The following is a 57,671-nucleotide window of genomic DNA, read 5'->3' as shown; positions in this document are numbered from 1 at the left end:
TTTCGCCTGCTGTCTGGAGCTTCTCGGGAGATCGACGCCGTTTTCTTTAAAGACGCGCTGAGTAAACGAAGAACAATCAAACACTTTGGTCGTGTTGGATGAAGCCCCAAATTTATAGGGGGTTCCCATATATTTTTCACCCGTTTGAATCAGTTGATCCCCGAAGCTGCTGTCCGTTTGGTCGGTTGTATCACCGGAGTTCGTGGATTCGGGTTGTTCAGGCGTTTCCGGGGTCTGTGAATCACTTGAATCATTCGACTCTTCAACCTCATCCGGTGATGCCTCGACCCGGTCCAGGGAGATGGGAGATTGTAAGCCGACCCGTTCAAAAATACTTTGTACCTTTCGGTCCGCATCCGCATCGGAAGCCGCATTGGCTTGCCCGGCGATAGGGGCGGCGGTTCCGACCAGAAGCAACGCCGTCGATGCTGCCAAAACCTTTTGGAATAATTTAGAGTTTCTCATTATATCCTCCCTTTTTTGTCTAATCTATTGAAACTCACCGACATGGTAACATAGAACCAAACGGGGATCGGTTGTAAGTTTTATGCAATCGCCCCTCCGACTCAACCAGCATCTTCCCTCTCAGTGTGCAAAGTGTGTATGATAGAGAAAAGGAGGGTCGGACGTGAACCAATTAAACCGGGTTGAATATAGACTTCAGCAGTTTTTCAATCAATACCGCCAGGGATGTTCGGCGAAGGAAATCGGCAAACAGCTCCAACTGGATCGCTCCACCGCCAGCCGCTATCTCAACGAACTGGTAAAAAAAGAACGAGCCCGAAAAGTTCCGGGACGACCAGTTCTTTACTTGCCGGCTAAAACCGGCGATCCCGCGTTGGAACTGGAAGATCGATGGAGGGAGAGATTTCCTTCTCTCGTCGGTGCCCGGGACAGTCTTCGTCCTCATCTGGAAGAGGCGATGGCCGCTTTGCTCTACCCTCCCCGGGGACTGCCCCTTCTGTTATACGGAGAGACGGGTGTGGGAAAAAGCTATCTGGCCCGCTCTCTCTACCAAGCCGCCCGGAAAGAGGGTCGGTTCAAAGACTCCGCCCCCTTTATCGCTTTTAATTGTTCGGAATACGCACAGAACCCCGAGCTGTTGGTCAGTCAACTGTTCGGGGTCAAAAAAGGAGCCTTTACCGGAGCGGATGCCGACCGGACCGGACTGGTGGAACGGGCGGAGGGAGGGGTTCTGTTCCTCGACGAAATCCACCGCCTTCCCCCGGCGGGTCAGGAAATGTTGTTTTACCTGATCGACCGGGGGACCTTTCGACGGCTGGGAGAGACAACCACGGACCGAACCGCCGATGTGCGGCTGATCGGGGCAACGACGGGCTCTCCCGAGGAAGCTCTCCTCCCCACCCTGTACCGGCGTTTTTCTGTCCAGCTTTCTTTGCCTCCTCTGCGACAGCGGACTCGCATCGAACGGGAACGACTGTTGGATACCTTCTTGCAAGCGGAAGCCGAGCAGATGAGAGTCCAACTGTCGATCGCCCCGGAATGTCGCTCCGCTCTTCTAAGTTATGAGTGTCAAGGCAATATCGGCCAACTGAAAAGCGATGTACAAATCGCCTGTGCCCGGGCCTTTCTGCGCCACTTGCGATCCCGGGGCGACCGCGATGATTCGGTGAAGCTGGAGACCGGCGACCTGCCCGATGCGGTTCGGGCGGCCATCCCATCCCCGCCTCCCGCCGTTACACCTGATCCGTCGATTCATCTGCAAGACCGTCTTCCGGGAGAAATGAATCACCTGCCTAATGTCTACGAACAACTGACCCGCCGGGAACGGGAGCTGTCCCTGCAAGGGATGGAACCCGAGAAAGCGGATCAGGAGTTGGAACGGGTAGTGAATCAATACATCCATGCCTTAATGGAAACTTCCCGGATCCAGCCGGGGGATTGTACCGGGGGAAAAAGGCTGTTGGGAGAAGAATGGATGAATACACTGCAAAACGCTCTGGAGAAAGCTCGCCCCTTTTTGCCTGAGCCCATCACTGATCAGCAAACGATTGCCCTGGGACTCCATCTCCAGGCTTTTATGAACCGCCCCCGCGGCCGGCAAAACACACTGCCCGCCCTTCCCCCGGATTCTGATCGTTATTTGGATGCGGCGCACGTGCTGGCGGAAGCTTTGGAAGAGGAGACGAATGTCCGCTTCCCTCGGGAAGAAGTTCAACTGATCGCTCTTCTTCTTTCTTCCCGCTCCCGCCCTTCCGCGGAGGAAAAGCGGGTAGCCGTCTTGGTAGCCGCCCACGGTGATTCTTCCGCCCGTTCCATGGCGGACGTGACAAATACCTTCCTGGGCCGTTCCGCAGTCCATTCCGTGGACATGCCCCTCTACCAGCCACCGGAAGTCGCATACCGAAGGATCGCTCAAAAAGTGAAGGAAATCGACCGAGGAGCGGGGGTGCTGATTCTGGTGGATATGGGCTCCCTTACCACCATGGGCGAAGCAGTCAGGAGGGAAGCGGGTCTGCCGGTGGAAATCATCCCTCAGACTCATCTGCCGATGGTGATCGAAGCGGGACGGAAATCCCTGCTGCCGGAAAACGATCTGTCCACCCTGGCAGAGTCGGTTCGACTGGCTGCCCGGTCGGGATTTCCTCCCGGTTATTCCTTTTCCGGAAAAGGTTTCGACCCGCCGCAAAAACGGATGATCGCCACCGTTTGCCTGACTGGGGAGGGAGCCGCTGTCCTCCTGGAAAACTGGCTGCGGGAACACCTTCGACCGCAGGACTCCGACGTATGGATCCGTTCCCTTCACCTTGAACCGAACACCCGGTCTTCCCTCCTTCTCCAACACCTGGCCTCCGAGCACCGACTAATCGCTGTGGTGGGAACCATTTCCCCCGAATTAGACGGAGTCCCCTTTTTGCCCGCCTGGGAGTTGTTGCAACCGGAAGGGATCGACCGACTGTGGAGCCTCTTGGATGCGACACCCGCCTCTTCGGTGTCTCCAGCTTCCGACAGCGGGAAGGAAACCATTTCACGGGAAGAGATCCCCAGTCTCGTGGAACAGGGATTGTTGGAAACCATCACCCATCTCAATCCCCGATTATTTGTACAAGTCATGGATCGGGAGATGGCCCCTCTGTGCCGGCGCCGCTCTCTGGAACCGGAGCGGGAGCTGGGATTGTGGATGCATGTCGGAGTCATGACGGATCATCTGTTAAAACAACGGTTAAAAGGAGAGAAAGAAGAATCCGACTTTCCTCCGGAGGAAAACCCGAATGAGCTCGGACCGATCCACCCGGCGGCTGTCGATGATTGGTCCCGGGTCCTGCAAGCCCTGACCGAAACCTTCGCCCTTCCTTTTCCCTCAGGCACCGCCGAATTCCTGAGTCGCCTCTCCGGATAACATCCGGGAAAGATCGATCGATTGCACACGAACCGCCTATAACTGTGCAATTGATTACACACTCTTTCCTCATTCCCTTTTTCCGAGGGTTGGCATCCTTTTTGCAATAAACCTTCTTCGCCTTCCGGCTGTCTAATCATGCATGGTTCTGTCGACGGGGGAAAGGATATAAAAGATTTCCTCTTGATTTTGAGCCGATCCGTTCTTATAAAATGTCTTTTCGGGAGACTCCTTTACTGTCCCCCCGTTCCTGTCACCAGCCTCACCGGCTGAAAAAACACCAAAGAATCGAGGGATTGATCCATGACTGAAGAAAAAATCACCATACAGAACAAAAGCGGGTTGCACGCCCGTCCGGCGGCTCTGCTGGTTAAGGAAGCGGGTAATTACACCAGCAACATTCAGCTTGTTAAGGAGGACAAACAAGCGGATGCCAAAAGTTTATTGGGCGTCATGTCCCTCTCTGTCCGAAAAGGAGATGAAATCGCCATCCGTGCCGAAGGGGAAGACGAAGATCAAGCCGCACAACAATTGCGCGACTTGATTGAGTCCGGACTGGGAGAATAAAACCACAGGGAAAGAAGGGGTATCATGGCAACCGAACCGCTGAACGGAGTAGGCGCAGCCCCGGGGTTGGCCATCGGCCGAGCCGTATGGTGGCGAAAAGAGACTCCCCAAGTGGAGACGAAAACCATATCCGACGCCGAGGCGGAAGTCGACCGTTTCGAGGAGACGGTAAACCAAGCCAAGGAGCAGATCACCCGTCTGCGGGAAACGACCCGTGAACGCATCGGTGAGGAAGAAGCCGGCATCTTCGACGCCCACCTTTCCTTTCTGGAGGACCCCGCTTATATTGACGAAATAAAAAACCGCATCCGGGATCAGAAAAAAAATGCGGAATCCGTCTGCCAAAGTGTCACAGAGGAGATGTCCCAAATGCTCTCGTCTCTTCCGGATGAATACATGCAAGCCCGGGCAGATGATATTGGGGACGTGGGTAACCGCCTTCTGCTCCTATTGTCCGGTCGTCAGCCTCTAGATCCGTCCTTGTTGGAAGCCGGCAGTGTTGTTGTGGCGGAGGAACTGGCTCCTTCGGATACGGCTCAGTTCCCTCCCGGGATCGCCGGCATGGTTACCGCTCGAGGAAGCCAAACCGCCCACGCCGCTATCATGGCCCGTACATTGGGTATTCCCGCCGTGCTGGGCTTGGGTTCATCCATCGACAACGTCAGCGACGGAGATACGGTGATTATCGACGGGGATGAAGGGACGATCGTGCTCAATCCGGATGCCGACACAGAAGAAAAAGCCCGCCGGGAGATGGAACGACAACAGCAACTGCGGGAAAAAGCACTGGAAAAGGCGGAGCAGGATGCTGTCACCGCCGACGGAGAACGCATTCAGGTATTTGCCAATATCGGTGGGCTGAAGGATATTGAAACAGCTCTGGCCAACGGTGCCGAGGGAGTCGGTTTGTTCCGGACGGAGTTTCTCTATCTGGAAAATGACCACTGGCCCACGGAGGAGGAGCAGTTTGACGCTTACCGGAAGGCACTGGAAGCTTTCGGCGACAAGCCGGTGGTCATCCGCACCTTGGATATCGGCGGGGATAAGGATCTGCCCTACGCCGAACTGCCGGAAGAGGAAAATCCCTTTCTCGGGCACCGTGCCATCCGATTCTGCCTGTCCAACCCGGAAATATTCAAAACCCAGTTGCGCGCTCTCCTTCGCGCCGGTGTCTACGGGGATTTGTGGATGATGTTTCCGATGGTGGAAAACGTGTCGGAAATTCAAGAGGCCAAAAGCCTTCTCGACGAGTGCCGCCAGGAATTGGATCAGGAAGGGATCCCCACTGCCGACTCCATTAAAGTGGGAATCATGGTCGAAGTACCCGCAGCGGCGATCGGAGCCGATCTCCTGGCCGGTGAAGTCGATTTCATGAGTATCGGCACCAATGATTTGACCCAGTATACCTTGGCCGCCGATCGGGGGAATGAGCAAGTCTCCCACCTCTATGACGCCGCTCACCCCGCTGTACTGCGCTTGGTCCGCCAAACCTGTGAAGCGGCCCGCAAACGGGGGATTATCGCCGGGATGTGCGGTGAATTGGCCGGCGATCCCGAAATGGCCGAAGTCCTGATCGGTCTGGGACTTCATGAACTTTCCATGAGCGCCGGCGCCATTCCGGTCGTCAAGGAACAGGTTCGCCGTACTCAGACGGAGGAGGCCCGGCATCTGGCCGACCGCGTTCTGGAACTGGACAGTCCGCAAAAGGTACGTCAGACCGCCCAAAAGGGGTAAAGACCCAGTCTGAAAAACAATCCCCGCTCAACGGAAGCATTCGTTGAACGGGGAATTTTTGTTTTACAGGTGTATCGACTAAGCCTTCTTACCTATTGACTCCTTGACAGTTTCCGATATTCTGAATAAAAACGACAAAAGTATGATCCCCAAACGAATGTGAGAGGAGTATTTATGGAAGAAAAAAACGACCGGCTCAAACAACTGCGATTCAAGGCCAGAGTGCGAAAGGCCCAGATCGCCGATCTGTGGAAGATGCTCTCAAAGCGGGCGAAAATCATCCTCTGTTCCCTGGCTGGGGTCTTTCTTTTGGCCGTCCTTCTGTTAATCGTCAGTTTCGGGTCGAATTCTGCGGAGGAAACCGCCATTGATTTTTATCAAGCGGTTTACGTGGAAGGGGATTCGGAAGCGGCGAAGGAATTGCTGTACACGGTCAAGGAACTGGATGAGATGAGCAAGACAGAACGCTATGAACTGATGGACTCCCTTAACGCCGAGATTAAAGAGGCGATGAAGCAAAGTCCAAAGGAGAAACGGGATTCGTCGGTTCTAATCGGTGAGGATCCCTCGGAAGGACAAACCGATGCACAGCGAACTTATTATATTCACCGGTCGGCTGACGACCGCGATTTTTACATCCGGGTCAACCATTACGACGGGGATTGGAAAGTGGAAAAATACAAACAGGAAGACAGCGAATACGAGGAACTCATCGAGGAATACGAGGACTTGAAAGAGAACATGAAGGAGATTCACCCTTGATGGCAAAACCCCGTTTTCCGTCTTCACACCTTTGTTTCTCCATAAAAACGCCTCCTGTACGGAGGCGTTAGTACTTCCTAGATCGCTTTTTTTACCGGTTTCACATCAGGTTGGACTACCTCGATCGGACCGTCACCGCGCCGCATGACTTTGGGGAATGCCTGCGTCGGCTCTAACACTTCCATCATATAATGGATCGCGATCATCGGATCCACGTCGTAACCACAAGTATAGCAATCCAGTGCAGCAAACCCCTTCTCCGGATAGGTGTGAATCGACAAGTGACTTTCAGACAAAAGAACCAATACCGTAGCCCCTTGGGGATCAAAAGCTTTGGCTTGAGAAGACAGAACCGTCGCTCCACACTTTTCCGCTGCAGCCTTCATATGCTTCTTCAACATGGAGGCATCGTTGAGCAGATCAAAATCGACACCCCAAGCATCCATGGCTACATGCCGCCCGAAAGTAGTATATTCCATGACTTTCGGCCCCCTTCCTAGGAAATATTTGGTGCTCCCAATATTCCGCTAGGATCTGCTCATTCACCATGGGGGAAGGTTAGTCCATAGAGGTCCCAACCCTTTCAGTGAATCTTGGATCCTTCTAGCGTAATTTCGCAAAATATAACGTATCACACTTTGTTTTGGCTTTCAATCATTATTTTATAGACGCAAACGCCCATTTTTTACATACTCATGGTATGGTCATAAGCTGGATATTTCACAGGCCTCGAGGAAGGCGGCCACTCCCATTCATTATAGGTCGGGAATGACCCGTTCGGAACCCATGCGGGCCATCGTCATAACACGGTCCCCATCCTTGATCAGGTCTCTGCTAATGAGTACTTGCTACTAAATCCAAAGAACAAAGTAGCGAAAATCCGTAAGAATGTCAATGTGAATTCCTTTTTCCGAAGAGAGGACGGTTTCCGGGGCCAAAACTCTCCTTTTATCCATCTTATTCTTTTTTCGAGTGATCCTTACGATCCCATTTTGCTTTCTTTGCAGGACCGACAAAGGTACAATAAAATGTGTCAATCATCTGAAATAAGGGGGACAAACATGCTTCATTTCCGAAAGCGACAGATGCTGGTGATTGCCTCTCTGATCTGTTTGACGCTCGTACTTTTCCTCAACCCTGCCGCCCAGGCAAAACAGAGGCCCGGCAAGGAAGCCCGACTAACCATCATGTCCACCAGCGACCTACACGGACACATCATGCCATTGGACTACACCGACAACTCACCGGCGGATCACGGCCTGGCCAAAATCGCCACCCTGATCAAGCAGGTCCGAGAGCGTCATCCTCAAGCCCTTCTGCTCGACAGCGGGGACACGATCCAGGGTTCACCCATGTCTTACTACCACGCCCGGATCGACAACGAACCCGTCGACCCGATGATGCGAACGATGAACGACCTCGGCTATGATGCGATGGCCATCGGCAACCACGAATACAATTACGGACGCCGCGTATTCGAAAAAGCGGAGGGTGAAGCCGATTTTCCCTGGTTGTCCGCCAATACTCTGAAAAAGAATAGCGAAAAGGTTTACACCAAACCTTATCGGATTTTTAAGCGGCCCGGAGGACTGCGCATCGGCGTACTCGGTCTGACAACCCAATTCGTTCCCCAGTGGGAGAATCCGGATCACATCGACCACCTGCATTTTATCGATGTGGTGGAAGCGGCGAAAAAATGGGTACCGATCATGAAAAAGAAAGAGAAGGCCGACGTCATTTTCGTCTCCTACCACGGCGGCTTGGAGCACAGCAAAGGACCCGACGGGGAGATCATCCCTCTTCCGGAGACGACCGGAGAAAACCAAGTCTACCAGTTGGCTACTCAAGTCGATGGAATTGACGCCATTCTCGCGGGACATATGCATACTCCGGTCGAAGACGTGCGGGTCAACGGTATCCTGATCACCGAACCCAACAAATGGGGAACCCACCTGTCCGTGGTGAACATGAACTTGGTTAAAGAAAAAGGCCGATGGACCGTCAAAGATAAACAAGCCAAACTCCTGGAATCCTCGGACGTCAAAGCCGATCCGGAGGTTATAGAACGAATCCGATCCTATGAAGAAGATACCCAAGCTTTCCTGGACCGCCCGGTAGGCGAGATTGAAGGCGATATGACCGTGAGGGATCCGATGGACACCCGCACCCGCGACACCGCATTAATCGAATTTATCAACCGAGTGCAGATGCATTACACTGAAGCGGATATCTCCGCCACCTCTCTCTTTAACAATCAGGTTCCCGGACTCCCTTCCAATGTGACCACCCGGGACATCCTCAGCACCTATGTTTATCCCAATACACTGAAGGTGATCCGGGTGACGGGACAAGATGTCAAGGATGCTCTGGAACGTTCGGCAACATATTTTAAGCAAAACAGCGGGAATGACCCGATCGAGGTCAACCCGGATTTCATCTCCCCCAAGCCCCAGCACTACAACTATGACATGTGGGAAGGCATCCAATACACGATCGATGTATCCAAACCCGAAGGGGAGCGGATTGTTGAACTGAAAGACAAGAAGGGCCAGCCCCTCGATATGGATGCGGAATATAAAGTCGCCCTGAACAACTACCGGGCCGGCGGCGGAGGGGGTTATGCGATGTTTGAAGACAAACCCGTGGTGGAAGATGTCAATATCGAGATTACGGAGCTGATCACCAATTATATCCGTGAACAAGGAACCATCCCAGCCGAAACCGATGATAACTGGAGGATTATCGGCGCTCAACTGGACTGAGCGAGCGGGCTCAATGATTTACCTGAAGGAACTGGGGCACCCCGTCAATATGTTCGATTTTTACGATTCTCCTAAAACGGGTGAGGGTTCATGATCCATCGGATTTTGCATGCAAGAGATCTTTGTGCATCCGATACTCCACTGCACCCAAAATCCCGCCGATAAAAAGAGCCCCCCACCACTGAACCTCGGAACCGGGAAAAAAGAACTGAGTCACCCACAAGACCCCGGCGATAAAGGACCCGCCGCAAATGGAAGACACCGGGTTCCCCCACCGGGGAAGCACCCATTGATCGGCGAAATGACCGACGGTGGCCAAAAAGAGGACGATAAAGGACGGGGCTAGAATCGTCGAGTAGCGGAAATCGTCTTCCATGACTCCGTGAGTACTGTGGAGGACCGAAGTATAAATGACAACCTTGAGAAACCAGTTCATAACGGATTCCTCCCCTGCTCCTTTATTATATCCGTAAGCACAAAAAAGCACCGGATGTATCTCCGGTGCTTTGTCAATCTCCAAAAGCGGGGCTGGATCCTCTCCGAGCGGACCCCTAGTAAGGTGTTTTTACCAGCCGGCCTTCGGATGTCTCTTGAGGGAGATCTCTTCCAGGAGGAGCATAGGCGTATCCTCCTTCATTTCATGCAAGGGCTCGGGGGTGACCAGAATGGAAAAGGCCTTGTACGCCCGTTCATCCCGCAGCAACAGGCCTCCATGATCCCTGGCAAAAGCGACGGCTCTTTCCGTCCCGTCCTCCAGCCGAAAACTGAAGATATAGGCATCCCCCTGACGGTCGTACATCCAGACATACCGATATCCTTTGGCGGAACGGTCGGCGATATCTCTCCAATCCGGGATGGACAGGATCAACACATTCTCCTGGGAAAGCTCCGCCCAACCGCCATCCTCCGGAATGGAGGCTTCCCTCACTCGGGGTATGTATCTATCCGTCATAAAACTCCCCTTTCTTCCCATCAAACTCCTTTTCCTCATCCTCCACCAATCGGTGCAACAACGGAACGATTCCGGTCAAATCCCGCTCCTCTTCATTCACCGGGACAACCTCCGGGGAGACCTTACCGATCACCAAGACAGGGACGGGGTTCATCGTATGGCTTTTGATCCGGAAATCCTCGCTGTTCCCGTGGTCACTCACCAGGACGATCACGTCCCGCTTCCTCTTATTCCGTACCAGAGCTCCCAAGAACCGATCATAGTGGTGAGTCACCCAACGGATCCATTCCTCGTTTTTCCGATGTCCCGCCCAATCGCTCAAAAAATACTCATGAACCACTAAACGGTGACCTGATGTGAGTCCGAGCAGATGATCCGCCGCTTCCTCCGGTGGAATCTCCTTGACTTCCGGGCGCATCCGGGACAAACTCCAGCGGGTCAAATCATGATAAACCGCCTGTCCCGCCAACAGATCATCCAGCATACGCAACTCCTTCCCCGCACTCTGAATCGCGGCGGTGGAAACGGAGATCCAGCCTCTGCGAGTCGTGGGCAGATCGAAATATTCCCGGGTGTAACTGTTGGCAAAAGTCGCTTGCCATCCCCGTTTTTGAAATTGGAGATAGATGTTGTCTTTCTGCACCCAGTTTCTCAACCGGCGAAAGGGAAGACCGCTCTGATGTTTTCCCATCGCCAGAGGAGCATTCCGGCCGGTAAAAATGACGGCCTGTCCCGTCGCACTCTGGGGAAGGCCCTCGACACCGAGAGAAGCATCCGCTTCCAGTAAAACCGCTTCTTCGGAATGCCTTCCCACCGCTCGTCGAACCAGGGAGGATCCTCCGAGAATCCCTTCCATATGCGGGGTTGGACACGCGTACCAAGGATTGTGGGACGCTTCTTCCCCCAGTCCCACCCCGTCGATAAAAAGCAGGATGACGGACACGCGCCTTCCCCCTTTCCGGCGATTTCCGTTCTCTATCATTGTATCACAAGTCGTAAACTTCTAAGGCGGTTCCTTCCCGGTTCCAGGCACCGATTTGTTATAATACGGATATCCGCAACAGGCCGAGAACGAAAGGAAAGGAGTGTTGGATGTGATCCGGTACAGCCAGATGGCCCGGGAGGAACTGTTGGAAGAGATCGAACGGTTACGCCGGGAAGAAGAACGGGCCCGCCGTCAATCGATGACCGGGGAACTGGACGTTCTGCGCCAACAGATCCGCTTCGCCCGTTCATATCTGACCGATTCCGCCACGATCCAACCCGGCGGAGTCTATGATGTGGAAGGTGAAACAACCCGGTTTCGCGTCGATTATCTAAACGGGGTGATGGCCTGGGGAACCTTCGAAGGAAGCCGGGAAAAAGCGGCCGTCCCCATCGGAATCATGACTCCCGTTGAAGGTACGAATTCCGATGAATAATCGACACCTGCCGGAAACAGACTGAAATCCCGGGTCAATCGACCAACCGCTGCCGGGGAGGAAACAGTATTGGCTGAGCTGAAATCCAATCTGCGTCAAAAAGTATGGAGCCGGATGGAAAAAGAAAAAGTCGGCAGGTTCCCCTTTCCCTTGAAAGGCCGCATCCCCAATTTCCGAGGAGCAGAGGAGGCGGCCCGCCGGGTGACGGAGTTGGAAATTTACCGACAGGCGCAAACCGTTAAGGTCAATCCCGACTCTCCCCAGCTCCCCCTGAGAACTCGGGTGCTGAAGGACGGTAAAACCCTTCTCGTCCCCACCCCCCGGTTGAAAGCCGGTTTCATCCAAGTGCGGAGGGAGTCGGTTCCCGACGGAGAGGAGCGGCGGGCCACCAGCCTTTCCCATATTCGGAAGTATGGGAAGGAAATTTCCTTGGATCAGCTCCCTTCCATCGATCTGATCGTGATCGGTGCTGTCGTACTCAACCGGGACGGTCGTCGCCTGGGCAAGGGAGAGGGGTACGCAGATCGAGAATACGCTATTCTGCGGGAGTTAGGGAACGAGGCAGTTCCCGTCGTTTCCACGATCCATTCCACTCAACTGTTGGAGGAGGAAATCCCCATCCAGTCCTTTGACTTGACCGTCGACTGGATAGCCACGGAAAAGGAGATATTCCCGACCCGTTCTCCCCACCCCAAACCCCGGGGCATCGACTGGAACCGGGTAACACGGAAAGAGCGAGAAGAAATGCCTGTCCTGAAAGAAATCGAAAGGATGATTCGCTTCAACAAATAAGCCCCTATTCGGGAAATGGGGGCTTATCTGTTGAAGAACCGTGGTTTGATTTTTATGGTAAGATAGGGATAGGAGATGGTCAAAATGGCTGAAAACCAGAAGCTGTGCCCGATGTTTGAATTCGCCTTCGAACTGCTCGGCAAACGGTGGACGGGATTGATCATCCGCGTTTTACTGGACGGTCCGAAGCGGTTTAAAGAGATTTCGGCGATGATTCCCGGTATGAGCGATAAAATGCTGACGGAACGATTCAAAGAACTGGAAGCCGCGGGAATTCTGACTCGTAACATCTATCCGGAGACTCCTGTGCGGATTGAATATGAATTGACGGATAAGGGAAGAGCTTTAAAACCCGCGATGGACAAAGTCCAGGATTGGGCGGAAACATGGTTGACCCCCCCTGATCAAAACAATGGAGAATAAGAGAACCGCCCGATTCCGTCATCCGAGACGGTCGGACTCCGGCCCCCGGCAGATTCTGTTGATGGAGGTGTCGCCTTGGGGAAATTTCTTTTATTCGGGATTCTGTGGCTCCTGACGGGAAATCCCTTTATTTCCCTGCTAATCATCCTGGTCGTCATCTACTTGTTGGACCGTCGTTTCATCGGAATTTTCCCCAGCGTTACTCGTCCCTTCCAAGTGAACAGCCGGATCCGAAGGTTGAAGCAATCCCTTCGCCTCAACCCTCACAACACTTCCAACAAACGGGAGTTGTCCCGTCTGCTGATGGAAAAGAAGCGTTTTCGGGAAGCGGTTCCTTATCTGGAGGAAGCCCTCACTGCAATTCCCGACTCGGCGGAAATCCGTGCGGAACTGGGACGGTGCCACTTAAAACTGGGTGAAAAGAACCGGGGCGAAGAGCTGATCCTGGAAGCGCTGGAGATCGATCCCCGCGTTCAATACGGTGAACCTTATCTGAGACTGGGAGAGGCCCTGAGCGACTCCGACCGGAGCAAAGCCCTTTCCTATCTCGAACAGTTCAAAGGAATCAACTCTTCCTCCTGTGAAGCGTATTACCGACTGGGGAGGCTGTACAGCCAGCTGGATCGACGGGAGGAAAGCCGAAAATCTTACCAGGAAGCCATCGATATCTATCGCAGTCTTCCCAAATATAAAAAGCGTTCCGAACGACGCTGGGCCCTTCGTTCCAGTTTTCGGATGGGCTTGCTCCCCTCAGCGTCCCGCAAATAATCCGGCTCCTTTCTATTCCTTTGAGACGACGCCTGCGGCGGTTGGCGTCGTTTTCTCTGTTTTTCTTCTATTTTGGTTTCAAAAGATGGTTATTTAAGGATATTTTAGACAATAATACGCAGTAGGAGGTGTCGCTGGATGTACTATGTCATCCTTGACTCAGAAAAATATCCGCCTTCCATCCTTCACGAAGATCAATATTTTACGTGGTACAATCCGCTGAAGAAGGACCATCGGGTGGAATTCCGAGGATCGATGAACCAATGTTATTCCTACGTTTCCCGACGGGAACGAAAGTCTCATTAAAGGTTCGGAAAATTCCCGAGAGTCCTCCCGCATCCCGGATGAAACAAAAACCCCCGGACCCATGGAACCGGGGGCTTGTTGTACCTGTCGGAATCCGGGAACTCCCGGATCAACCGCACACCGATGCTTCCAGCCTCGGTCTTTTCCGCAGGGTTTGTTTATTTCGCTTTTTTCTTCCGGACAGGAGGCAAAAGCTTATTCATATTGGCGGATCGAACCGGAATCCAAGTCTCAGGATCGTTCTCGTCGTACTGCTCCAGATACTTGATCACTTCCCGGGTAATCAAAGTCGGCGTAGAAGCCCCAGCAGTCACTCCGACCACTCGTTTACCCTGCAACCATTCCCGCTTGATTTCCGTCACGTCACTGACACGGTAGGCTTCCACCCCGGCGATATCCCGGGATACCTGGGCCAACCGTCGGGAGTTGTTACTGCGGGGGTCTCCGACGACAATGACCAATTCCGTTTTTTTGGCCTGCTCCGCTACCGCTTCCTGCCGCTCCTGGGTGGCTAGGCAAATTTCGTTGACAATATCCGCTTGAGGATATTTCTCTTGAATCTTTTTCATGAGATGCTTGGTGTCCCATTGGCTCATCGTCGTCTGATTCGTGATCAGAACTTTATCACCGGGGATATCCAACGCCTCCACATCCCCCTCGTTTTCCACGAGATGAACGTGATCCGGGGCGACACCGATGGCACCTTCGGGCTCCGGATGGCCCTTCTTGCCCACATAAGCGATTTGGTAGCCTTCCGCTACCTTGTCGCGGATCAGATCGTGGGTTCGGGTCACATCGGGACAGGTAGCATCCACAATTGTCAACCCCTTATCCCTGGCACGCCTTCTCACCTCCGGCGACACCCCGTGGGCCGTGAAAATCACCGTGCCCTTTTCCACCTGTTCCAGGAGTTCCAGACGGTTGGGGCCGTCCAGGGTGATGATCCCCTCTTCTTCAAAAGCGTCCACAACATGGCGATTATGAACGATCATTCCCAAAATGTAAATCGGCCGGGGCAGATCCAGGTTCTGTGCCGCCTGACGGGCCAGAACCATGGCATCCACCACTCCGTAACAGTAACCTCTGGGGGTGACTCGGATCACTTGCATGATATAACCTCCCAGGACCGTCGATCCGGTCCGCTCAAAGCACGTTAACTTTTATTATACCGCAAGTGAAGGCTTTAACCAAGTCGGAAAGGGAAAGCGAGAAGCCCTCACAGGCTGATTCGTGTGTGCAGGAAAATATAGGCGAACCAATCCGGTACGAGTGCCGGGCCCTTTTCATAAAATACAATGTACTTGAGAAGGAACCCGATGGGAGGAGTGAAAAAATCATGGGTGAAGAAAAGAGACCTCGCTACCCCATGCCGAAAAAACCGAAAGCTCCGAGGGAGCCCTATCCGCAACCCATGCCGGAATATCCGAGACCCATGCCGAAGTATCCGAAACACATGCCCTATTGCCCGCCGATGCACATGCCTCAGATGCCGATGTCTCCAATGATGCCGATGGGCCCTTGCGGTAATCCCATGCATATGGATCCGGGAATGATGCGTGAGATGTATCGTCAAATGAAAAAATGCCACCGCATGGAAGAAATGATGATGGAACGCTTTATGAGACCATACGGGAGCGACACCGCGTTCCCGAGCGATGAAAGCTCCAGCAGTAATTACCGCTGAACTCGCAGGTCCCCGAATCATTCGGCTCCGGACAACACAATCCAACCAAGGGGTTTCGCCGCACCTCCCGATCCCGGGAGGTTTTTTTACCGATCTTAATGAATGGCCGCTTGGAGGTGCTTTTCCTTTTGACGGAGATACCGGACCAGCTCTGCTGTCATCTCCCAGTAGGAAAAGGGCGTGATCAAATAAATGCCGTTAAAGTGCCGAACCGCCTCATCCAGCAGTTCCTTGGCCAGGGAGACCCCGACTTCCCGGGCTTTCGGCCCCTTTAAACCTTCCATTCTCTTCATTACCGATCCGGGGATCTTGACTCCGGGTAGCTCATTGTGCAGAAAAAGGGCGTTCCGGTGGCCGGTCAAAGGCATAATACCGAGGAAGACAGGAATACCGACCGGCTGGACGGCCTCGGCGATGCGACGGATTGCTTCAGGATCGTAAACGGGTTGGGTCATAATAAAATCCGCTCCCGCCTCCACCTTTTTCTCCAGCCGGCGGACCGCTGAATCCAATCGGGAAACATTGGGGTTAAAGGCGGCTCCCACCACGAACCGAGCCTTCTGTTTCATCGGCCGCCCGGAAAAGGAAATCCCTTCGTTCAACTGTTTCACCATGCGGATCAAATCGAAGGAATTCACATCATAGATGGAGCTGGACCCGGGTAAATCTCCGATCCGGGTCGGGTCCCCGGTGACAACCAGAATCTGATCGATCCCCAAAGCGTGAAGCCCCATTAAGTGGGACTGTTGCCCGATCAGATTGCGGTCGCGGCAGGTGATGTGAATCAAAGGTTCCGCTTGTGTCCGGTTTTTCAGGATAGAACCGAGTGCCATATTGCTCATGCGGGTGGTGGCCATGGAATTATCCGCCAAGGTGACGGCATCGGCCCCCGCCCGGTTCAGTTGTTCCGCTCCATGCAAATAGTCGCTGATTTCCAATTCTTTCGGTGAGTCAAACTCGACGATCACCGTTTGGGAGCGCTTCACTTTCTCCACGACCGTGGGCCGGGTCCTCACTTCCACTCGGGGCCGCCCTTTTTCCGAATCAGCCAAGGGTTGTTCCGGGTTATTCCGGGGGAAGGGGGACAACCCCTCCAACTGTCGCGCTACCGCCCGGATATGCTCCGGAGTCGTCCCGCAACACCCCCCGATGAGGCGAACCCCCTGCTCCCGCAGAGAGAGAGCCCTTTCGCCGAAATATTCCGGAGTTGATTTATACCGGAATTCGCCATTATTCATCCCTAATCGTCCGGCGTTGGGGAAAACGGACAGGATCACACCCTCGGGAACAACGGTTTTTTCCAATGCCCGCTGCAACTCCAGAGGACCGAGGCGGCAGTTGAGACCGACACCGTCCGCCCCCTTCTCCTTCAGAGCTTGAAACGCTTCAGTCAGCGTATACCCGTCCCGGGTACGGCCCACTTCAATCATGGACACGTGAGCGAAGATCGGAACCCGGGTCAACGGTCGGATCGTCTCCAGGGCGAGGAGGACCTCCTCCAGGTCCTGAAAGGTCTCCAGCACCATACCGTCCACTTCGGCATACAGTTGGGCCGTCGCCTGCTCCTCATACATCCCCCGGTACTCCGTCTTGGAATAGTTGGGAACCCGGCCGGCATTGATGGAACCGATCGCCCCCGTTACATAGGCCTTATTCCCGACAGCCCGCCGGGCGAGGGCGACGGATTCCCGGTTGATCCGGGTTACTTTCCCCTCCAGGCCGTACCGAGAAAGGCGTTCCCGGTTGGCCCCAAAGGTGTTGGTTTCGATCAGACGCGCTCCAGCCCGGTAATATTGGCGATGAATATCTTCGATCCACTCCGGCCGGGACAGGGAGAGCTCTTCCGCCGATACCCCCACCGGGATCCCCTGCTGGTACAGATAGGTGGACATCGCTCCGTCCCCGATCAAAAGGGACTCTGCCAACGTTTCCTTCAAACCCGTTTTTACCATCCCGGTTCTCTCTCCTTTCACACCGCGTTGAAATACCGTCCCTGTGGATGGGAAAAGACCATCGCCGATACCGAAGCCTCCGGCTCCATCATGAATCCGTCCGTCAGCCGGACACCAATCGTATCCGGACGCATTAAACGGAACAGTTTGGCCTGGTCTTCCAGATCCGGACACGCCGGATAACCGAAGGAAACCCGAACACCCTGATAGCGGGCGGAAAAACGCTGTCTCATCGTCATCTCCGGAGGGTCCGGAAAGCCCCAAGCATCCCGCATCATATGATGCATCCGCTCGGCAAAGGACTCCGCCAGCTCCAGAGCAAAAGACTGCACCATATGGGAACGCAAGTAGTCACCGGATTCTTTCCACTTCTCGGACATCTCCCTTACTCCGGAACCGGCGCTGACCACGAGAAAGCCGACATAATCCATCACTCCGGAGCTCGCCGTTCGGAGGAAATCAGCCAGGCAGAGATAAGGTTCCTTGCTCTGCCGGGGGAAGGTGAAGGTTTCCAGCACCTTTTCACCGGGGAAATCGGGATCATAGACCCGGATGGAATCCCCGTCGGACTGTGCCGGGAAAAAGCGATACATCCCATCGGCCCGGATACGCTTTTCCCGAACCAATTCGTCGATGAGAGTATCCATCTCCCTTTTGACCTTCAGCGCTTTTTCGTCCCCTTCTTCAAACAGTTGGGCCACGTTCCCCTTCATTCCCAGATGTTTGCCGAAAAGCATCTGTTCGTTGATATAGGGGCGCAGATAGCTGACCGGATAGTCCCGCAGAATGTGCGGGGAGAAATCCGGCGGTTGGTAAACCGGGGCATCCCTGCGTATCGAGGATCGTTTTTTGGCGGGTGTACGGGTACCTCCGCCTTCCCGCTGCCGGTCCGACCGTTTGCCGCTGTTTTCCTTCGCTCGCAGTGCCGCTTCCCGGTTTTTGCGGAGCTCTTCGATCAATGAGGCCCGCTTTTCCGTATCGGAAAGGCGATTGGTCAATTCCAAACCGTTCATGGCATCCTTGGCGTAAAGGACCGGCCCCTTATATTGAGGAGCGATCCGCTGTTCGGTAAATTTGCGAGTCAACGCCGCTCCCCCAACCAGAATCGGGACTCCGATATCCGCTTCTTTCAGGTCCTGAGCGGTCAAGACCATCTGTTGGGCCGATTTGACCAAAAGTCCGGACAGACCGACGACATCGGGATTTTCCCGGCGGCAAGCCTCAATCAACTGTTCCGGCGGGACTTTGATCCCCAGATTAACCACTTGGTATCCGTTGTTGGATAAGATGATTTCCACCAGGTTCTTGCCGATATCGTGGACATCCCCTTTGACCGTCGCCAGCAAGACTTTCCCCTTGGTTTCCACATCCGTTTTTTCCATGTGGGGTTCCAAAAAAGCGACAGAGGCTTTCATCACTTCGGCACTCTGCAGAACCTCAGCAACGATCAGCTGGTTATCGTTGAACAAACGGCCCACTTCATCCATTCCCGTCATCAGGGGACCGTTGATCACCTCCAGGGGAGTGTATCGAGTCAAGGCCTCTTCCAGGTCGGCGATCAATCCGTCCTTACTCCCTTCCACCACATAACGGGAGAGACGTTCCTCCAGCGGGAGGGTTTCCGACGGCTGTTTGGACACCGTCGACTTTTTCCCCCGATAATACCGGGCAAAGGAATGCAACACTTCATCATAGTTGTCCTCATTCGTCCGGAATAGGAACTCCTCCGCCATCCGGCGCTCCTCTTCGGGAATGGAAGCGTAACGCTCCAGCTTCTCTGTATTGACGATGGCGTAATCCAAACCAGCCCGAGTGCAGTGATACAGGTAGACGGCGTTCAGTACCTCCCGCCCCGCCAGGGGCAAGCCAAAGGAGACATTGGAGACGCCGAGGATAGTCGAACACCGGGGAAAATGCTCCTTGATTCGACGAATCCCTTCCACCGTCCCCTCTGCGGAACCGATGTAGGCTCGGTCCCCGGTTCCCACCGGAAACACCAGGGGGTCGAAAATAATATCTTCCGGGGACAACCCGTATCGGTCAACCAAAAGGTGAAAGGAACGCTTCGCCACTTCCACCTTCTTGTCAGCGGTGACGGCCATCCCTTCTTCATCGATCGTTCCCACTACCACCGCCGCGCCGTAGCGCCGGATCAGGGGAGCCGTTTCCGCAAACCGTTCCTCCCCGTCCTCCAGATTGATCGAGTTGATAATCGCCTTCCCCTGGGAGTATTTGAGCGCCCTCTCAATCACCAGGGGGTCGGTGGAGTCGACCATCAGGGGCACCTTCACCTTATTGACGGCATAATGGAGGAACTTCTCCATATCCTCCATTTCATCCCGGTCCGGATCGGCCAGACAGATATCGATCACCTGAGCTCCCCGCTTCACCTGGCGCCGGGCGATTTCGGAAGCATCTTCGTATTTCTCTTCGGCGATCAACTCGCGAAATTTCTTGGAACCGATCACATTCGTCCGTTCTCCGACCATGATCGGCCGGTTGTCGGCCTCCACGTATAGGGGCTCGATTCCTGAAACGGCGTTCAGGGATGCCTCTTGATTCACCCTCGGCTTTTTCCCCCTTAAAGCCTCAGCCAGTGCCCGGATGTGCTCCGGGGTCGTTCCGCAACAGCCCCCGGCCATATTCAGCCAACCCTGATCGGCGAAACCGGCCAGCTTTTGGGCCAATCCTTCGGGTGTCTCGTGATAATTCCCGTCTTCGTCGGGAAGGCCGGCATTGGGATAGCAACTCACCCCGCATTGGGCCATCCCGGAGAGTGTGCGAAGATGATCCCGCATAAACTCAGGGCCGGTAGCGCAGTTTAATCCCACGGTCAAGGGATTCAAATGTTGGATCGACAGATAGAAAGCCTCCACGTTTTGACCGCCCAGCATGGTCCCCATTGGTTCAATCGTTCCGGAGATGAAAAGGGGAAGCTGTGTATCCAACTCCTCAAAGGCCTGCCAAATCCCGACCCCCGCCGCCTTCACATTCAGCGTATCCTGGGACGTTTCCATCAAGAGGGCATCCACACCGCCTAAGATCAGTCCTTTGACCTGTTCGCGGTAGGAATCGGTCAATTCGTCAAACGTAGTCCCCCCTGTCACCGATAAGGTCTTGGTGGTGGGACCCAAAGCCCCTGCGGCATAGCGGGGCCAATCTTCCGTGGAATAGCGCCGCGCTGATTCCACGGCCAATTCCGCCGCGATCCGGTTGAGTTCCAGGGCTTTCTCTTGCAGACCGTATTCCGCAAGTACGATCCGGGTCGCCCCAAACGTGTTGGTTTCGATGATATCGGCACCCGCCGCCAGGTAGTTGTCATGGATGCCGCGGATCACATCGGGGCGGGTCTGGTTCAGATTCTCGTTGCAACCATCGTAATCTTCACCTCCAAAATCCTCCGGAGACAGATTCGCCTGTTGCAGCTGGGTCCCCATGGCTCCGTCCAGGATCAAAATTTTCTGCCGCAAGCGTTTTTCGATTGGGATTTTTTGTGTCAAGGTGGACTCCATCTCCCATCATCCCTTTAAAAAATAAATAACCTTTCATCTCTGTCGATGAAAGGTTGTTCTCGTACAAGCCTCTCTCATCTTTCAGAGATCACCTCTGCAGGAATTGGCACCACACCGCACCATAAGGGCGCGGTAGGTTGCCGGGCTTCATCGGGCCAGTCCCTCCGCCTCTCTAGATAAGAGCAACATTTTCGATTTTAATCAACTATATGGAATTCAGACGTGATTGTCAACCGGTGATTATTCTTTCAAAGAAACCCGCAACATCGTTTCACCGGAAGCCTGCGATTCCCCGGTATAAACGGGTTCGATCTTTTCCACGCGGTCCATGTTCGTAATCACGACAGGGGTGATGGTGCTCTTCGCTTTCTCTTCCACCTTTTCCAGGGAAAAATCGATCAAGGATTGACCCGCCTTGACCCGATCCCCGACCTTGACATGGGCACTGAACCCTTCCCCCTCCATACCGACGGTTTCCAAACCGATGTGGAGAAGGACTTCTACCCCTTCCCCGGAACGGATCCCGACCGCATGATTGGTGGGAAACAACTGTACCACTTCCCCGTCGATCGGTGATACGAGACGCCCCTCCTCGGGAATGACCGCGGCCCCATCCCCCATCATTTTTTCGGAGAAGACCGGATCAGGCACCTCCGTCAGCGGAACCGCTTTCCCTTTCAAAGGAGACTGGATCTGGAGTTCATTTTGATCCTTCCTCTTTTTGAACCACTTTTTAAACAACGCCATACCTCCTACATAGCAGCGAGTTTTCGGTGATTCCTTTGTTCGCTTTCATTCCGTATTTTAACACAAAAAGCGGGCCGCTCAGAATCGGGGTATGATGGGGAAAACAGATTCATCTATCACCCGCAATTCCTCCGAATCCTTTATCAAGAAAAAAAGACCCCCGAAGGGGTGTCGAGCTTCCGAAAAGCCGGACGGAACACCTTTAACCGGACGGGTCCCCCGCTTTGTGTCGGCCTTCGTCCTGTCCGGAACCCGCCGTGCGGCTCAGCCCTTTCATCATCTGCAAGAGCATGAGAAAACCGGTCACCGCCTCCGGGTCTCTGACCTCCTTGATCACCTCGCGCCACCCCTTTTTTTCCCGATCCAAGTCGGACCATTCTACAGAGAGCCGGCTCAAATCCAATTTTGAAAGAAGGACTCCCGACTGGGTGATATTACTCAGTATTCGCTTCCCTTCCGGGGTGTTGAGGAGATGAACCACATCCCGCAATATCTCCTCCCCGGAGGAGAGAAACCCTTTCAACAAACGGAGAATGCCTCGATCCCGAAGCCAGGCCAAAATTTCCACAGCATCCAGGAGAGCTTCCTTGTTTTCGGACAAAGCTTGGAGTAAAACCTCCAAATCCTCCTGTCGGGACTCTTCAGCCGTTCGCTTTTGCCGGACGATCTGATCAATGGGTGCGGCCATTTTTCCTCTCTCCTTTCCCCCTGGGAAAGTCGTAGTCCTCCCTTTGCCATTTCCGCTCCACCTCGACCCCCGTTTGAGGGTTTTTACGGCCATATCGGGGATGGTGTCCGGGCAGGGGACAGACCGGATCACGATCCAATGTTTCCAACCGGACATGGACTTCCTTATAAGCCGGAGTATGGGTTGCCCGGTCCACATCGCTGCCGGTCAGGGTGTTGACCGATGCCTGATCGGTATGAATCGACAAATACAATTCTTTCTTTCTCACTCGGCTCGACACCAGTGCATACACGGTCTCTTCCCCGAATGGGGAAACCAGCTTCACTCGGGCCCCGTCCCGAATCCCTCGCTCAGCGGCCAACTCCGTCGACACCTCGACGTAGGCAGAGGGAACTTTATGCCGAATCCCCCGGGAACGGTAGGTCATATTCCCCTCGTGGAAGTGTTCCAACATCCGCCCGTTATTCAGAAGCAGATCATAGCCCCCTTCAGTTCGCCGAGGAGCCGTCCAAGGCATCGGAACCAAGCGGGCTTTTCCGTCGGAGGTGGGAAATCCGTCGGCATACAGAAAAGGGGCGTCTGTTCCATCCGGAGCCACCGGCCATTGCAGGCTTTTATACCCCTCAAGCCGGTCATAAGTGACACCGGCGAACATCGAAGCCAGTTTTGCCGCCTCCGCCATCACCGCTCCCGGATGGTCATAAGGCCAATCGGCTCCCAATCGCCGGGCCAAATCCCGGAGAATAATCCAGTCGGGACGGGAATCTCCCAAGGGATCGATCGCTTGATATAAACGTTGGACGCGCCGTTCGGTGTTGACGAAGGTTCCCTCCTTTTCCAGGCTGGGACTGGCCGGAAGAACCACATCGGCAAACCGGGCGGTTTTGGTCAGGAACAGATCCTGCACCACCATGAAATCCAACTGTCGAAAAGCTTCTTGAACATGATGACTGTTGGAGTCGGAGAAGGCCGTGTCCTCACCGATGATGTAGAGGGAACGAATCCCTCCCTTCAGGATCGAATCCAGCATGGAATGATTGTCCAAGCCGGCTTTTTTCGGCAATTCACCCCCCCACTCCCGTTCATAGCGCCGGCGGACCGACTCATCCTCCACCGACTCATAACCCGGAAAAACATTGGGAAGAGCCCCGAAATCACTGGTACCCTGTACATTGTTATGTCCTCGCAGGGGGTAAGCTCCTGTTCCCGGACGCCCGTAATTTCCGGTAATCAAAAGCAGGTTGGAGATCGCCGTGCTGGTATCGCTCCCGCCGGTGTGCTGAGTGACTCCCATCGCCCATAAAATGCAGGTGGAATCGGCGTCGCGGAGCATTTCAGCCAGTCGGATCAATTTTTCCCGCGGAATCCCGGTCACCGATTCAGCGTAATCCAAAGTGAAGGGATTCAGGCTGTCTACATAGTCGTCCAACCCGTTGACCCTCTCTTCAATAAACACCGTATCGTGCCAACCCTGATCGACGATATACCGGGTTACCGCCGCCAGCCAGACAAAATCCGTGGATGACTCGGGACGGAGAAACAAGTCGGCACGCTCCGCCATCTCGTGTTCCAGCAGGTCGACGACCACCAGTTTCTGCCCGTGCAATTTATGGGCCCGTTTGATCCGCGTGGCCAAAACCGGATGAGAGTCGGCGGTGTTGGATCCGACCGTGATCACCAGATCCGCCTCGGCGATATCCCGGATCGACCCGGCATCCCCCCCATATCCCACGGTGCGGAATAAGCCTTTGGTGGCAGGAGTTTGACAATAACGGGAACAATTGTCCACATTGTTGGTCCCGATCACGGACCGGGCCAGTTTCTGCATCAGATACGCCTCTTCATTGGTGCACTTGGAGGAAGCGATAAACCCGAGAGCGTCCGGCCCGCCGCTTTCTTTCACCTCGGTGAATTTCTCGGCCGCCAGGGAAAGAGCTTCTTCCCAAGACGTCTCGTAAAAACGCTCTCCCCGGCGAACCAGAGGCCGGGTTAACCGTTTGGGACTGTTGATAAAATCCCAGCCGAACTTCCCCTTCACACAGGTAGAAATCCCGTTGGCCGGTGCTTCAGGCTGCGGCTCCACCTTGAGAATATCCCGCCCCTTGGTCCAGATATCGAAACTGCAACCGACTCCGCAATACGTGCAAACCGTCTTGGTCCGCCGGATTTCTTTTCTCCGCATCTTTTCCTCCATATCGGACACAGCGATCAATTCCCGGTAACCCGGTTCCGCCTCTTTGGTGATTTCAATCATGGAACGGAGCGTATCCGGCTGAATTCCCGTCAGAAAACCCGCCTCCCCGATCATGGTCTTCTCCATTAGGGCATTACAGGGACACACCGTTACACAGTGTCCGCAGGAAACACAGGAGGATTCATCGATGGAAGATCCGCCATCCCAGATGACCCGGGGTGTTTTTGCCTCCCAGTCGATCGATAAGGTCTCGTTCACCTGAAGGTTTTGACACGCTTCCACACAACGCCCGCACAGAATGCACTGGTCAGGATCGTACCGGTAAAAGGGATGGCTGTCATCCACCGGATAAGACTTGGCCTGAAAGGGAAGGTTCTGACGGTCCACCTTCATCTGTTTGACAGTATTGTGAATCTCACAATTCCCATTGTTATTTTCGCAGACCGTACAATACAGTTCATGCTGGGATAAAATCCGGTCCATCGCTTCCATTCGCACCGCCTTCACCGCTTCAGAGCCCGTTTCGATGGTCATTCCTTCCCGATAAGGCTCAGCGCAGGCTCGAACAAGCTTCCCATCTGCGGAAACCAGGCAGAGGTCACAGGTCTGAATCGGACCTAAACTGGGATGATAACAAAGGTGAGGAACCTCGATTCCCTGATCCCGCAAAAAATCCATCACGGTCTTCATCGGCTCTTCCCTTTTTCGGAAGCCGCCCCGGTTCCTCCTTCGTTCCCGAAGAGGAGTTCCCATGTAAAAACACCTTCCGATCATCGGGATTTCTCCAGTGTAGAAAGCGCTTTCAGATCAATGGGTTGATCAACCGACCATGTATACCTATTCTAGATGAGTTGCTCGATAAATCCAAGTCATTTGAATTCACAAAAAAGGCGGGAAAACCCCTCTCTGTTATAACTTTGGCCGGATTTTGACGTTTGTGGACGATACATCGAAAAGAAATATATGGATAAAGAACCCATCATAACCGAAACAGGGGCCGGAGATGATATAAACGGAAACCCATCCGATGCTAAGGAGGCATTTTTAATGGAAGAAAGAACCCGAAAAGAAGTAGAGGCAACCGCCCGATCTGTAGCGGACACGGAGGTCGCCAAGGAGTTAAACAATTTTAGACAGCAATTGCGTCAGATTGAACAAAGGGTCAACCAGCAAAAACAAGGACAAACCGCACAACAGGGGCAACAACAAGGGCAACAACAGCAAGGACAACAGTTTAACCAGCTGTTGCAACAGGTTCAACAATTTACAAACCAAGCCCAACAACAACAGCGTCAGGCGGATCAACAATTGCAACAATCCTTGCAACAGGCGATCCAGATTCTGAACCAGGGAATGCAATATGTCCAATCCAACCGGGCTTTAACTCAAATGAATCAGGCCATCAGCCAAGCCCAACAGCAGTTGAATCAAATGAACCAACAGGGACAGGCCGGGGGTCAACAGATGGGTGGCCAACAAATGGGCGGTCAACAACAAGCCGGCGGCCAAATGGGTGGCCAGCAGATGGGCGGTCAAATGGGCGGACAGCAAGCGGGAGCCCAGCAAGGTCAACAACAGATGGGCGGTCAACAGCCGGGAGCCCAACAAAACCAAATGCAGTAACGAAACTTTTATACTACACAGTAAGGACTTCCGTAAAAGGGAGTCCTTTTTTTGCGCTCGGCGAGGAAATCGGGGTTGTGATATACTGATAAAAAGGAAAAAATCAAGGACCTCATGAAACGGGAGCGGAGAAAATCCTTGAAACATAAAAAATTAACCAAAACGAAGTTACTGAAGCATGCCATTCTGATGTTTTTGGGAGCGACTTTTGTCGCCGTGGGTCTGGAAATCTTTCTTGTCCCCAACAAAGTCATAGATGGCGGAATTGTCGGTGTTTCCATCATTCTTTCCCATCTCAGCGGCATCAACCTGGGTATCTTCTTATTCCTGCTCAACCTCCCCTTTTTCTTCCTCGGTTACAAACAGATCGGGAAAACCTTTGCGGTATCCAGCCTGTACGGAGTGACGATTTTATCGATCGGCACCTTTTTATTGCATCCGGTCCCGGTTTTGACTGATGACCCCCTATTGGCTTCTGTTTTTGGCGGAATCGTCCTCGGAATCGGAGTTGGACTGGTTATCCGATACGGCGGCGCATTGGACGGTACCGAAGCGCTGGCCATCCTCCTCAATAAAAAACTTCCGTTATCCGTCGGGGAAACCGTGATGTTCTTTAACCTGTTCATCCTGGGAAGCGCCGGATTCGTCTTCGGGTGGGAACAAGCCATGTACTCCCTGATCGCCTACTTTATCGCCTTTAAGATGATCGATATCACGATAGAAGGTTTTGATGAAACCAAATCCGTATGGATCATCAGCGAAAAGGATCACGAGCTGGGAGATGCGATTCTCCATCGTTTAGGCCGGGGCGTGACTTACCTTCACGGAGAGGGAGCCTACACCGGCGACGCCAAAAAAGTGGTCTTCTGCATCGTCACCCGTCTGGAAGAGGCCAAACTGAAAACGATCGTGGACGATATCGACCCGGGAGCGTTTCTGGCGATCGGAGATATCCACGATGTAAAAGGTGGACGGTTCAAAAAACGGAATATCCACTAGAAGCGTTGGATTTTTAGCACATCCTTGGTGAGTCGGAGTGGGGTTCCACACTCCGTTTCGTTGTTCTGACGAGCCAAAGGCACTCCGTGTGAACCCCACCCTCCCGAACAGGAGCTTTGTCACAATGCGTCTAGGCGTGTCTGGTCAATCGCCAAAAGTAGCTGGGCACCGATTTCCAGCGTGGTGGCGTTTACCCGCGCGAAATCGGATATCGGCCCGCACCCCGTTATCGTGAATAATTAGACAGGCCCTGACGAAAGGGGAATGAGGCTCAAACATGGCGGACTGTCCCGCCTGTAAGGAAAAGGAAAAATCAAAATCACCCTGCCGCAATAGATAATTAGAACATAGCACTTGCAGTGGTTTCATGGGATCTGAATTGCCTTTCATCGAGGCCTCCCAAAATCTCTTATTGTGTCGAGCCCTTCATGAATGATGAAACTCTCTTTCGGGGATCATTCATGAAAGACCCGGTGTGATGAAGTCCTGATTTGAGACAACCATCGACTGGCAACGAACCGATCAAACATCGCGAATGGTAGTTGCCATCTCAGCCGGGTCCGAAATGAGGATAAGGGGGGCATCCGCTTTGAAGGGGAAATCAGCCGGAGAAGCACTGATGGATATTTTGGTCGATTGGGGCGTGGAATACGTTTTCGGCATGCCGGGAGATTCAATCAACTCGCTGATGGAGCCGTTACGCAAACACGAAAAAATCCAGTTCATCCAGGTTCGGCACGAAGAGGCGGGGGCTCTCGCCGCCGCCTCCTACGCGAAGCTGACGGGAAAGGTGGGTGTTTGCATGGGGATCGCCGGCCCCGGTGCGATTCATCTGCTTAACGGCCTTTATGACGCAAAATTGGACGGCGCACCGGTTCTGGCGATCACGGGACAGGTGGAGACGGACCTGATGGGAACGGGTTTCTTCCAGGAGGTGAATCTGGAGCGGCTGTTTGACGATGTGGCCATCTATAACCAGCGGATCATGTCCGCTGAACAACTTCCCTCTGTCGCCAATCAAGCCTTCCGCATGGCGGTCACCCATAAGCAGGTCGCCCACTTGAGCATCCCCGACGACATTCCCCGGATGAAGGTCAAGCAGGAAGCGCGGATCACCAACTCCATTTCCGTCCGTTCCGAGATCCTGCCGAAGGACGAGGACCTGGAGCGGGCATTGGAGGTCTTGTCGGAACCTCGGAAGACGGTCATACTGGCCGGGCGAGGCACACACGGAGCCCGGGAGGAACTATTGGGCTTTGCAAAAAAGCTGAAGGCACCGATCATCCTGTCACTTCCGGGAAAAGGGGCCATTCCCGACGACCATAAATACTGTCTCGGCGGCCTGGGTCTGCTGGGGACCAAACCAGCCTATTACGCCATGCGCGAAGCGGAGACACTGGTCATGATCGGTACTTCTTTTCCCTTTACCGGGTTCCTCCCCGATGAAGCAAAAACGGTTCAGATTGACACCAACCCGGCGCAGATCGGCAAGCGCTATCCGGTGGATGTCGGTCTTGCAGGGGACGCCGGCTATACGATGCGAAAACTGACGGAACGGTTGACGGCTCGGGATGACTCGGTTTTTCTGGAAAAGTATCAGGAAGAAATGAAGGAATGGCTGAAAAAAATGAAGGAACAGGGACTGAGCGACCGTACCCCTCTCCGTCCCCAGACCGTCCCGGTGGCATTGCAAAAAGGACTCGACGACAACGCCGTTATCTCCTGTGATGTGGGAAACGTCACCGTCTGGATGGCACGAAATTTCATCCTTCGCAATCAAACGTTCATCATTTCCAGCTGGCTGGCGACACTGGGGTGTGGGCTTCCCGGTGCAATCGCCGGAAAGCTGGCCTACCCCGACCGTCAGGTTGTAGCTGTGGTGGGAGACGGCGGGTTCGCGATGCTCTTGTCGGATTTCGTAACAGCAGTGAAGTACGATCTCCCGATTGTCGTGATTGTGTTAAATAACGAGAAGATCGCCATGATTCATTTTGAACAGGCGGCCATGGGCAATGCCGATTTCGGAACGGATCTGACCAATCCTGATTTCGCCCGCTATGCCCAAGACTGCGGCGGACTCGGATTCCGGGTCAAGACCCGGGACGAATTGGACCGAGCGCTCCAACAAGCCTTCTCCTTGAAAAAACCCTCCATCATCGATGTGTTGGTAGATCCCGGGGAAGCACCGATGCCGGCTCGCGTGACATTTTCACAAGCGAAAAATTACGCCATCCACCTATGGAAAGAGCTGTTCGATTGAATACAAGCAACAACTCGGGTACCGATGCCGATTTCAAAACATACAATACTCCATGAATCCCTGCCCCCTATTCGCTTAAAAAGGAGAGAACCGACATGACTTACAGGTGGACCGGGAACCCATACAGGATGGATCCTTATCACATGTACAAAGCGTTTGATCACTGTACAGAGGCCTGTAGAATCATGTGGTATTGGGTGGGCTATGATCACGACTGCTACAATCCAAATCGGGTTCCAGCCCCTACACCCACGCCGACACCGGCCCCAGCTCCCGCACCGACTCCGTCTTTGAGCTCCCCCCTTTTTCCACTCTCTTATGAGACTTAAGACTCTACATTCACCCTTTTTTAGACATCACCCTTTGGGGTGTTTTTTTATATCATATAGCATCGGGTTGTTTTTATATTGGTATAGACAATATCACCATCGTATAGTAAACTACGAATAAATCGAATATTCCATCACTAGATGGATCGTGGGGTTTTCATCCGGGTGAGAATCTTTGTAAAGGAGAGGAATTGATGAAAATCCGAAGAAAAGGAAAACGAAAGGCGCTGGCCGCATCTCTCACCGCCATACTGGTTTTCAGTATGATTCCGGCCCTGAGCCATCCGGCGATTGTAACCGCTGCAACCGACAGTACCGCAACCTGTGAAGAACCGGAATGGAATGAGTCGACGGCCTATAGCGGAGGAGATCGCGTTTCCTATGACGGTAAAGTTTATGAGGCAAAATGGTGGACAAGAGGAGAACAACCCGACCCAAACGACCAATGGGGTCCCTGGAAATACATCAAAGACTGCGACAGCGGTGTTGACGATTCGGAATCGCCTTCCGCTCCCGCTGATTTGACGGTTACGGGAACCACCAGCTCCAGTGTCTCTCTTTCCTGGTCAGCATCAACCGATAACGTCGGTGTGACAGGGTACGACGTCTATCGCGGGGACACTCTCGCCGCAAGCGTCACCGGCACGACAGCGGAAGTGAAGGGATTAGCATCGGAAAAAACCTATACCTTCACCGTTAAAGCAAAAGACGCCGCCGGAAATGTTTCCGAGGCAAGTAACCAAGTGAGCGCGAAAACTGAACCCGGCGACTCGGAGGAAAGCACGCGAAGTTACGTCGCCTACGCAAGTTCGTGGAACACGAGTATCTACGATTTGCAGCTCAAAAATATCCCCAATTATATTACTCATTTGAATATGGCTTTTGCCAAGCCGGATACAGACTACCAAAAAGGCGCCTACGACTTTGACCAAGAGGTAGCCGGCTTTGAATTTGTGGAAGGTGCGACAACGAACAACGGACAGAAGAAATTCACCCCTGAAGAAGCACAAGACCTTCGCGACCAGATCGCAGCACTGAAGGAACGCGGCACCGAAGTCTGGGTCTCCGTCGGCGGCTGGGCGTACAGCCAAGGCAGTCAGTGGGAGAACTTCAATGCCTCGCGCGTGATCGACCTGGCCGTTGACTTAGGCGCATCCGGTGTCGATATTGACTGGGAGTCCAGCGGCAGCCGTTGTAATAAGCTTGAGGCCGATCAGTTCAGCTGTACCAAAGACGATGAAATCGCCGGGATTATCACCAGCCTTTACAACGAGATCCATTCCCGCGGGGTGGACCTGGGCATCTCCATCGCCGGCTGGTCGACGGGTGCTTATTATGTCAAAGGTACGCCCTTTGAAGAGGGAAAAGTACAGTGGGGTTCTCCTTACGGCGGGACGATGTACCGCGTCGTGAAAGACCACGGCGACAAGATCGACTTTATCAACCTGATGTCCTATGACGCCGGCGATTACTATGACCCGCGCGAAGGGTACGAATCTTACCGCGCCATCTATGACGGCCCGATCCATATGGGGATGGAAATCGCCCCGGAAGGTGCCGGTGGAGCAATTCTTGAAGTCGATGCACCTCCCGGTACGGTGTATGATGATGAAATGCTCACCGGTGAGAACAACATCGCTTCGAAGTACTACAATGTCGAGACCATGGTTAAATACATCAAGAACAAAGGGAAATCCTCTGACGGCTTTATGCTCTGGCAACTCTGGAAGCAGCGTGTCCACCAGCCTGCCCCCTCGGGAGCGGCGACTGAAAACAGCGCCGGCCAATACGTTTGCCGCAACCTGCCGCTAAAGGGAGACTGCAGTCAGACCATCCCTGATCTTCCGAAACTGGATCCTTAAATCGACCGTGATCCATCGGCGGCATGGACAGGCGGGTGAAAGCTCGCCTGTTTCTCTTTCAACCCCGGTCAACCATGCAGTCCTCCTTCCAACCGGGCGGGAAAACGGTAGGGACCCACCGGGATTTGGATCAGGCTGGTTTTTCCCCGGGTGTCGATCCGGTAAATTTGATCACAGGAACCCGCATCAAAACCGAGAAGAGGATGCCCTCCCAGTCCGACAGTACCGGCCGCCAGCAGCAAACACTGCACCAGCATCCCCGCCTCCATCTGTTGGATCCGATATCCCCGATACCCCAGTGCCCCTGTGAGATGATTCCGGTCTCCAATAACATGCAGACAGATCGGTACTTGGAACAGGTTGACATGGTGCAGAAACATTCCCCGTTGCAGCCAATGCCGATGATCTCCGGAGCGTATCCGCCGCAAGGCATGGGCTGTGCTGTCATAAGAATAAGCGCCATCGGGAATACCCTCAATCCCATACAAACAGCCGACCAGTGAGACACGGGGGCTGACCTTCTCCTGCCCCCCATCCAAATCATTCCGATATGCAAAGGAAGCCATCGCTTCCTGTAACAGCACGCTCAATTGCCATGAACTCACCTTGCCCAAAACGAAGTTCGGCCCGGGTGAAACCCGCTTTCGGCAAACCGAGGCCAGATCATAAGACCTCCGATTCACCCGGGGCAAAGCCAACGCTTCACCCCGACCTGCCTTTTTCTCTCCTTGGATCCGCCGAAATGCCTCCGAAGATTCCAACATAGAAGCCCGGTTCATCCGGATCAGCATCGGATACTCCCGGACTCTCTTCGACCGGATGGAGGAATCCGGCCGGATCGCTTCTAATTCCCGGCACAATTCAGCGGCAGAAACATTCTCTTCTTCGATATTCCCCTCGCCTAACCAAGTTATCCCGGGGTCCACGGACAGTGGAACAACGGCATACACACTCTCCTCCCTTTCGGCCAGCCCCAGCAGATGATGAACGGCTCGATCGAGAAATTGGAAGCAGACCCCTGAGGAAAACCCAAACCGCTTTACCACTTCCAGCAACTGTGCGATCAACACCCCGGTATCCAGACCCTGCAGCCGGTAGACGAAGTTGTGGTACTTAAAAAAATTTTTCCAAAACACGGTTGACACAAAAACCGTCCCAAAACCGGACGACACATTACAACGATTGCCGAGGGCCCGAGTCACATAGGAATCAAAATCACCTTCCCGCAACAACACCAAACGGTGATGGGCCGCATCATAATGGTAGATCCCGGCAGGGAGCCCCTTCATGTTCACATACACATACAATTCATTCGGATACAGTGCCCCGCCGGAGGGGATCAACCGCCGGTACGACTGCATCAGTTCCCCTGGTTCCGTCGAATCCGAAGAAAGAACCGTCTGAAAGTATTGGGAAAGCCCGAATCCATACCAGAGAAAATGGCCGATGTTACGAAGATCGGGCTTGACGGATGTTTCCCGTCCTTCGAGGGTCAACGGCACTTCCGAAGAAAGCGGAATTACAGGCAAGCCCCGGTAGAGCTTATAGGTCAAGGGAGCGTCTTCCCAATCCACCTCCCAGTCCGGCGGCTGGACCTTATCCATCTCAAAATGAAGATGATGCAGAAACGCATCCAAGTTCATCCCCTTTTCCCTCCCGGTCGCAGGCTTATGGAAACGGATGCGGATGTGGATTGAGCTGGTCCAGCGTCAGCGGTTGTTTTACATACCCCAGTTCCATCGGCACTCGGAACACCCTCTCCAGTCCTTCCAGCCGGGTCAAGTCATGTCCGAATGTCATGGGCAACATGCCGGGGATCAGCACTTTGACGCAAAAGAGTCGGTTTCGACTCATTTCCGGTGCCGTCTGGTCCACGGCGATCAGATCCAGGTTCAATCGACGAAAAACCCGAAGCAGATCTTTCAGATCTTCGGTGAGATCGGCATGCCCCGCCTGCCGCTGAAACGCCTCATCAAACCTTCGCAACGGACGATTTTCATCCAGCAAAAAATGCAGTCGATCCTGAGCCTGAGGTAGACTGTACAGCATGGAATGGTCCTCCATCTGCCGCACCAGGGACGGATCACGAAGCATCGGTTCCGCCTTCTCCCGGTTCGCCTCCCATTTCTTGTTCAACATCTGCATCGTGCCGGACAATTCATGAATCGCACTTTTGACCGCCTTCACCGGGTCCGGATGGGCTCCGGCGGCACAGATGAGGCGGGCCCCCTTTGACTTTCTATTCTTTGCCAATGCCCAGACACTGGGAATCCCGTGTTCCATGGTCGTGTTAAACAGATAAAGATCATATCCCGTTACCGCCTGCAGACGCTCCACCATCAACTCCAATTCCGTATCACCCGCAAATCTCCAGTCCAATCTCGGAACCGGCAAACGGCCGTACCACGTCATCAGGAAGGAATCGCGTTCCACCACTTCCAGAAGGCCGTAGAAAATGGCTTCTTCCAAACTCCCGCCCAGAGCGCATCCGTTGGAAGTCTCAAAGACAAAGCTCTCCCCGCAACCCGGGCCGTAGTAGGCGAGGGACTGCGGAACCAGCAGGGGGCGCTCCTGCAACAAGGAGTAACCCCACACCCAATCGATCGGCCGGTCCGGATCAAAAGGCCGAAAGGGAAAATCCGGCCGCCTGTACTGTTCCTTTGTATGCACGCCGACCTGAAGAGGGTCGAGCGCTTGATCCGACTGGTTATGGAAACTGTCATGGATCACCGTTCGTTTGCCCTGGGGTTCCAGACCGCAGTAGCGTTCCAGCCCCTCCAGAATAGCCGTTAACTCGCTTTCCGTATAGGAGTGCGACCGACCACCCGCTCCCTCATCCGCCGCAAACATCGGCAGATTGACACCCGCATCCGCAAAGATGGAGGCGAGGTCATGCATTTTCCCATTTAAAAGGCCGGTCCGGTGATCCAGATAGTCTTGCACCAAAACATCCTTCAGATCATTGAGCGAGCGGCAGCGATAACGATCGGCACTGATTTTCGGACGGGGTTGGAGTGAAATCCGGGCCGCCGCCGGCGAATCATCGGGCAGTCCGCCGCATACGGAACAAAGGGGATCGGCTAAAAAGAGGTGACGGGAGCTTTTCAGTGTTTTTAGGTGGATCAAAAAAACCCGGCTTTCCAAGTGAGCCCGCCTGCCCTGCAACACCCTTTCCGCCTCCGACGCAAGCAAGTGAGCCATCTGCAAAAGGCTGTTGCGGGAAGCCCAGGGGTCACGGGAGATCCCTCCCTCAGACTCCAACCTCTGTTGCAATCGCCCCATCTCTTGGCGGTCGGGTCCCGCCATCAGCCGTCGTGTATCCGCGCACCGGGAACACCCCGGTGTACCCGGACGAACCAAGGGCCCGACTACGCCTTCACCCAAGAAAATAAAGCCGCGTAACCAAGGAATGCCGGCCGTCGGAAACACCTCTTCCGCTTGGTAATGAAGGGCAGGGTCCCAGACATCCTGCAACACCAGAGCGAGGTCCGCCATTTCCGTGTCCGACGCTCGGCAATCGGTCCAGCGAAGGACCGAGTATTGGAGGGAGAGTTCTTTGTACACAAAGTCCGCCAACAGCCCCTCTCCGACTACAGCCACGACAGCACTCACCAGGATTCCTCCTCTCGTAGCAACACGCCGAACACGCCTCCCAGTTTTTTTTTCAAAAACTGTTCCAAGGCCAAATCAACTACCCACAGCCGTTTGCGGTGATGTTTCAAGACCTGTATGGCAGACCGCAAAACTTCCGTATGCCTTACCTCTTGAGATACGGGAATCGTGAGGGTTGGCGAATCCTTTTCTTCCAAAAGAACCTTTCCGTTTTCCAATGCTTGCGCAGGCAAGTCCGCATCCGGATTTTGTACCTTGGACAGCGCCTGTTGCAGTGCCTGCCGCAATGCCATGATCTGATTCAATCCGGCATGACCGTACCAACGGCCACCGGTGCCGACCCACACGACAGGAAATCCGAATACTTCCTTTCCAAGAGCGATCACCGGTTCGCCCTGTATCGCGGTCAATGACCGGAGATAAAATCGGCAACGCTCATCTTCAACATGATGGAACGGTACCCGGAAAACAGAAACCGTTGGATCTGTCTGCCGTCGGCAGAGCTCCCCGTCCAAACACTTTTGCAAGCCACGGCAGATGCCTTCGGCGCTCGTTTGTCCCGCTCCGACTCCGAACCACTCCTGTTGTTCCACCAAGCCCTGTAAAAGCGGCTCAGCCAACCGGGATGCATACGTTTCCAAACCGGCCAGCCCTGCTTCCCGCCGCGCTTCCTCATGGGTCAGACCGGTACAGATCTGATCCGGCAACAGCTCAGCCGGTCCTTCCGACAATGGATCCGCCACTTGAACGCGGCACTGGGCCAAGGGAAGCTGCTTCAAATCCCCCTCCTCCCAGCGATGGAAAATCCCTGACTCCACGGATGTCAACAGGCGGAAAGCGGGAAATAATTCCTTGGATTCCCTTTGGTCAGATCCTTTGAGAAGAGAATCGAGATCCTGAACCCATTCCGCTCTGATCGATCCTGCCGCCAGCGGATGAGGAATAAAAGTATGCCAGTCTCCTTCCAGCGTCTCCAGATCGAGCAGGAAAAATCGATGATGGTGTTTCGGTTCCATGACGCCGGTCACCGTTTTGAACCATTCAAACACGATCCCATTCGCCAAGATCGCTCCCGCTGTGGAGGAGAAGGTGTGAAGCTCCGGATCTTTGCAAAGGGCGGTCCGATGAATCCGGCGCCAGGCCGATTCCCAACGCCCCTCAGAATCCGGGTGGATCACCGGACCCGCCAAACCCGCCTGACACAGACACACGGCGGGGATGAACACTTTTCTCTCCTCCCGGCAAACGGCATCAAGAACCCGCAGTTCCTCAAGATCCCCCTCCTGGGACACATACAGAACCGAGTCAAAGGGCCGCACCGTCTCCCGCCAGGAACCCGACTTCTTCAAAGTCACCTCCTCCAGCGCTACCTCCGGATCCGTTCTGCGAGCATGAGCCGCCAATTCCGCCAACCGCTGTCGGTGAGTCGGCACGGAGTCCAGCACCAACAGGTGGACCTTGGGCAATCCGGATTCCAACAAAGCCGCAACCAAGGAAACAAAAAAAGGGCCGGAACCGACCGCCAACACATTGGCCTGACGATAGGACTGAAACCGGTATGCCCCTGACCCTTTCCAGTGATCCAAACATTCGATTTGGGAAGCGTACTTTTTAAGCACAGCATCCGGCAATTGATGAGGACGGTCTTGGCTGACATCCCGAATAAAACCTTTTTGGTACAATAGATTTACAATTTCATACACCCGGTTCCTGTGGGGATCCGGCAATCCATCGGTCAAATCCTCTAACGTATGCTCCCCGTTGAACATCGGGATCAGTTTCTCCATCCACTGATCGATCGTCCGGCCTTCCATGCGGAAGGAGACGGAGTTGTTCCGAAAATACACCCCTGCCTTTGGATCAGGCAGAAAAAACGTATCCCCTTTCACTTTGGGACGCATCGAAGGGTTCACAGGGCCCATGTCCACTCCTCCTCACGTGAGTTCCTCCACAGCCCTCCACCACTCTGATATCCTATGTACGTCTTCCGATCCCTCATGCCTGATTTTAAAAAGAAAGACCCCCGCGGGCCAAAAATGTTCTCTGTTCAGGGGGTGCCCATGGAAGCACCCGATCCGGAACCGAGTCGAGGAGGGGATAGGGCGGCGGAAATCCTTTTGCATACCAGGGGAGCATAAGCTCCGGCAAAGTGCTCTACTCCCCCAGTCTTTACAAGAGATCAAAGACGGCCTGCCAGCCCGACCACCCCTAAAAACCGATCAAAGTTCCCCGAGGGGTACTCGTTAGCGCCTGTGGCAATGCCAGGTGTGACAGTGCGTATGGCAGTGATGGCAATGCCAGGTATGACAATGATGACAATGGTGGCAATGGTGGCAATGATAGTGGTGACAATCATCGGAAACATTCATGGACGGACCTTGGCTATCCCAAGGTGTCATTGTACCTTCTCTAAATTCGTCAGGACTCAACTTTTGCAGATCTTTTTTGAAATCATCCATTTTTACAACCTCCGTTTATCATATGGGTTCCACAGACACAAAACCATGCCCACAAGAAGATATTTATGCAAAGAGGCCTGCCATTGTTCCGTGTGTCCATATCCCCGCCCCGATTGGCAAATGGAAACTGGTTAAAAAAAGAAAAAGGGCCGAAGAAGGCCTTCGGGACTAAGAGAGGTTGGCGAACGATTCTACAAGGGAGTAAGTCCCTTGGCCGCTGCCTAAAATAGGTATGTAATACCGGTCACTGCTTTTAAAAAGACGCTGGTCCAGGAAGGAGGAGTGGAATGTCGACTCGAATCCATACAGCAAAAAGCTTTCAAAGAGTCAAGGCGGAGTCACTCCGGAGAATGAAAGCCGCTTCCCTGAGAAGAATCCAGGCGGCAACCCTGAGAAAAAGATAGCCGATCGGATCCGATAAACAAAAAACGGCTCGTCCCAACTCTACCCCATAGGGTGGAGTTGTTTCATTTGAATGAATGGGAATGATAAGCCGAAAAACAAAAAGCCCAACGAATCAGGATCATTCCACCATAAGAAAATGGCTTGCCAGATCGCGAGCCATGCCGTCATCGAACTTCCATATCCGGTTTATGTATGGACCAGTCCCCGATCTTCGGCTTTCACTCTCATCCATGAAAAATCGGAAAGATGCGAAACTTTTTTCCTATCCCCGTTCCTGTAGTCTTCTCACCCAACCGATCAACGTGGTATAAACGTATAAAGGCCAACTGAGAATGCCAACTCCGGCGATCAACAAATAAACCGCCTTCCCGCCGTAGCTCTCAACCAGGATCTGCACCTGATGAACCACCTCTTGTACCCTCGAGTCTTCTTCGTCTTCCAACATGCCGAAGATTTCTTCCTCAAACCAATTCATCCAGATCACCGTTCCGACCAATAAATACAGGGCCAAAGAAATCCAGAAACCTTGAAATAACATCAAAATACTCGTCACTCCTATCAGGTTCTTTTTTAATCATTTGAAGCCCACGCGGGGCCGATTTTCCCGATCGGCCTCCGGTAATGAAAGCTCGAACGCTGTTTCATTGCTTTGCAGGTAACTGAAAATCCCACAAACACCATATTCCACTATCCATAAGATACACAAAAATTCGCCTTTTCACAACTGTTGACACTATACCACTGGACGGAAAACACGACCCATGATATCCTGTGGATATTGAGAATAGCGGCGACAGAATGATTTTCACTCCTGGTCAGCCGCCGCAAAGGCGGCCCCACATGCAAGGCGTAACCCGTGTGAGAAGGCGGGTTACTTCTTTTTGAGTTGAAAAATGGAGGATGCTGCGATGCATCGGACGTATTCTTTCAAGGAAAAAGTCACTTTATTTTTCATGATATTATGGCCCATTGTAGTCACACAAGTCGTTCTATATGCCATGAATTTATTTGATACGATGATGTCGGGTCAAGCAGGAACGCACGATCTGGCCGGTGCAGCGATCGGATCCAGTATTTGGATGCCGATCTTTACAGGCATGAACGGAATTCTGATGGCCGTCACACCGATTGTGTCTCAATTTATCGGCGGCGGCCAACATCATAAAATTGCCGAGTCGGTAACGCAAGCTCTTTATTTATCACTTCTACTTGCGGCGGCCGTTTTGGCGGCTGGTGTTATTTTCCTTGAACCCTTACTATCCATGATGAATCTGGATCCCGCCGTTCATCATATTGCCAAGCACTATTTGATCGGACTGTCTTTCGGGATCATCCCACTGTTCGCCGCTCATGTACTGCGCTACTTTTTTGATGCCCAAGGGTATACCCGAATCACCATGATCATCATATTGATTGCGCTTCCCTTTAATATCGCACTGAACTATATCCTGATTTTCGGCAAGCTGGGGGCTCCGCGTCTGGGTGGCATTGGTGCCGGCTATGCGACTAGCGCCACTTATTGGCTGATCCTGCTCATCAGCATCATGATCACCTTTAAAGTTCATGCGCTGTACAAATATGGACTGTTTGTCAAATGGTTTTCTCCTTCAACAAAAGCCTGGAAGGAACAACTGGCCATCGGAGTGCCCATGGGCCTTTCCGTTTTTTTTGAAGCGAGTATTTTTGCCGTGGTCACCCTGTTAGTGGGCATGATGTTTGATACGGTGACAGTCGCCGCGCATCAAGCCGCTATCAATTTTACATCGCTTTTATTTATGATACCGCTGAGCGTCTCGATGGCCTTAACGATTGTGGTGGGTTTTGAGGTGGGCGGAAAAAGATTTGCCGATGCCAAACAATACAGCCGTTTTGGCGTCATCACCGCCATTGGGTTTATCGCGGCGGCCTCTGTTTTCCTTTATTTATACCGCGAAGGGATCGCCCATTTTTACACCGACAACCCGGATGTGATCACGTTAGTGAAACAGTTTCTGATCTTTGCCATCTTTTATCAGCTCTCGGATGCCGCTCAGGCGTCTCTTCAAGGGGTGCTGCGGGGTTATAAGGATGTCACCATCCCGTTCATAACCGCACTCATCTCGTATTGGGGCATTGGAATCCCCGTCGGATACGGATTGGCTTCCTTTACAAGCTTGGGAGCATTCGGCTTCTGGTTGGGCATCACGATCGGCCTGACATGCGCTTCGCTCGGTTTTTTCATCCGTTGGATGATCCTTCAAAAGAGATTGGCAGGAAAAGTCCCCTGTCATGAATCGAAAATGTAACCGTACACAGAAGAGCCGGGGAGATGCCCCGGCTCTTCACACCAAAAACCATTTGGGTATTCCGATCAGATCTCCGCCGGCCTACCATCCTCCCAACCGAAGTTTCCTGATGGGGCGCTAGTTTTTTTCCGCCGATAAACCATACCCGATCGGGTAAAGCGGATCGTAATTCTCATCATCGGGGTGCATCGGGATTTGATCAAACCGTTTTGGCCAGGTAAACGATAACTTTCCGGTAAATGGGTACTCCCCAAACAAAACATCCGCAACTCCTTGTCCTTCTGTTCCCGGTAACCAGGCCGCAACCAGTCCATCCCAGTCCTCGATATGGTCGCGAATCATCAGAGGCCTTCCGGAAAGGGTCACAACAACCGTAGGAACGCCTGATTTTTTCACATTTTCCAACACTTCCAGATCCGCCTCATTTAAATCCAGATGATCTCGATCTCCCTCATATTCCGCATAGGGTTGTTCTCCTACCACAACCAAAGCGACATCGTGTCCCTCTGCCCCGATTCCGTTCTTACTGTATGTTACAGCGGTATCTTTTTTAACTTCTTTTTTGATTCCCTCCAAAATCGTAGTACCCGGTGTAATATTCCCACTAGATCCTTGCCAACTAATGGTCCATCCACCACACTGGATACCGATATCGTCCGCTTTCTCTCCGGCCACAAAAATCTTTTCATCCTTGGAAAGAGGCAGAATGTTATTTTCATTTTTCAACAAGACCAACGATTTTCTAACCGCTTCCCTTGCCAATTTACGGTGTGCCTTTGAACCCACCGAATGGCGTTCTTTCAAACCGCGATCGGTATAAGGCTTCTCAAATAATCCCATCTCGAACTTCACCCGTAAGATTCTGGATACCGCATCATCGATCCGTTCCACAGGTACCTCGCCGCTGGCCACCAATTCTTCTGTGGTGGTCAGGAACTCCTTCCATTCGTAAGGCATCATGAACATATCGATCCCTGCATGAAGACCCTTTTTTACAGCCTGCTTAAAATCAGGGTCCGTTTGTTGAACTCCGTTCCAATCTGAAACGACTAAGCCGTCGAAACCTAATTGTTCTTTCAACACTTCGGTAACTAAGTACCGGTCGGCATGGGTTTTTAATCCGTTCCAGCTGCTGAATGAAACCATAACGGTACGCGCACCGGCATCAATCGCAGATCGGTAAGGGTCGATAAATTTTTGCAGTTCCTCTTCCGTTAGTTCCACATTGCCTTGATCCTTCCCATCCGTAGTCGCTCCATCTCCAACCCAGTGCTTGGCCGTTGCGACCGCCTTAGTCCGGCCGAGAAAATGGGGATGGTTTGGACTCCCTTGCAATCCTTCGACATAAGCCGCGCCCATCTCGCTGACCCATTCGGGATCTTCGCTAAAGCCTTCGTATGTTCTGCCCCAACGAATATTTTGCGGAGCGGCCAGAACAGGGGCAAAATTCCAGTGAACCCCAGTTGTTCTCACTTCTTCAGCAGTCACTTTCGCTATTCGCTTTACCAGTTCGGTGTCGCGTGTCGCCCCCAAACCGATATTATGGGGGAAGATCGTGGCCCCCTTCACATTATTGTGTCCATGCACCGCATCGACTCCGTATATGATGGGAACTTGCAGCCGGGCAGCCATAGCCCCTTTTTGAAAATCGTCGATCATCTCGGCCCACGCTTCCGGTGTGTTGGGCTCAGGAGCCGACCCTCCCCCACTTAATATGGAACCAATTTTGTATCGTTTCACATCCTCCGGTGTAACAGCCTGGCGCTCCGCTTGCACCATTTGGCCGATTTTTTCTTCTAGTGTCATCCTTGACATTAAGTCGGCGACTCTTTCATCCACAGGAGCTTTTGGATCCTTGTAGGTTGCCTCTTTTTTCGCATCCATGGGAACCGGAGACATAAGGAGCCCGGAGACTAAAGTAAGCGTTGACATCCATACCAGCCAGGATTTCATCTTATTCCTCCTCTCAGAAATCATAAACAATCGTTAATATCATTCGATAAGGAAATATTTTTTCCTTTTTTAATTCGCCGGATTTATCGAAATAATGGTCCGTCAACATGATGATCTACAGCCCATCCAAGTAAAGGATGGACTGTTGTTCTCGACATCGCGATTTTTACCGAGAAACTTCTGACTCTCCAAATATTTATAGGCATCGAAATAACCCTTAATCATTCAGTTGTTTTCCAATCAACCCATAGTAAAAAAGATGATTGAGATCGGAAAGCACCGTCGAATCCATGTGAGAAAAAATTGCAAAAAGACCATCCCATTGACTTGGGATGGTCTTCATTCGGTGTTAATAAGGGGGACGCGATCCGAGACCCACTATTCCCATTCCTTAAGGCATTCCGAAATATTGTCAGTACGCAACACGCTCTTACGTAAAATCGAACGGGGAACGATTTTATTATAGTGAAGAATCTTTTGGTTAATGGTCCTTATTTCATTTGGTAGGTCAACATCCTCTTTACGTTCCATCTGAGTGAACAAACCGCGAATGGCGTCGCGAATTTCGTGCTGAAGCTCCAACCAGGGCGGGAGGACATGATTATGTTTGATAATACCGGTGAAAACATCTCCCTTTAAATACTTTGCATCAATCGGCTTTCCTTTTCCCGGCAGTTTATCAAACCCACCCTTCTTTTCGTGTTCCTTGATTAACTCTTCCACTACATCCGTAAAGTTTTGTCCGGCAAGACGAGGCGGCTTTTCCTTTACATCATAAGCTTCTTCACTAATATTCTGTGATGTTGAATCATGACTCCCGTCCTTTTTTTTGAGTATTTCCTCGCTCAGCGCTTCTTTCCTTCGTTTTTTTCACGGGAATTTCATTTTACCTTCCTCCAATCAATGGGTCGGAACTACCCGTGAAACCGCTTCAAAGAGGTCTTCTCAGCCTTTTGCCTTTTTCTGTTTCTCAATATGGCGAATCCCCCAACTGCACATTTGGTCTAAAATGTCTTGCAGCGTTTTTCCGTATTCAGTCAAGGAATATTCCACTTTTGGCGGGACTTCGGCGTATACGTACCGGTTCACGATCTCATCTTGTTCGAGTTCCCGCAGCTGCTGGGTCAACATTTTTTGAGTGATGTTGGGGATTAATCTTTTTAATTCATTAAATCGTTTGGTCCCTTCTTGCAAATGATAAATAATGATAGACTTCCATTTCCCGCCCATGACCTCGATCGTCGCTTCTATAGGGATGTTATAGATTTTCCCATCAGGCATTACCGTTTTTTTTCTTTCCAGTTTGTTGCTACTCATATTCCCTGTCCCCCTACGATGACTTGCAGTATCCTTAAGGATACTATTGCACAAAAAAGTAAGTACTTGTTTACAGTATATTGATATTCTAGACTGAACACAACTACAGTAAAGGAGGTATTAGATTCATGGCAAAAGTGCTGGCTGTCCTATCAAGCGGATATAAAGATGAGGAAAACAATTATGAAACGGGATGGTGGGGAGAAGAATTATTTGCTCCTATGCAACTGTTAGAAAAGGCGGGTCACCAAGTTGATTTGGCTTCGCCTCTCGGCGGTAAACCCAAAATTGATGAAGTTAGTATCAGTAAAGAGTATGATCCCGAAGGAACCTATAGGGCCCTTTATGAATCAGGAAAAACCGATGAGACACAAAAGCTTTCAGAGGTCCGTCCAAGCGAGTACGATGCAATTATGGTGGTTGGCGGTCACGGTGCCATGTATGACTTGGCCAAAAATGAAGATTTGCACCGTTTGATCAACTCGATTTACGACCAAAAAGGCATAGTGGCGGCGGTTTGTCACGGACCGGCCCCCTTATTGTGGACCCAACGTCCGAATGGGGAAAACATCATCGCCGGAAAAAAAGTAACCGGTTACCCGGATGCCTGGGAGCCGGAAGGTTTGCTGGACATTCTTCCGTTCAGTCTCGAACAGGAAATGAGAAAGACGGCGGAATATGCCCCCCATATGGATGAAAAAGAAGTCGTTATTTGGGCGGACGACCAAATTGTGACTGGCCGCGATCCCATGTCATCCGAACGGTTTGGAAAGGAACTTGTAAAGGCTTTACAAGAGAAATAAATGCCCGATGATCACGTTGGGCCTGAAGCCAACAACCAGCCATTTCCCAATCAATGGAAATGGCTGGTGTTGTTGTGGTGGTAAGCGAAGGGTTTATTTCAAAGCCATCATATGTCCTGTATACAAACTTGCGCCGGACATCAGCCCTTCTTCACCCGATAAACCGTTTATGTTTTTCATCCGGAGTATTTCCGGAACAAAAAGAGGCCTAAAGGACCTGTCCAGAAACAGGAACCATTTCCCTTTCATATCCATAGGCTGATGATGGATAACGACAAGGGAGTGATCGTCATGGAACCGCAAATTCCTCAACCGAGAATGGGGCACTTAGCATGGCATGAAACCCTAGACATGCACGAGTTGGTCGCTTTCCAAGCAGTTGGTTTAATCAAGCTGAAGAAGTCGATTCGAAAAGTGAGGGATCCCGAACTGAAAAACCTTTACGCTTGCTCCATTCAAGCTCTCAGTAACAACCTTCGTGAACTATTGGCCTTTTATCCCGCGGCCCCGCGTGTCGCCGACGATGGCCAAGTGGAAAGCCACGGAGATGCGGCCTTTTATGCCGGGGATCTCTTGGCGCTTGCCAAAACCTCGGTACGAAGCTATGCCATCGCCATTACGGAAACAGCGACACCGGCGCTTCGTCAGGTACTGGCCAAACAAATGATGGCTGCGGTCCAACTTCACGGCATGGTTTTTTACTACATGCTTTGCCGGGGGCTTTATCCCTCTTATAATCTGAATCAACTGCTCCAAACAGATGTTCGAAACGCGATGAACGCTCTTTCCATGCCCTATTAGCCGCCATCCTTAAGGATATTTTTGAGTCGCGCATACGATTTATCGTACGATTTTAGACAACCCTTCTCGCACCCCCATTCAAACGGCCATGACCCCGGTTCAAAAGGAGGTTCAAGATATTTGCGCGAGAAGGAAAATCTCTGCGCAGCCTGATTTAAATGGGTTGTTTCAAGACTTTGCGTTGGTAATAGACATGAAGGATCCACTCACCCACAGCGATAAATACAGCGGAACCGAAAATTAAGCCGACATTGATGGTATTGACATCCATTCCAAACCATTGAATGGCGATCCACCCGATGACGATTGCGGCCAAACCAAAATCGGCCACTGTAGCCACTGTATTATTCACTCGAGGAAGCAACCATAAATCGCCAATCAAATAGCTGATCACTCCTATGATGAGACTGATCCATGTCACATCCACGACGGTGAAGTTGGTCCAAGCAAAAAAAAGGGTAAGGATCACCCAAGCCATTATAAACTTTACAGCCAGTACGATTAAATGTTTGATTTCCCAAACCCTCCTCCCTTTTGTAAAGGATGTATCAGATGGGAGCCTCGTATGTAATGGGAGTCATCAAAATCCCCATTCCATGAAATGAGTCGAAACCTTTCTCCGTTAGGATCCCCAAAGACGTTATGATTTAGCACACCCTTGGTGATCGGGGGTTGGGTTCCATCGCGTAGGATTTAGTAGGATTTATTAAAAAGCCAACCTTTACCGGTTGGCTTTAGCGGTTAAGAAACGTTTTTTTCAGTCGCTCGAAGAAGGTTTCTTGTTTTTTACCCTGTTTAGGTTTCTTTCCAGTTCCACCACAATAAGCGCAAGGAACTTCCATTGGCAACGGCAACATCGTTTTGATCTTTCCTTTCCCCTTACAGGCCGAACAAGTCGCCATCGTTCCCCTACTTTCTAGTGAATATTGCGCTTCTTAAAGTGTCCTCCCTTTAACCCCCAAGGGAAGACCACTCAAGTGGGAAAGAATCATAGAGACTCCGACAATGCCATCGTCGATGATAATCGTTGGGACGAGTTTACTCCAAATCTCAGCTTTTATAATACGGAAACAGAGATTTGTATTCGACGCCGGCGGTTTCCGCGACATAAGACGCTTCCATAATCGCCCCAGGATCCGTTTCCAACACCAGTTCTTTTAGTTTGGGATACTCTAAGCGGTCCACGATGCAATAAATGATTCGTTTTTCGTCGCCGGAGTACCCACCCTCTCCGCGAAGAAAAGTCAGGGAAACTTCCAAATCATGAACCAACCGTTTTCCCACTTCTTCCGGCTTCTCCGAGATAATCATCACGGATTTCGCCTGGTTCAGACCATCCATTACAAAATCGATCATTTTGGTCACGATGTAGAAAACCGCCAAAGAAAGCATCGCTTTTTCCAGGGTGTAAACAAAAGCCGCAGCCGTAAAAATCACTGCATTGAGAGCCAGGAGAAATGTGCTGATGGGAATGTGGAAGCGTTTGTGAAACCAGACAGCGAGCATCTCGGTTCCGTCAATCGCTCCCCCGATTTTAACCACAAAACCGATTCCCAATCCCAAGAGAAGCCCTCCATAGAGAACAATCAAAACTTCTGAAGTCGTGATGGGCGGGATCGGTCGAAATATAATCAGCCCCACAGCCGTAACTGCATTGGCGTAGAGGGTGCGAATGACAAACCTTTTCCCGGTCACTCTGGCAGTGAACAGCAGAATCGGAAGATTGAGTCCGAGAAAGACCACCCAGAGCGGAATTCCCCAGAGCTTATTGGACATAATCGCAACGGCGGTTACCCCGCCATCCACCAAACCGTTGGGAGCCAGAATCAGTTCCAATCCGACGGCGACAGCGAATGAACCAACGGTCAAGGAGAGATATTCCCAAAATCGTTTCATTTGTCATCTCCTTTGTTTTCCACACCTTCTGAACCCGCGGATTTTCCCATCCCTAATTTCGGGGAGCCCAGAGCATGATAGCAACTCCAATCAGACAAATACCGGCACCGATCCAGTCGTACTGATCAGGGCTTTTTTGGTCAATCCCCCAGCCCCACAGTATCGACAACAAGATAAACACTCCTCCATAAGCGGCATATACGCGACTGAAAGAAGGAAAGGCTTGAAAAGTGGCAATCACTCCGTACAGAAACAAAACCAATCCGCCGATGAGTCCCCAAGTTGCCGACTTTCCTTCTCTAAGCCACAACCAAACGAGATAACCGCCTCCGATTTCAGCAACTCCGGCAAGAAAAAATAATCCGATCGCTTTCCACATAGTTTCCTACCTTAATCCGACTTTTGTTTGCCTTTTAGTTTCCGAACTTCATCAAAGGGGATCAGGCCCGCTTTGGTCACGTAAACCCGACCATCTTCAATGGAATAGGTGATATAATCCCCCACACGAACATCCAAAAGATCTCGAACTGTTTGGGTAAGGTAACCTGATTTTTTGAACGAATTCGGTAGACGTGATACATCAATCCACCTCTTAAGGGATATTTATGATTCTTACTTTTTTACTACCTATTGTATCATACATTCGATTACAGAAAGACCGAAGGTAACCTGATTTTTTGAACGAATTCGGTAGACGTGATACATCAATCCACCTCTTAAGGGATATTTATGATTCTTACTTTTTTACTACCTATTGTATCATACATTCGATTACAGAAAGACCGAATGAAGCCCTCGCCGAGATCGACGAGGGCTTCGCTTGATTCCGTCCGTTACACCGCATACAGGATATTCCACATCCTTTATTGCAACAAATACAAACAAATCCCGATCAGCAGGAGATGTGCTATCGGTTTAAGCTTCCCGCCGTTTAAGTAACCGTAGACCGTTCAGAGTGACCATCAACGTGGCTCCCATATCCGCGAAAATCGCCATCCATAACGTCAGCCACCCGGGGACAATCAACAGCAATGCAACGGCTTTAATGACCAAGGAAAATATAATGTTCTGTTTGATGATCTGAAGAGCTTTCCGGCTCAACCGGATGGTATAGGGGAGTTTTCCCAGGTCGTCGGCCATCAAGGCGATATCGGCTGTTTCCAGAGCCGTATCTGTCCCGGCACCTCCCATGGCAATACCAACCGTGGAAGCGGCCAAAGCGGGAGCATCATTGACTCCGTCGCCGACCATTGCGACCCCCGTCCCATTGGATCGAAGGTTTTTGATAACTTCCAACTTCTGTTGCGGAAGGAGTTCTGCCTGGATTTCACCAACCTCCAGCTTCTGCCCGATGGATTTTGCCGTGGCTGGATTGTCCCCAGTCAACATGATCGTTTTCCGAATCCCCAATTGCTGCAAACGTCGAATGACCTCCCGACTACTTTTCCGGATCGGATCGGCGACAGCGATGATTGCCAGGAGACGCTCTTCCGTCCCCAGTATGATTACCGTTTTCCCTTCCTGCTGCAACCGGAGGATGGTATCCGATTGGTCATTGTCGATCCCATCGTCCCACATCTCTTGGAACAAACCGGGGCTTCCCACGTAGTACAAGGTTCCTTCGACCGTAGCCTGCACCCCTTTCCCCGTCAACGAAGTGAAGTCTTCAACGGACCGAGTATGGAAGGGGAGGGATTTCTCTTCCGCTTTCCGCATGAGCGCCAAAGCCAACGGGTGCTGAGAGTTTTTCTCGATGGCGGCCGCGATCGAGAGGTATTCCTCCTCCGGGCCAAAGACAATCAGGTCGGTCACCTCGGGGACACCTTCCGTAAGAGTCCCCGTTTTGTCAAAGGCGATGATATCGAGGGTCCCTGCTTCCTCCAGATGGATGCCCCCCTTGATGAGCACTCCGTTTCTGGCGGCATTCCCAATGGCAGTGACGATCGAAACCGGGGTAGAAATGACAAGCGCACAGGGACAGCCTACCACCAGGAGAGCAAGTCCCCGGTAAATCCATTCGCTCCAACCCGCCTGGAAAAAGAGCGGGGGGACGACGGCCAAGGCCAATCCGGCGATCACAATCGCTGGAGTATAAATCTTTGCGAAGCGGTCCACAAAAGCTTGCGAGGGCGCCCGTTCCGCTTGCGCCTCTTCCACCAGGTGAATGATCTTGGCGATCGTCGTGTCCTCCACCCGTTTGGTCACTTCAACTTCCAGAACTCCTTCCCCATTCAGGGTACCGGCAAAAACCTCATCCGCAACGGTTTTGTCCACCGGAATCGATTCCCCGGTGATAGCCGCCTGGTTGAGGGCGGAACTTCCTTTGACGATCACTCCGTCCATGGCCAGTTTTTCACCCGGCTTCACAATCATCCGATCCCGGACCTGAATCTCTTCCACCGGAACCGTCATTTCTTCATCGCCCCGGCGGATCAGGGCTTGTTTAGGCGCAATATCCATCAAGGAACGGATGGATTGGCGGGCTTTGTCCATCGAATAAGTCTCCAAGGCTTCGCTGATCGCAAACAGAATGACGACTGTCGCTCCTTCCCCCCATTCTCCGATCGCGGCGGCCCCTAAAATGGCGATCGTCATGAGGGTCCTCATGTCAAACTGAAGATGAGAGAGGTTTCGCAGCCCCTGAAGAAACAAGGAATAACCACCCAAGATCATGGAAGCGGCATAGAGGAGAACAGAGGAAAGACTCCCCTCTCCGTGGGTGAGGCTGAAAAGCCAACCGATCAACAGCAATCCTGCGGATCCCAGAACCCGAAGGTTCCCTTTCTTTTTGCAAAAAGGAACTTTTTCCACCGGGTCTTTCTGTCGCTCCGAAAGGATTTTCAAGTTCTCAAAGGCGCCGGCTTTCTCCAGTTCTTCCACAGTCGGCTGTCCTACCACCGTCAACTTGGAAGCGCCGAAGTTCACCTGCGCATCGACAACGCCGGGGATTTTCTTGACATTGGTTTCAAATTGGGCGGCACAGTTCGCACAAGTGAAGCCTTTTACCCGATAGACTTGTTTTTCATTCGCTTGTTCCAACGGGTTTCATCTCCTTGTGGTGATCAAAAGCCAATTGAACCAACTGCTTGACGTGATCATCATCCAATGAATAAAAGACCAGTTTTCCCTCTTTTCGGTATCTGGCCAGACCCATGTTACGGAGGAGCCGGAGATGGTGAGATGCAGTCGCCAGGGAGGATCGAATGATATTCGCAACATCACATACACACAGTTCCTTTTCTTGAATCAAGGCATAGGCAATCTTCATTCGGGTCGGATCAGCCAGCGCTTTAAACAACTGAGCGGTCCCCATAAAATCTTCCGTTTTCAGGGAGGATTGGACCCGCCGAACTTTCTCTTCATCATAACAGTAAATATCGCAACGATCCTCCGACATGGATTTTCACCTCTAATAATCAAATGATCATTTTATTATAGTGTAGCACCGCTGACTATGACAATCAAATGATGATTAGATGATTTCAAAACAAAAAGACCCTCGCAACCGCCCCCTATTGGCGCCGGGAGGATCTTTTTGTTTGGGTCGGTTATGAGAATGGGTTATAGATTATCTCAACCAATGGGTGAACAAAGACAGGATACCCGCTGCAATCAATGGACCCACCGGTACGCCACGGAATAAAGCAACACCGACGATGGTTCCGATTAACAGGCCGGTCACGATCGTAGGCTGAGTCGTTAACAAGCCGGCCCCCCGTCCACCCAGATAAGCCACAAAAATACCGACGGCCACAGCAACCAGTCCTGAACCACTTTTCATCGTCTCAACCATGTTGGACCACGGTATTTTTCCCAGAGCGATAGGAGAGAGCACACCCATCGTCAGAATGATGATGCCGATTTTCAACCCATACTGCTGAGTCCATATCAAAGGCTGATTACTCGGCCACAAACGGAGACTCAACAGCCCGATACCGGCAATCCAGACTGTCGCGTTTTTCGATATCACGCCCAAGACCACAATGACCAGCAACATCCAAAAAACATCCACCGGTCGCTCAACTCACTTCCCGATATGAGATAGGAGTACGACCACTCATTGTAATACACCATCGGGCTTTCTTTCATCCATCAAAAAACACCCGGAGATGTTGAAGGGGATTATATGGAGAGATGGCAAGAAGGTGCCGACTACGGATAAGCAAACAGACAAAAACACCGCCGAGGATGCGGCGTTTTTGTCATCGTCGAGGGCATCCTCCAGTTTGCGGCCTGCTCCGAGATACCCGCTCAATACCGTGACCGGAATCCGGTCGTCCGTCCGACACCTCTCCTCTCCCAAATGTCAACCTTCGTTTCAATCGTAATCATGATGCTTTATCTTTAGTAAAAATGGACTAATCGAAACAAATACGTTTTACCAATGATTCAATCAAGCCTTCATTTTTGGTTTAAACCTATATTATACTTATGTTGATCACTTTCTAACTTAAAGTCCAACCCACCTTTAATCGAATCAATTTTGATTTATGGAGGATCAAATGTACAAAACCCCTTGGTTTCTAACGCCAGCCCGCCGGGGTATGGAGTGGCTTGCTCCCACCGTGGAAGCGGAGGATCTCTGCTGGCGTTGCGGCTATCCCATCCCTTCTCCCGACGGAGTGGGCCCCAGATCTCTTCGTGGCCAAGGTCTTAGCCGAACTGGAGCTGGGCCCAGTTGCCCGCCATATCGCCGGTACCCGCCAGGGAGCGGAACGGATTCTGCAAGGGGTTGCTGCACGATGTTAAAAGTTCAAGAATGGTACATGCCTCCGGCTTGTCCGTATAGAAATTGATGGTAAACCGCTGAAAATGGGGGATCGCTGTGTTCAAGTGGATCCGTGAATATTATATGGATCTGACCGGATTTTTGGTACTAGCCGGATTTCTCTATCTGATCCTATCTGGGATTGACGCTCTGGAAACGTCCCAATGGCTCGATTCTGCGGCTCTTTCTTCGCCTCCCGCCTGGCTTCAAAATAGTTCTACGCTGTTCTTAAGCATTTTTATCGAGGGAATCCCCTTCATCCTGATCGGGGTGATCATCTCCAGCTTGATCCACGTCTATGTCCGTGAAGATACCGTGTGGCGCCTCATACCCAAAAGTCCTTGGGTTTCCATTCCTTTTGCTACTTTCATGGGACTGGTTCTTCCCGTCTGTGAATGCGGCATCGTTCCGGTGGCACGGCGCTTAATCCAAAAAGGGTTCCCCGCCTATATCGCTTTTACGTTTCTGCTGGCAGCGCCGATCATCAACCCCATCACTATCGCTTCTACATACTTCGCATTCGCCGGCGATTGGAAAATGGTGTTTTCCCGCCTGCTGCTGGCCGTCGGTATCGCCGCGGTGATGGGCATTCTCTACTACTTCTTTTTCAACGGCGACCCAGACGTTACGACCCACTGTGAACACCCTGACCGGGATTGCAACCATAGTCATCACCTTCATCACACCGGTCAGAGGCATACCGGTGACAAGCTCATCCACGCGATGCACCATTCCATCTTTGAGTTTATGGACATGGGCAAATATTTCGTCGCCGGTGCCTCAATCGCTGCCGCCTTTCAGGCTTTTGTCGGCCTTTCGACCATCCGGGAATTTGCCGAAAACGAATGGCTGGTGATCCTGGCCATGATGGCCATCGCCTTCGGCTTATCCCTCTGCTCTTCGGCGGATGCCTTTGTCGCCGCTTCCTTCCGCAGCGCCATGTCCACCCCCCCGATTCTGGCATTTTTGGTCTACGGTCCGATGATGGATCTGAAAAATTTGTTCATGATGTACGGCAGTTTTCGGAAGCGCGTCGTCCTTTTCCACTTTGCCGCCACCACCCTACTCACCCTCGCCTCCATCGGCCTCTTTATCAGCCTGGTTCTGTAAAGGAGTGAAAAAATGGGTTCCTTCCTGCGCATCGTCATCTGTTTCGGGACCGCGGTGATGTTGATCCACATGCTAATTACCGGCGAACTAAGGTTGTTCATCAACCCTCGCTTCACACCCTTAATCATCTTCAGCACGCTGCTGTTGATCCTGTTCGGTCTGGTGCAGATCTGGCACCTGAAACAGCCCGCCCCCCATCGGATTGGCGGATGGGGTTACATCCTCCTCTGCTTTCCCATCCTCGCCTTTATCTTGGTCCCGCCCGCGCCTCTGAACTCCTCTATGGCTTCTAAAAAAGGAATCAATTACCTTTCTCCAGAAGCGATGGAAAGTCAGCAGGTCTTGACCAAGGAAGAGAAAGAGAGGCGTACCGGGGAAAGGGGGTCCAACGATCCGTCACCGGAGGACAATTCAGAACTCAACGATGAAGAACTGCTCTCCAAGCCTCCCAGCAACGAGGAGAGCTACGACCCCAACCCCTACTACAACAAGATTGTGAAGAAGTTGAAAGCCGCCGCCGTAATCGAACTCGACGACAAAAACTATATCGACCGACTCACAACGCTTCAGATGTACGATAAGGAACTGAAAGGGAAACCCGTCAAGGTAAAAGGCTTTATCTTTCGTGCGGACAATATGCCCGAAGGTGTCGTCCTCGTTTCCCGGTACAGTATAACCTGCTGTACGGCTGATGCCAGTGTGATCGGGATTTTTGCCAAATTCCCCGGTTCTGATCAGATCAAAGAGGGAACATGGATCGAAGTCAAAGGCGGACTGGATTCCATTGTGGTTGAAAGAAGCCGGGTCCCGTTCATTGAAGCGCCTTCTCACCGGGTAGTGGAGGCTCCGAAAGATCCCTATGTCTATGCGAATTACTGAATGGAGAATGAAAATGACCCGGCCCCCCGTGTCATTTTTCTTCGCCCTCCATCCGTTAAACCATCAGCAAGTTTGCCCAATTGATGGCGCAACTACAGGGACCACGAAACCCTGTCTGATAAAGATAGAACCTGTTTGCGACAGGATGGCGCTCCTACCGCCAGGTAGCTACCGCAGACGAGCGGCCACAGAAACACGGAGAAGGAACCTGCATTTTCTTTGTCACAGAAGGCGGGTTCCTTCTTTTTTCATGCCGATACCGGGGATTTTTCCCCTAACGGCTGTTGTTGGGTTTATTCCAATAATCCTAACCGTTGGTATTCAGCCAACCTTATTTGGGCTGTAACCTTCAAACCATGATCTCTTTGATACCTCTTCACCGCATTTTCCAGGCTCGCTCCAAACCATCCATCCATAGGCCCGTCATAATACCCCGCCGCTCGGAGGCGGTTTTGGACCAAGAGAACCAACGATCCTCGATCTCCCCGAACCAGTGTTTTCGGAAGGCTTTCTCCCAGACCCAGGATCGGTCCTTCAATATGGACCTGAGTTCCCAGGGGGACTTTCGGAAATAATGCCTCGACATCCGAATTGAGTAAGCGAATACAACCATGACTCGAGTGGCTTCCGACGGAGTGAGGCTGGTTGGTGCCGTGAATCCCATACTTCCCCCATGGAACATTGAGTCCCAACCATCGGGGACCAAACCCTCCCCCCCAATCCCTGGACTTTTCAACCACCTTCCAGTCACCGATGGGAGTCGGAAATTGCTCTCGGATGGGATGGGACCGAAAACGCTTGAATGAAGAACCAGGCTTAGGATGAGAGTAAGGATCGGCTTCACAAATGATTCACCTGCTTAAAGTATTATAAAAGCAACAGGTTATATCTTCCCCTTTAAGCTCTCCTACATACGCACTGGATCTTTTCAAAGAACCCATTCACCCTAAACCGCCCTGCCGACTACCGTAAATTAGTTTCTGAAAAAAAGGATCGTTTCCGCGTCTGCTCGTGTTCAGGTGTCTTCCGTCTCTTCGACAAACCGGCGGATCCGCTCTTCGATCTGGTCCCGAACCCGTTGGAAGACGGCCCAGACTTCCTCTTCGGTCCCCTCCGCCTTCGCCGGATCGTCGAAACCCCAGTGTTGCCGGTTGACGTGGGGCGGGGTCATGGGACACTTGTCGTTGGCGTCCCCGCACAAGGTAATGACGTAGTCGGCGTTGTTCAGGATCTCGGGATCGATGATATTGGAGGTCTGACCTGAAATATCGTTTCCCTTCTCTGCCATCGCCTTCACTGCCTTCGGGTTCAGACCGTGAGCCTCAATGCCGGCACTGTAGACGTTGAAACGATCCCCGAGGATCTGTTTGCCAAAGCCCTCCGCTATCTGGCTACGGCAGGAATTGCCAGTACACAGGAAGTAGATGGTTTTTTTCTTGTCCGCAGTCATGGTAAATCCCTCCGTGAATTGGACCTTTTTTAGTGAATCAGCATCAGCCAGGCATACAGGCCGAGGAGCGTAATCAGCAGGGTGGGAATCGTCAAGATGATCCCCACTTTGAAGTAATAACCCCAAGTGATCTTTACGCCTTTACGAGAAAGAACGTGGAGCCAGAGCAGGGTGGCCAGCGAACCGATCGGGGTGATCTTGGGCCCCAGATCGGAACCGATCACGTTGGCATATACCAAGGCTTCGCGCATCAGCCCGTCAGTCGCGGTGGCATTGATCGCCAAAGCATCAATCATCACCGTCGGCATGTTGTTCATGAGAGAAGACAGAATCGCGGCGATGAAGCCCATGCCGACAGTGCCCGCCAGGACCCCTTGACCAGCTGTCCATTCGATCGCCCCGGCGAGAGCGTCGGTAAGACCGGCGTTCTTCAGGCCGTAGACCACCACATACATGCCGATGGAGAAAACGACCACCGTCCAGGGGGCATCCTTCACCAACTGCTTCGTGCGGATGGCCGGGCTCCGGCGGGCCGCCAACAGGAACCAAATGGCCGCTGCCCCAGCGATGATGGAGACCGGAACACCCAAGGGTTCACTAAAGAGATACCCCGCCAGCAGGATCCCCAGGATGATCCAAGAAAGGCGGAATAGGCGCCGATCCTTGATAGCCTCCAAGGGCTTCTGCAGTTGTGCAAGATCATAATCTTTTGGGATGCTCTTCCGGAAGAACAGGGACAGGACGAGAAGGCTTGCCCCTAAGGCGAATAGATTGGGTACGATCATGCGGGTCGCATACTCCACAAACCCAATCCCGAAGTAGTCGGCCGAGACGATGTTGACGAGGTTGCTCACCACTAATGGCAGCGAGGTGGTGTCGGCGATGAAGCCGCTCGCCATCACGAAGGCGAGGATCATCTTCTCTTCAAAGCGAAGGGCCCGAACCATCGCCAACACGATGGGGGTAAGGATCAGAGCGGCCCCGTCGTTGGCGAAGAAGGCCGCCACCGCCGCACCCAACAAAACAACGTAGACGAACATCTTCCGTCCGTTCCCGCCGGCAAGGCGGGCCATATGAAGGGCAGCCCACTCAAAGAAACCGATTTCGTCCAGAACGAGGGAGATCAGGATGACCGCTACGAAAGCCAAGGTGGCGTTCCAGACGATTCCCGTCACGGTCCAGACATCGGGAAGACTGACAACTCCGAACAGAAGAGCTAAAATGGCGCCACCTGTTGCCGACCATCCGATCGACAACCCCCGGGGCTGCCAAATGACGAATAACAAGGTTATCGCAAAGATGAAAAAAGAAATCCAAGCTGTCGACGTCATCATTTTTCTCCTTTATTCCCTTTAATCACAAACAACTTTCTTTCCGCTCGCTTTTAACGCTTCGATTTCGTAGCTAAGGTCAGGCAGGCTGTCGACTACGGACCGAAAATAAGGAAGCCTCTCTCCGTCGAGGGAATAAATGACCCATTGACCTTGGCGACGTTCTTTCACCAGTTTGGCACTTTTCAACCTGCGCATATGCTGGGAGACGGCAGGCTGCGTCATTCCCAAGATTTCTACCAGCTCACAGACGCATAAATCCTCGGTCTTCAATAGAGCCAACATACGGAGGCGGGATTGATCCCCCATCGCTTTGTTGCATTCAGCGAGTTCTTCCCATCCCAGTTCTTGCACGATCATGAGCATCACCCCAACGGTATATAATCATATGCTTATAATATTGTCAATGGATCACGTATACTTCATGACGACCTTTTCAAAAACCATTTATACTGAAGCATTTCAAGGGGATAAACTTAGGTGGTTTTAAAAAGAAGTTAAAGCCCGTGACAAGGCTCGCTGAGTGGGTATATGGAGGTGATTAATAAAGGGATGTCCTTGGACATCCCTTCAGGCTGTTGAGAAATACCTGTTTTTCAAATGTATAAGAGTATAAAGAATGTAAGCCGATATTCTTGAAAGGGAGAATTAACGGCTTATGTTATTGAAGTGAACCTCTCGCCATTGAAAGGGCGAGCTTCTCGTTTCATCGAGCCGACTCCTGCCGCACTCTCCACGAAGGCCAGTTCCTGGCCTGATTGAGTTTTAAGAGGCTTTTCTTGCGAGTTGCAGAATGTTGATGGCCGCATTGACATCCCGATCCTGTTCATAGCCACAAAAAGGGCAACGATGGACCCGTTCGGCCAATGTTTTTTTGACGATTTCACCACAGCTGGCGCATCGT

Annotated in this window: 51 protein-coding genes and 1 riboswitch (1 of these 52 running past the window's edge); of the genes, 20 read left to right on the top strand and 31 right to left on the bottom strand. The window is 52.3% G+C overall.

What is annotated here, in order from left to right; genetic code table 11:
- Positions 1-465 carry the 5' portion of a C40 family peptidase gene (locus CHM34_RS13255; RefSeq protein WP_094265102.1) on the bottom strand. The gene continues 219 nt to the left of window position 1, outside the view, so only the first 465 of its 684 coding nucleotides appear in the window; the start codon lies at positions 463-465; its stop codon lies beyond the left edge, outside the window.
- Positions 466-628: 163 nt separating this feature from the next.
- Here CHM34_RS13255 and CHM34_RS13250 point away from each other — a divergent pair, with 163 nt between their 5' ends.
- The 4 genes from CHM34_RS13250 to CHM34_RS13235 all read left to right on the top strand — a co-directional run bounded on the left by CHM34_RS13250 (position 629) and on the right by CHM34_RS13235 (position 6,424).
- Complete coding sequence (locus tag CHM34_RS13250; RefSeq protein WP_094265101.1) at positions 629-3,361, top strand: sigma 54-interacting transcriptional regulator; 2,733 nt, start codon at positions 629-631, stop codon at positions 3,359-3,361.
- Between the two features lie 303 nt (positions 3,362-3,664).
- Positions 3,665-3,928: an HPr family phosphocarrier protein gene (locus CHM34_RS13245; RefSeq protein ID WP_094265100.1), complete on the top strand. Its 264-nt coding sequence runs from the start codon at positions 3,665-3,667 to the stop codon at positions 3,926-3,928.
- Between the two features lie 24 nt (positions 3,929-3,952).
- The gene (gene ptsP / locus CHM34_RS13240) at positions 3,953-5,662 is read left to right on the top strand and encodes a phosphoenolpyruvate--protein phosphotransferase (RefSeq protein ID WP_094265099.1); all 1,710 of its coding nucleotides are present in this window, start codon (positions 3,953-3,955) and stop codon (positions 5,660-5,662) included.
- A gap of 174 nt (positions 5,663-5,836) precedes the next feature.
- Positions 5,837-6,424 carry a hypothetical protein gene (locus CHM34_RS13235; RefSeq protein ID WP_094265098.1) on the top strand — a complete coding sequence of 196 codons (588 nt, stop codon included), beginning with the start codon at positions 5,837-5,839 and terminating at the stop codon, positions 6,422-6,424.
- Positions 6,425-6,501: 77 nt separating this feature from the next.
- Here CHM34_RS13235 and speD read toward each other — a convergent pair whose 3' ends face one another.
- Positions 6,502-6,903, bottom strand: coding sequence for an adenosylmethionine decarboxylase (speD, locus tag CHM34_RS13230; RefSeq protein WP_094265097.1), 402 nt, complete (start codon positions 6,901-6,903; stop codon positions 6,502-6,504).
- A 582-nt stretch (positions 6,904-7,485) separates the two neighbouring features.
- On the opposite strand from speD, the gene CHM34_RS13225 reads away from it, so the two are divergent.
- Positions 7,486-9,186: a bifunctional metallophosphatase/5'-nucleotidase gene (locus tag CHM34_RS13225; RefSeq protein ID WP_240512022.1), complete on the top strand. Its 1,701-nt coding sequence runs from the start codon at positions 7,486-7,488 to the stop codon at positions 9,184-9,186.
- Between the two features lie 88 nt (positions 9,187-9,274).
- Here CHM34_RS13225 and CHM34_RS13220 read toward each other — a convergent pair whose 3' ends face one another.
- From CHM34_RS13220 to CHM34_RS13210, 3 genes are all read right to left on the bottom strand, one after another.
- Positions 9,275-9,622, bottom strand: coding sequence for a DUF2512 family protein (locus CHM34_RS13220; RefSeq protein WP_141201718.1), 348 nt, complete (start codon positions 9,620-9,622; stop codon positions 9,275-9,277).
- A gap of 129 nt (positions 9,623-9,751) precedes the next feature.
- Positions 9,752-10,138: a hypothetical protein gene (locus CHM34_RS13215; RefSeq protein ID WP_094265095.1), complete on the bottom strand. Its 387-nt coding sequence runs from the start codon at positions 10,136-10,138 to the stop codon at positions 9,752-9,754.
- Positions 10,128-11,081, bottom strand: a complete 954-nt coding sequence (locus tag CHM34_RS13210; protein WP_169713726.1) for a hypothetical protein — start codon at positions 11,079-11,081, stop codon at positions 10,128-10,130. The genes CHM34_RS13215 and CHM34_RS13210 overlap by 11 nt, the downstream gene beginning before the upstream one ends.
- A gap of 151 nt (positions 11,082-11,232) precedes the next feature.
- On the opposite strand from CHM34_RS13210, the gene CHM34_RS13205 reads away from it, so the two are divergent.
- The 5 genes from CHM34_RS13205 to CHM34_RS19360 all read left to right on the top strand — a co-directional run bounded on the left by CHM34_RS13205 (position 11,233) and on the right by CHM34_RS19360 (position 13,848).
- Entirely contained in the window at positions 11,233-11,559 is a 327-nt protein-coding gene (locus CHM34_RS13205) for a DUF1811 family protein (RefSeq protein WP_141201717.1), read from the top strand.
- A 69-nt stretch (positions 11,560-11,628) separates the two neighbouring features.
- Complete coding sequence (locus tag CHM34_RS13200; RefSeq protein ID WP_276207707.1) at positions 11,629-12,351, top strand: 5-formyltetrahydrofolate cyclo-ligase; 723 nt, start codon at positions 11,629-11,631, stop codon at positions 12,349-12,351.
- Positions 12,352-12,435: 84 nt separating this feature from the next.
- A complete protein-coding gene (locus tag CHM34_RS13195; RefSeq protein ID WP_094265092.1) occupies positions 12,436-12,774 on the top strand; it encodes a winged helix-turn-helix transcriptional regulator in 339 nt (112 codons plus the stop codon).
- A 75-nt stretch (positions 12,775-12,849) separates the two neighbouring features.
- On the top strand, positions 12,850-13,542 hold the full coding sequence (locus CHM34_RS13190; protein WP_094265091.1) for a tetratricopeptide repeat protein: 693 nt from the start codon (positions 12,850-12,852) through the stop codon (positions 13,540-13,542).
- Positions 13,543-13,680: 138 nt separating this feature from the next.
- Entirely contained in the window at positions 13,681-13,848 is a 168-nt protein-coding gene (locus CHM34_RS19360; protein ID WP_169713725.1) for a hypothetical protein, read from the top strand.
- 158 nt (positions 13,849-14,006) lie between these two features.
- Here the strand turns inward: CHM34_RS19360 and CHM34_RS13185 are convergent, their stop codons facing one another.
- Entirely contained in the window at positions 14,007-14,957 is a 951-nt protein-coding gene (locus tag CHM34_RS13185) for a 4-hydroxy-3-methylbut-2-enyl diphosphate reductase (protein ID WP_094265090.1), read from the bottom strand.
- Positions 14,958-15,184: 227 nt separating this feature from the next.
- On the opposite strand from CHM34_RS13185, the gene CHM34_RS13180 reads away from it, so the two are divergent.
- Positions 15,185-15,532 (top strand): hypothetical protein, encoded by a 348-nt coding sequence (locus tag CHM34_RS13180; RefSeq protein ID WP_141201716.1) that lies wholly within the window; start codon positions 15,185-15,187, stop codon positions 15,530-15,532.
- Positions 15,533-15,627: 95 nt separating this feature from the next.
- Here CHM34_RS13180 and CHM34_RS13175 read toward each other — a convergent pair whose 3' ends face one another.
- The 5 genes from CHM34_RS13175 to fdhF all read right to left on the bottom strand — a co-directional run bounded on the left by CHM34_RS13175 (position 15,628) and on the right by fdhF (position 25,315).
- Entirely contained in the window at positions 15,628-17,484 is a 1,857-nt protein-coding gene (locus CHM34_RS13175) for a bifunctional homocysteine S-methyltransferase/methylenetetrahydrofolate reductase (RefSeq protein WP_094265088.1), read from the bottom strand.
- A gap of 17 nt (positions 17,485-17,501) precedes the next feature.
- The gene (gene metH, locus CHM34_RS13170; protein WP_094265087.1) at positions 17,502-20,996 is read right to left on the bottom strand and encodes a methionine synthase; all 3,495 of its coding nucleotides are present in this window, start codon (positions 20,994-20,996) and stop codon (positions 17,502-17,504) included.
- A 71-nt stretch (positions 20,997-21,067) separates the two neighbouring features.
- Positions 21,068-21,179: riboswitch (SAM riboswitch) on the bottom strand.
- A gap of 57 nt (positions 21,180-21,236) precedes the next feature.
- Positions 21,237-21,737 (bottom strand): PTS sugar transporter subunit IIA, encoded by a 501-nt coding sequence (locus CHM34_RS13165; protein ID WP_169713724.1) that lies wholly within the window; start codon positions 21,735-21,737, stop codon positions 21,237-21,239.
- Positions 21,738-21,945: 208 nt separating this feature from the next.
- Positions 21,946-22,431: a helical membrane plugin domain-containing protein gene (locus CHM34_RS13160; RefSeq protein ID WP_094265085.1), complete on the bottom strand. Its 486-nt coding sequence runs from the start codon at positions 22,429-22,431 to the stop codon at positions 21,946-21,948.
- On the bottom strand, positions 22,415-25,315 hold the full coding sequence (gene fdhF, locus CHM34_RS13155; protein ID WP_094265244.1) for a formate dehydrogenase subunit alpha: 2,901 nt from the start codon (positions 25,313-25,315) through the stop codon (positions 22,415-22,417). The genes CHM34_RS13160 and fdhF overlap by 17 nt, the downstream gene beginning before the upstream one ends.
- A gap of 357 nt (positions 25,316-25,672) precedes the next feature.
- Here fdhF and CHM34_RS13150 point away from each other — a divergent pair, with 357 nt between their 5' ends.
- From CHM34_RS13150 to CHM34_RS13135, 4 genes are all read left to right on the top strand, one after another.
- Positions 25,673-26,248 carry a hypothetical protein gene (locus CHM34_RS13150; RefSeq protein WP_094265084.1) on the top strand — a complete coding sequence of 192 codons (576 nt, stop codon included), beginning with the start codon at positions 25,673-25,675 and terminating at the stop codon, positions 26,246-26,248.
- Between the two features lie 189 nt (positions 26,249-26,437).
- Positions 26,438-27,247: a YitT family protein gene (locus CHM34_RS13145; protein ID WP_439116334.1), complete on the top strand. Its 810-nt coding sequence runs from the start codon at positions 26,438-26,440 to the stop codon at positions 27,245-27,247.
- A gap of 589 nt (positions 27,248-27,836) precedes the next feature.
- Positions 27,837-29,507: a pyruvate oxidase gene (locus CHM34_RS13140; RefSeq protein WP_094265082.1), complete on the top strand. Its 1,671-nt coding sequence runs from the start codon at positions 27,837-27,839 to the stop codon at positions 29,505-29,507.
- A gap of 523 nt (positions 29,508-30,030) precedes the next feature.
- Positions 30,031-31,698 (top strand): glycosyl hydrolase family 18 protein, encoded by a 1,668-nt coding sequence (locus CHM34_RS13135; RefSeq protein ID WP_094265081.1) that lies wholly within the window; start codon positions 30,031-30,033, stop codon positions 31,696-31,698.
- 68 nt (positions 31,699-31,766) lie between these two features.
- Here the strand turns inward: CHM34_RS13135 and CHM34_RS13130 are convergent, their stop codons facing one another.
- The 5 genes from CHM34_RS13130 to CHM34_RS13105 all read right to left on the bottom strand — a co-directional run bounded on the left by CHM34_RS13130 (position 31,767) and on the right by CHM34_RS13105 (position 38,712).
- Positions 31,767-33,341, bottom strand: coding sequence for a SagB family peptide dehydrogenase (locus CHM34_RS13130; RefSeq protein ID WP_094265080.1), 1,575 nt, complete (start codon positions 33,339-33,341; stop codon positions 31,767-31,769).
- A 25-nt stretch (positions 33,342-33,366) separates the two neighbouring features.
- Positions 33,367-35,310 (bottom strand): TOMM precursor leader peptide-binding protein, encoded by a 1,944-nt coding sequence (locus CHM34_RS13125; protein ID WP_094265079.1) that lies wholly within the window; start codon positions 35,308-35,310, stop codon positions 33,367-33,369.
- Positions 35,307-37,232, bottom strand: a complete 1,926-nt coding sequence (locus tag CHM34_RS13120) for a putative thiazole-containing bacteriocin maturation protein (protein ID WP_094265078.1) — start codon at positions 37,230-37,232, stop codon at positions 35,307-35,309. The genes CHM34_RS13125 and CHM34_RS13120 overlap by 4 nt, the downstream gene beginning before the upstream one ends.
- Before the next feature lie 321 nt (positions 37,233-37,553).
- Entirely contained in the window at positions 37,554-37,769 is a 216-nt protein-coding gene (locus tag CHM34_RS20210) for a heterocycloanthracin/sonorensin family bacteriocin (RefSeq protein ID WP_094265077.1), read from the bottom strand.
- A 667-nt stretch (positions 37,770-38,436) separates the two neighbouring features.
- Complete coding sequence (locus tag CHM34_RS13105) at positions 38,437-38,712, bottom strand: hypothetical protein (RefSeq protein ID WP_141201715.1); 276 nt, start codon at positions 38,710-38,712, stop codon at positions 38,437-38,439.
- 370 nt (positions 38,713-39,082) lie between these two features.
- Here CHM34_RS13105 and CHM34_RS13100 point away from each other — a divergent pair, with 370 nt between their 5' ends.
- Positions 39,083-40,459 carry an MATE family efflux transporter gene (locus tag CHM34_RS13100; protein ID WP_094265074.1) on the top strand — a complete coding sequence of 459 codons (1,377 nt, stop codon included), beginning with the start codon at positions 39,083-39,085 and terminating at the stop codon, positions 40,457-40,459.
- Between the two features lie 117 nt (positions 40,460-40,576).
- Here CHM34_RS13100 and CHM34_RS13095 read toward each other — a convergent pair whose 3' ends face one another.
- The 3 genes from CHM34_RS13095 to CHM34_RS13085 form a co-directional block, all read right to left on the bottom strand.
- Entirely contained in the window at positions 40,577-42,412 is a 1,836-nt protein-coding gene (locus CHM34_RS13095) for a glycoside hydrolase family 3 protein (RefSeq protein ID WP_094265073.1), read from the bottom strand.
- Between the two features lie 378 nt (positions 42,413-42,790).
- On the bottom strand, positions 42,791-43,135 hold the full coding sequence (locus CHM34_RS13090) for a DnaJ family domain-containing protein (RefSeq protein WP_169713723.1): 345 nt from the start codon (positions 43,133-43,135) through the stop codon (positions 42,791-42,793).
- Between the two features lie 222 nt (positions 43,136-43,357).
- Positions 43,358-43,729 (bottom strand): winged helix-turn-helix transcriptional regulator, encoded by a 372-nt coding sequence (locus CHM34_RS13085; protein WP_439116333.1) that lies wholly within the window; start codon positions 43,727-43,729, stop codon positions 43,358-43,360.
- A gap of 128 nt (positions 43,730-43,857) precedes the next feature.
- Between CHM34_RS13085 and CHM34_RS13080 the strand changes: the two genes are divergently transcribed.
- Positions 43,858-44,532 carry a type 1 glutamine amidotransferase domain-containing protein gene (locus tag CHM34_RS13080; RefSeq protein WP_094265071.1) on the top strand — a complete coding sequence of 225 codons (675 nt, stop codon included), beginning with the start codon at positions 43,858-43,860 and terminating at the stop codon, positions 44,530-44,532.
- A 291-nt stretch (positions 44,533-44,823) separates the two neighbouring features.
- Positions 44,824-45,333 carry a spore coat protein gene (locus CHM34_RS13070; protein WP_276207706.1) on the top strand — a complete coding sequence of 170 codons (510 nt, stop codon included), beginning with the start codon at positions 44,824-44,826 and terminating at the stop codon, positions 45,331-45,333.
- Positions 45,334-45,487: 154 nt separating this feature from the next.
- Here CHM34_RS13070 and CHM34_RS13065 read toward each other — a convergent pair whose 3' ends face one another.
- The 7 genes from CHM34_RS13065 to CHM34_RS13035 all read right to left on the bottom strand — a co-directional run bounded on the left by CHM34_RS13065 (position 45,488) and on the right by CHM34_RS13035 (position 51,532).
- Positions 45,488-45,835 (bottom strand): DUF2512 family protein, encoded by a 348-nt coding sequence (locus CHM34_RS13065; protein ID WP_276207709.1) that lies wholly within the window; start codon positions 45,833-45,835, stop codon positions 45,488-45,490.
- A 548-nt stretch (positions 45,836-46,383) separates the two neighbouring features.
- Complete coding sequence (locus CHM34_RS13060; RefSeq protein ID WP_094265068.1) at positions 46,384-47,229, bottom strand: YitT family protein; 846 nt, start codon at positions 47,227-47,229, stop codon at positions 46,384-46,386.
- A 52-nt stretch (positions 47,230-47,281) separates the two neighbouring features.
- Positions 47,282-47,608 carry a YnfA family protein gene (locus CHM34_RS13055; protein WP_094265067.1) on the bottom strand — a complete coding sequence of 109 codons (327 nt, stop codon included), beginning with the start codon at positions 47,606-47,608 and terminating at the stop codon, positions 47,282-47,284.
- A gap of 536 nt (positions 47,609-48,144) precedes the next feature.
- Positions 48,145-50,268, bottom strand: coding sequence for a heavy metal translocating P-type ATPase (locus CHM34_RS13050; protein WP_094265066.1), 2,124 nt, complete (start codon positions 50,266-50,268; stop codon positions 48,145-48,147).
- On the bottom strand, positions 50,252-50,626 hold the full coding sequence (locus CHM34_RS13045; protein ID WP_094265065.1) for an ArsR/SmtB family transcription factor: 375 nt from the start codon (positions 50,624-50,626) through the stop codon (positions 50,252-50,254). Before CHM34_RS13045 ends, CHM34_RS13050 begins: the two co-directional genes overlap by 17 nt.
- Positions 50,627-50,797: 171 nt before the next feature.
- Positions 50,798-51,226 (bottom strand): DUF441 domain-containing protein, encoded by a 429-nt coding sequence (locus tag CHM34_RS13040; protein WP_094265241.1) that lies wholly within the window; start codon positions 51,224-51,226, stop codon positions 50,798-50,800.
- Positions 51,227-51,286: 60 nt separating this feature from the next.
- Positions 51,287-51,532 carry a hypothetical protein gene (locus CHM34_RS13035; protein ID WP_094265064.1) on the bottom strand — a complete coding sequence of 82 codons (246 nt, stop codon included), beginning with the start codon at positions 51,530-51,532 and terminating at the stop codon, positions 51,287-51,289.
- 522 nt (positions 51,533-52,054) lie between these two features.
- Between CHM34_RS13035 and CHM34_RS13030 the strand changes: the two genes are divergently transcribed.
- Positions 52,055-53,107 carry a permease gene (locus tag CHM34_RS13030; protein ID WP_094265063.1) on the top strand — a complete coding sequence of 351 codons (1,053 nt, stop codon included), beginning with the start codon at positions 52,055-52,057 and terminating at the stop codon, positions 53,105-53,107.
- A gap of 12 nt (positions 53,108-53,119) precedes the next feature.
- A complete protein-coding gene (locus CHM34_RS13025) occupies positions 53,120-53,986 on the top strand; it encodes a TIGR03943 family putative permease subunit (protein WP_094265062.1) in 867 nt (288 codons plus the stop codon).
- 293 nt (positions 53,987-54,279) lie between these two features.
- On the opposite strand, the gene CHM34_RS13020 is transcribed toward CHM34_RS13025, so the two are convergent.
- The 5 genes from CHM34_RS13020 to CHM34_RS20205 form a co-directional block, all read right to left on the bottom strand.
- Positions 54,280-54,765 (bottom strand): L,D-transpeptidase family protein, encoded by a 486-nt coding sequence (locus CHM34_RS13020; protein ID WP_276207708.1) that lies wholly within the window; start codon positions 54,763-54,765, stop codon positions 54,280-54,282.
- Positions 54,766-55,001: 236 nt separating this feature from the next.
- Positions 55,002-55,436 (bottom strand): arsenate reductase (thioredoxin), encoded by a 435-nt coding sequence (gene arsC / locus CHM34_RS13015; RefSeq protein ID WP_094265060.1) that lies wholly within the window; start codon positions 55,434-55,436, stop codon positions 55,002-55,004.
- A 29-nt stretch (positions 55,437-55,465) separates the two neighbouring features.
- Positions 55,466-56,767, bottom strand: coding sequence for an arsenic transporter (locus CHM34_RS13010; protein WP_094265059.1), 1,302 nt, complete (start codon positions 56,765-56,767; stop codon positions 55,466-55,468).
- Between the two features lie 21 nt (positions 56,768-56,788).
- Positions 56,789-57,127 (bottom strand): ArsR/SmtB family transcription factor, encoded by a 339-nt coding sequence (locus tag CHM34_RS13005; protein WP_094265058.1) that lies wholly within the window; start codon positions 57,125-57,127, stop codon positions 56,789-56,791.
- A 405-nt stretch (positions 57,128-57,532) separates the two neighbouring features.
- Positions 57,533-57,671 (bottom strand): zinc ribbon domain-containing protein (locus CHM34_RS20205; RefSeq protein ID WP_141201714.1); only part of this gene is annotated, 139 nt, incomplete at its 5' end.

Source organism: Paludifilum halophilum (assembly GCF_002245355.1).
Classification (GTDB): Bacteria; Bacillota; Bacilli; order Thermoactinomycetales; family DSM-45169; genus Paludifilum; species Paludifilum halophilum.
Note: the sequence above shows the minus strand (reverse complement) of the source record. Positions and strands in the feature narration are given on the sequence as shown.

Coding starts and splice junctions, on each gene's coding strand:
- CHM34_RS13245 (WP_094265100.1), top strand. CDS start 3,665: ATGACTGAAGAAAAAATCACCATACAGAACAAAAGCGGGTTGCACGCC.
- ptsP (WP_094265099.1), top strand. CDS start 3,953: ATGGCAACCGAACCGCTGAACGGAGTAGGCGCAGCCCCGGGGTTGGCC.
- CHM34_RS13235 (WP_094265098.1), top strand. CDS start 5,837: ATGGAAGAAAAAAACGACCGGCTCAAACAACTGCGATTCAAGGCCAGA.
- speD (WP_094265097.1), bottom strand. CDS start 6,903: ATGGAATATACTACTTTCGGGCGGCATGTAGCCATGGATGCTTGGGGT.
- CHM34_RS13225 (WP_240512022.1), top strand. CDS start 7,486: ATGCTTCATTTCCGAAAGCGACAGATGCTGGTGATTGCCTCTCTGATC.
- CHM34_RS13220 (WP_141201718.1), bottom strand. CDS start 9,622: ATGAACTGGTTTCTCAAGGTTGTCATTTATACTTCGGTCCTCCACAGT.
- CHM34_RS13215 (WP_094265095.1), bottom strand. CDS start 10,138: ATGACGGATAGATACATACCCCGAGTGAGGGAAGCCTCCATTCCGGAG.
- CHM34_RS13195 (WP_094265092.1), top strand. CDS start 12,436: ATGGCTGAAAACCAGAAGCTGTGCCCGATGTTTGAATTCGCCTTCGAA.
- CHM34_RS19360 (WP_169713725.1), top strand. CDS start 13,681: ATGTACTATGTCATCCTTGACTCAGAAAAATATCCGCCTTCCATCCTT.
- CHM34_RS13185 (WP_094265090.1), bottom strand. CDS start 14,957: ATGCAAGTGATCCGAGTCACCCCCAGAGGTTACTGTTACGGAGTGGTG.
- CHM34_RS13180 (WP_141201716.1), top strand. CDS start 15,185: ATGGGTGAAGAAAAGAGACCTCGCTACCCCATGCCGAAAAAACCGAAA.
- CHM34_RS13175 (WP_094265088.1), bottom strand. CDS start 17,484: ATGGTAAAAACGGGTTTGAAGGAAACGTTGGCAGAGTCCCTTTTGATC.
- metH (WP_094265087.1), bottom strand. CDS start 20,996: ATGGAGTCCACCTTGACACAAAAAATCCCAATCGAAAAACGCTTGCGG.
- CHM34_RS13160 (WP_094265085.1), bottom strand. CDS start 22,431: ATGGCCGCACCCATTGATCAGATCGTCCGGCAAAAGCGAACGGCTGAA.
- fdhF (WP_094265244.1), bottom strand. CDS start 25,315: ATGAAGACCGTGATGGATTTTTTGCGGGATCAGGGAATCGAGGTTCCT.
- CHM34_RS13150 (WP_094265084.1), top strand. CDS start 25,673: ATGGAAGAAAGAACCCGAAAAGAAGTAGAGGCAACCGCCCGATCTGTA.
- CHM34_RS13145 (WP_439116334.1), top strand. CDS start 26,438: ATGTTTTTGGGAGCGACTTTTGTCGCCGTGGGTCTGGAAATCTTTCTT.
- CHM34_RS13135 (WP_094265081.1), top strand. CDS start 30,031: ATGAAAATCCGAAGAAAAGGAAAACGAAAGGCGCTGGCCGCATCTCTC.
- CHM34_RS13130 (WP_094265080.1), bottom strand. CDS start 33,341: ATGAACTTGGATGCGTTTCTGCATCATCTTCATTTTGAGATGGATAAG.
- CHM34_RS13120 (WP_094265078.1), bottom strand. CDS start 37,232: ATGGGCCCTGTGAACCCTTCGATGCGTCCCAAAGTGAAAGGGGATACG.
- CHM34_RS20210 (WP_094265077.1), bottom strand. CDS start 37,769: ATGGATGATTTCAAAAAAGATCTGCAAAAGTTGAGTCCTGACGAATTT.
- CHM34_RS13105 (WP_141201715.1), bottom strand. CDS start 38,712: ATGTTATTTCAAGGTTTCTGGATTTCTTTGGCCCTGTATTTATTGGTC.
- CHM34_RS13100 (WP_094265074.1), top strand. CDS start 39,083: ATGCATCGGACGTATTCTTTCAAGGAAAAAGTCACTTTATTTTTCATG.
- CHM34_RS13095 (WP_094265073.1), bottom strand. CDS start 42,412: ATGAAATCCTGGCTGGTATGGATGTCAACGCTTACTTTAGTCTCCGGG.
- CHM34_RS13085 (WP_439116333.1), bottom strand. CDS start 43,729: ATGAGTAGCAACAAACTGGAAAGAAAAAAAACGGTAATGCCTGATGGG.
- CHM34_RS13080 (WP_094265071.1), top strand. CDS start 43,858: ATGGCAAAAGTGCTGGCTGTCCTATCAAGCGGATATAAAGATGAGGAA.
- CHM34_RS13070 (WP_276207706.1), top strand. CDS start 44,824: ATGGAACCGCAAATTCCTCAACCGAGAATGGGGCACTTAGCATGGCAT.
- CHM34_RS13060 (WP_094265068.1), bottom strand. CDS start 47,229: ATGAAACGATTTTGGGAATATCTCTCCTTGACCGTTGGTTCATTCGCT.
- CHM34_RS13055 (WP_094265067.1), bottom strand. CDS start 47,608: ATGTGGAAAGCGATCGGATTATTTTTTCTTGCCGGAGTTGCTGAAATC.
- CHM34_RS13045 (WP_094265065.1), bottom strand. CDS start 50,626: ATGTCGGAGGATCGTTGCGATATTTACTGTTATGATGAAGAGAAAGTT.
- CHM34_RS13040 (WP_094265241.1), bottom strand. CDS start 51,226: ATGTTGCTGGTCATTGTGGTCTTGGGCGTGATATCGAAAAACGCGACA.
- CHM34_RS13025 (WP_094265062.1), top strand. CDS start 53,120: ATGGGTTCCTTCCTGCGCATCGTCATCTGTTTCGGGACCGCGGTGATG.
- arsC (WP_094265060.1), bottom strand. CDS start 55,436: ATGACTGCGGACAAGAAAAAAACCATCTACTTCCTGTGTACTGGCAAT.
- CHM34_RS13010 (WP_094265059.1), bottom strand. CDS start 56,767: ATGACGTCGACAGCTTGGATTTCTTTTTTCATCTTTGCGATAACCTTG.
- CHM34_RS13005 (WP_094265058.1), bottom strand. CDS start 57,127: ATGATCGTGCAAGAACTGGGATGGGAAGAACTCGCTGAATGCAACAAA.